The following is a 57671-nucleotide window of genomic DNA, read 5'->3' as shown; positions in this document are numbered from 1 at the left end:
CATGGCCGCACAAATCCAAAATGCGCTGACGATCCTTCGGCGCAAGCAGGTTGAAGCCCGCACCGGGCTTTCCCGTTCCACCATCTACGCGAAGCTGCGGCGCAATCCCAAGCGGCCCAGCGACTACGACCCCTCCTTCCCAAAACCTGTAGCTGTCGGCGCAAAGGCTGTCGGCTGGGTCGAGGCCGAAATAGAGGGCTGGCTGGCCGCCCAAATCCAGAAGAGCCGTAAGGCATAAGGGGCGAGCCATGCTTAACGACGACAAGATTCTGTTTGTCACGCCTGCCCTGCCCGGATTCTACGTTCTGACGCCATGCTTCGATGAAGCCGGCGCGATCTGCGAGGCATCGCGGGAGCCTGTCATTGCCTGGGCGCTGGATGAACTCGGCTGCACCTGGCCTGTGACCGTGCGCGAAGTGCTGAACGGCGAAGACCCGGCGATCCTCTGCCCGGATGGTCAGGTGCTCAACTTCGGTAGCGAATGGGACAGCCTGCCCGATTGGCTGAACTATCGGAAAGCGACGGTGCAGCATGACGACCTTTGCTGATCGTGCCGCCCCCCTGCTGGCGCAAGGCATCCCCGTTTTTCCCTGCTGGGAGAAGCCGAACGGGAAGATTCAAGCCGACGGCAAGCCGAAGAATCCCGACGGCAAGAACCCACGCACGGCGCACGGCTTCAAGGATGCGACCACGGATGCCGGGCAGGTTGCCGCTTGGGCCGCGCAATGGCGGGATGCGCTGGTGGGCGTGCCGACGGGCAAGGCTTCCGACCTGTTCGTGCTGGACGTGGATGTAAAGAACGGCAAGGACGGCTTTGCTACGTTGCAGGCGCAGGGCTGGGCCTTGCCGGAAACTCGCACCCACCGAACGAAGCGCGGCGGCGGGGCGCACTACCTGTTCCGCAATCCCGACGGCAAGCTGTTGAAGAACTCAGCGAGCAAGCTGGGCGACGGGCTGGATACGCGGGGCGATGGCGGCTATATCGTCTGGTGGCCTGCCCACGGCGGCGAGGTGGAACATGCCGACACCGTGGCGGATGTTCCGCCCTGGCTGCTGGATGCGCTGCAAACCGAACCTGCCCCCGACCGCAAGGCGCAAGCCCTGGCGGCCGATGGTGAGGGCTTCACGGAAGGCCGGCGCAATGACACCCTGTTCCGCCTGGCTGCGTCACTGCGCGGCAAAGGGCTGACCGTGGATGCCATCGAGGCGGCATTGCAAATCGAGAACGAAGCGAAATGCTGCCCGCCCTTGTCGGTGGATGAAGTGCGCACCATAGCCCAAAGCACCGGGCGCTATGTCGAAGGCGCGACCGGCGGCGAACGCTGCGCCTATGGCAATGGGGAGTTTGAAGTTTCCCCCGCTGGCGTGGCCTTCATCGGCACCGACAAGCACGGCGAACGCTTGCCCGCCCTCTGGATTTGTTCCGCCTTGCAAGTGCGGGCCATGACCCGCGACGCCAAGTCTGGCGAGTGGGGGCGCTTGCTGGAATGGAAGGACGACGACGGCGTGACCCATCAATGGGCGATGCCACTGGAACTGTTGCAGGGCGACGGTGCGGACGTGCGGCGCGAACTGGCGCGGCTGGGCCTGGCTATCTCGCCCGGCAAGAAAGCCCGCGACCTGCTGGCGTCCTTCCTGCAAGTCTGGCCGGTAGAGAATCGGGCGCGATGCGTGGAACGGCTGGGCTGGCATGGGGGCGTGTTCGTGACCCCGGCTGAATCCATCGGGCAGGATGGGGAAATTGTGGTGTTCCAGAATGCCCATGCCATCGAACCGGCCTACTCCGTGGCGGGCAGCGTGGAAGAATGGCGCGATTCCGTGGGCCGACTGGCCGCCGGTAATTCCCGCCTGGTGTTCGCCCTGTCCGTGGCATTCGCGGGCGCATTGGCCGACGTGGTGGGCGAGGATTCCGGGGGCTTCCACTTCCGGGGCGCGTCATCGTCGGGCAAGACTACCGCCCTCAAGGTGGCGGCTTCCGTGTGGGGCGATCCATCGGCCTATCCCCGGCTATGGCGGGCGACGGCGAACGGGCTGGAAGGGCTGGCCGCGCTGCATAACGATGGCCTGCTGATCCTGGACGAGTTGAGCCAGATAGACCCGAAGGAAGCAGGCGAAGCCGCCTACCTGCTGGCGAATGGGCAAGGCAAGGCGCGGGCATCGCGCACCGGCACGGCGCGGCAGTCTGCCCGCTGGCGGCTGCTGTTCCTGTCGGCGGGCGAGGAATCGCTGACGGCCTTGATGGCGCGGGCCGGGCGCAAGGTGAATGCCGGGCAGGAAATCCGCCTGGCTGATCTGGACGCGGATGCAGGCGCAGGCATGGGCGCATTCGAGGCGCTGCACGATCAACCGACCCCGGCGGCGCTGGCGCTGGCCTTGAAGGATGCCGCGACCCGATACCACGGCGGGGTGGGCCTGGCCTGGTTGCGCTGCATCGTGGCCGACCGCGCCAAGCTGGCCGACTTCATCGCGGCAGGCATCAAGCAATTCGTGGCGGACGTTGCGCCGAAGGATGCCGCCGGGCAGGTGTTGCGCGTTGCGCGGCGCTTCGGCCTGGTGGCGATGGCTGGCGAGCTTGCCAGCGGGTGCGATCTGGTGGGGCCGGGCTATGGCCTGACCGGCTGGGCCGAAGGCGAGGCGACCACGGCGGCGCGGAAATGCTTTGCCGCCTGGCTGGAAGGCTTCGGCGGCATCGGCAATCGTGAGGAACGCGCCATGCTGGGGCAGGTGCGGGCCTTCTTCGAGGCGCACGGCGCAAGTCGCTTCGCGCTGCTGGATGACGCCTTCCCCAATGACCGGCCTATCGTCAATCGGGCCGGCTTCGTGCGCACGATGGACGACGGCGGGCGCGAATTCCTGGTGCTGCCCGAAGTGTTCCGGCGCGAGGTATGCGCGGGATTTGACGCGAAGGCGGCAACGCGGGCGCTGATTGAGGCCGGATGGATCGAACCCGGCGAGGGACGCCATATCGCGCAGCGTGTGCGTGTTCCCGGCCTGGGCCTGGTGCGCTGCTACGTTTTCACCGGGCGCATGTGGGAGGGCGACGAGTGAAAGCGAGTTGCACCCAAAAACTGTGGGAACAAGTGGGAACATGCGGCATCCCTGTATCCATGCGGGTTTCCGCTGTTCCCACAGGTGAAAAAGTTGTGGGAACAGGTGGGAACAAACCGAATCCGCAAATTCTGCGGATTGAATTGCTGGCGTCCTACGCGCATGAAATCGCGCATTCAGCCGTCGCCCTGCACTACGGCTGGCTGTTTGTTCCCACTGTTCCCACAAGGGGCGGCGCATGTGGGAACACGGAAAGCCTTGTGCCGCAAGGGATGCCGCATGTTCCCACTGTTCCCACAGAAAAACATGGTGAAGTGAAATGACGGAAGCCGAGTACATCCCCGGCGGAAAAATTCCGCCCGAATGCGAAGCCGCAAGCGGCAACGTGCTGACCCTTACCCCCTGCCGAAGATTGATCTTCGGGACGCGCACGCCATCCGGCGCGAACTCGGCAGCGTCTATCGAGACATGCGAGCGGGGCGGCTGGCGAGTCAGGACGGGACGCGCCTTGCCTACGTCCTGGACATGATCCGCAAAGCCTACGAAACGGCAGTGCTGGCCGACCGGCTGGAACTGCTGGAACGCACCATCAACCCACGAAAGGACTGACACCATGCAACACCATGACCGACTGACAAGAGCATACCGTGGCCTGACTGCCGACCAATCGGCGACGCTGGCCTTCCACTACATCAGCGAAGGCAACGCGCTGGAATTCAAACGCCTGGGCGATGCCGTGCCGAGGAAGGACTACAACTGCCCCGACGTGGCCTATCAGGCGCGGCTGGATGGCTTCACGCGCTTCGCCGCGTGCTGGGCCATCGAGCATTGGCGGCTGCGCTGCCACAAGGCGGAAATGCTGGGGGCGGCGCTGGCCGCCAGTCGGCGCAACGACGACGAGAAGGCCGACACCCTGCTGGATGCCCACGAACAGGCGGAAAGCTGCTTGCTGGCCCTGGATGCAGCCTTGGCGGCGGTCTGCGCCGAGCATGGCCTTGATGCCGCCGACGTGCGCCGGATGGCTGGAACGGAAGCCTTCCAGCCCATGCGCGAAGGCATGACGCCGGATGCCGATTACCTGGCCGGGATGCGGGCCGGCCTTGCCCGGTTGGCGGGGGAGTGAGGCAAAATAGGGCCATGACTTCAAAAAGTGTGCCCAAGATTGTGCCCATGTCCGACACCGGCTTTTCGCCAATCAAGCAACGGTGCGGCTTCGCGCCGAGTCACTAGCTTCTGTATCGGTGACGCGATGTCCAAGAACATCCACTGATGTCTTATGAATCGCTTTAAGTTAGCGTAAATAAAGGAATTTTTGTCTACTGACGAGCTCGGTGATACAGTCGAAGCCACTCACTGATATGTCCAAGTTTGGCACTAAGTAGCGGGGTATGTGCTCTCCATCCCTATGCTTAGACATACGGAGGATGAGATGGCACTGATCGATACCGCGCTCAAGGCTCTCAAGCCCAGGGACAAGACCTATACGGTTACCGATGACAGGGGGCTGTATGTGGAGGTCTTCCCGACCGGGGGCGTCGTCTGGCGCTACCGTTACCGGCTGAATGGCAAGTACGAGAAGCTGACGCTGAGCAAGTACCCGGCCCTTACCCTGAAGAACGCCCGCCTGAAGCGGGATGAGGCGGCGCACCTGGTGGCGCTGGGTCAGTCTCCGGCGCAGAAAAAGCAGCAGGAGAAAGTGGCCGGCGCGAAAGACGCCACCGTGGCCGAATTTGCCGAACGCTTCTTCAAGGACATCCAGTCGCGCGATCGCAAGAACGTGACTATGCCGCGCCGCTACCTGGAAAAGGACATCCTGCCGCACATCGGCAGCAAGCCTGTCCGGGACATCACCGCCGAGGACGTGCGCAGTGTCATCTGGCGCAAGAAGGAACAAGGCTTCGATGCCGCCGCCGGCCAGGTGCGCGGCCTGCTCAAGCGCATGTTCGATTACGCGCTGACCTGCGGCCTGATCCAGGCCAACCCGGTCATGGCCCTGCCGATGCGGCACGTCTACCGCGCCGCCGCCCGCGACCGGGCGCTGACGCCGGACGAAATCCGGCAGTTCCTGCGCGCCATGCAGACCTCCAACATCCGCCGCCAGTTCAAGATCGCCTTCCAGTTGATCCTGATGACCCTGGTGCGCAAGTCCGAGCTGATGCTGGCGCAGTGGAAAGACGTGTATCTGGACGAAGGCGAATGGCACATCCCGGTCGAGAATTCCAAAACCGGCAAGCCGCACATCGTCTACCTGTCCACGCAAGCACATACGCTGTTCAAGGAACTCAAGCCGCTGGCCAGCAGCAGCGATTGGGTGTTGCCTGGGCGCGGCACTCTGGCCAAGCCCTTCGCTAGCAATGCGCTGAACCAGGCGCTGAAGGTGTCATTGCAGGGGCAGGAAATCCCCGCCTTCACTATCCACGACCTGCGGCGTACCGCATCGACGCTGCTGCACGAACAGGGCTGGCCTTCGGATGTGGTGGAAAAGGCGCTGAACCACACTATTGGCGGCGTGCGCGGGGTCTACAACCGGGCCGAGTACGCCGAGCAGCGGCGGGAGATGTTGCAGGCGTGGTCGGACTACATCGACGGGCTGGCACCGTCGGGAAATCTGGTGGTGTAAGTCCATCCGGAGGGAAGACTATGACCTTTTCCTTTTCTGGATAGGGCCATTGTCCCTTGCGTGCCATTCCCTTGTCGCTTCTCTCTTTTCACTTCCCTTTGGGTGGCCAAAAGCCCGGTAATTCATTTGCGCTTCTTGCTGCTTTTTCCTGAATTGGGCAGCATCCTCCAGCGCTCGCACATTGGCATCTGCACCTTCGGCCTCCAACAAGGCCCGTCGTTGGACGATGAACTGCTCATACTGGTTCTCAGCGTGGGCGTCGGCCTGCTTCTTGGAGATGTGGCCCGCGCCGGTAAGCACATCGCGTTCGTTGAAGGCCAGGAAGGCATCGAGCCGCTCCGCCCAGTCTTTCAGAAACACTTCCTTGCGCCGGCGGGCCTGATCCTCGGCGAAGTCCAGCCACATCGTGACGATGCGGTTGAGTTCGCTGATTTCCGATTCCCGCAGGTAGTTCTTGGCAACGGTCACATCGGCCTTCTGTACGCTGCCGGATTTCCAGGTCGTCAGCCCCATGTTGGGCTGGCGGCTGTCGGCACGCTCGGCAATCAGTTCGGCGGCGGTCTTACCTGTGACGGCGAAGTGCAGCTTATTCTGGATGAAGCGGAAGAACTGGGTGGTTTCCGGCAGCGTGGGCGAATAGTCTGCTGCCATCGAAAATATCTCGCGCACTCGCAGGTACATCCGGCGTTCGCTGGCCCGGATGTCGCGGATACGTTCGAGCAGTTCGTCGAAACGATCAGGAACTGCGGAACCGGCGACGGGCGGATTCTTCAGGCGCTCGTCGTCCAGCGTGAAGCCCTTGACCAGGTACTCTGCCAGGCGCTCCGTAGCCCAGCGGCGGAACTGCGTGCCGCGTGGCGAGCGCACTCGGTAGCCGACTGCCAGAATCGCCTCCAGGCTGTAGTAGGCCACCCGGTAGTTCTTACCGTCAGAGGCAGTTGTCAACCATTGGTTGACAACTGCTTCGGGCCTCAGCTCTCCCTCGGCAAAGATCGCCTTCAGGTGTTTGGCGACATTCTGCTTGCTGGTTTGGAACAGCTCGGCCATGCCCGCTTGCGGCAGCCACAGCGTATCGGCCACGAAGCGGCATTCGACACGGGTGCGCCCGTCCTCGGTCTCGTAGAGCAGGAATTCGCCGGGCAGCGGTTGAAGTTGGTCGGTCATGAGCAATGTGCACGGGCTAGAACTTGGAGGTGCTGAGCCTCATTCATATAAGGCGATATCTTCAACATAGGAGACGACGCCACGAACATCTTATTTCGTGAGATCGCGCGACTGGCGACGCATGTTTTCTACTGCGGCAGCCAGATCGACCTCCGCCTTGGGCTTGGCCCAGCGCGCCCAGAATGGGATCGTCGCGCTGCGTGGCTCGTGCTTTGGCTTCGACATCTTGATTCGGGTTGGTAGCAAGGTGGCATCGCCAACAACAACGGCTTCACCCACATCCAGTGTCGGCAGGACTTCCATCAGTCCCTCCAAGCTTTCTGGCAGAAGTTGCTTCACAACCGATTGGTCGGTCTTGTTGGCAAGACGCAAGCTGATGATGTTGCTGCACTGACTGAGAATGGTCGTGCTGACATCCGAGGGTCGCTGGCTGACCACCATCAGGCCAACGCCGTATTTGCGTCCCTCTTTGGCGATGCGCTCGTAGTTCTCCAAAGCCCGCTTTTCCAACGGGCCGGTGGACGCCGCGCTGCTAGGCAAGTACAGGTGTGCCTCGTCGCAAACGATCATGATGGGGTGCCGCGCATCGCCGTCTTCACCCGGACTGCTCCAGAACTGGATCTGGTAGATCAATCGCCCGACCAAGCCCACAACTACCGGCAAGATGTCGGAGGGAACCTCGGAGAAGTCGATGATCTTGATGCCGGGATTGACGCCGTCCTTGATATTGCCCGTGCCGAGCAGCTTGTTCGCCAAGACGTGCAACGCTTCGTAAGCCTCGTATTCCTCCGGCGCTTGATACATGAACGCATAACGACGGTCGTTCATCTTGGTCTTCAAGCGGATGAGAAAGCGCGAGAGCTTGCCGTTCAATGGGCCCTTTTCAGTTTTAGGCTGCCCCTTTTTCGCGCCGCTGACGTACTCCTCGCCCGTAGGAATGACCTCATCGTTTTTCTTGTCCAAAGATTCTACCAAATCACTCAACTTGTACGGCACTGGCGTATCGACCGTGAAGCCTTCAAGAAGCTCTGGCTTGCTAAGCGCATTGATGGCTGTGCGCTTCATCTCTACGACCGAATCCATAAGTGCGAGCGCCTGATTTGGGGCATTGTCCCCCGAACGATCCACGAAAACCGATTGCATTTCATCGTAGGTCAGCAGCCAAAAGGGCAGAAATATTGCACCGTCATTCTTGGTCTTGATATCGCCGATACCTGCAATTCGGTAGTGCGAGGCGAACTTCATGCTCGAATATTCGCCATGCAGGTCGAGCACAACAATGTTCGCGTGAGGCAATAGCGCGGACTGCTCCAGAATGGAAGCCACAGTGAAGGATTTTCCCGACCCCGTGCTGCCCAGCAGCGCAGCGTGCCGCTGGAAGAGTTTGTCTCCGTCGATGTAGGCGCTGGCCTTGCCGTCCAGCGTGTAGGTTCCAACCTTGAGCGGGGCGACCGCATCCGTCTTGGACGATGTGCTCAAGATGCCCATGAAGTCTTCGAGGAACTTCTCTTCGATGGGAAACACGGGCCGGTTGATTTCGGGCAAGATGAAAACGGCTCGCGTGAAAGTGTCCTTGCGCTGCCCGTCACGAGCGCGATAGGTGCCGACCAGACTGATCGAGATGCCGTTCTCCTCCTGAGACACGCCAGTCAGGTCGGGGATTTCTTCGCCCTCTGAGAAGGTTGGTAACTCGACCGGGTGACGCCAAACGCGCTCGATGATGCCAATCAGCCACTCGTCTCCCATCGACTGGATGGCAACCAAGCGACCGACGCGCGCCTTTTGCAGGCGCTGCCCATCGGTCACGCGCACCGTGATTCGTGAGGTTTCAACGCTGCGGACTTCGCCCAGGGACTGTTCTTCGGTGAAATCGAAAATGCTCATCGTCGCCTCACTCCAAGAATTTTTTCAGGAAATCATCAAGCTGCCAGAGCGGCTCGGGGATTTCAGCGTTTGCCCATTCCAGTGACAAACTGCCCCGTCGCCCGACTTGAACAGGGCGATCAGATGGGAGTGGTCGCTGAGCAGTTGCTTGATGTTCGGAGTCGCATCGCGCGTGACGATGATGATGGGCATTCCAGCCGTCAATCGGCGCTTGATGACACCTTGCAAATGGTCATCATTGAATCCGAAGCCGATGCACAACAAGGCTTCAGCCTTGGTGAGCACCTCGTTCATCTCGGCACGCATGGCATCGAACAGCGTGTTGACCAATGTGTCCTGATATTTCGCCGGGCCGGGCACGACAATGGCTCGCCCTGCGATGGACACGTCGTTGAGGGCTTCCACCGGCCCATCATCGGTTGTCAGCCAACTGATCGAACCATGTGGCTTGTACAGGCGAACAGTTTTACAGAGGCGGTGATCGACCTGCTGCTGGCGTTTTTCAGCCACCAGAACACGGCTGTATTGCGTCTGGAAAAGCGGGCGAGGTCGCGGCTTGCGCCGACGGAACCCCGTGAAGCCCGTGTCCAGTGGAAGTTCCGCCAGATCGCAGAACAACTCCAGCAAAGTGTCGTAGTTGGTCGTGATGACGTGGATGCTTTCCGCGTTCTGTGGAGAACCGTTGAACAAGCGGTTCAGGAGACGTGATGGCGCATGACCGCCTGCGACCTTCTCACCCAGAATCCTCTCCTCTGCGGCGATGGCCTTATCCAGAATCAGCTTCGCCGTTTCTCCGCGTATGGCTGAAACGATTTCTCCCCATTCCGCCATACCAAGCGGAATGCCATTCAGGCCCGCTTCCAGATTTTCCTTTATGGCCTCAACTGATTGTGCCCAAGCATTTTTTGCCCCATCGGTAGTCAGTGCATCGTGAACGGCTGTTGCCAAGTGCTCCGCCAAAGCGCCCATACCGGGAAGACCGTAGCCGCAGGAAAAGCCAGAGCCGATGAGCAGCACCGGAGTTTTGCGGAAAACTCCTTGAATATCCGCGAAGAGATCATCCGGCAGTTCGGCGGCGGTCATATCAGTCATGGTCAGGCCAACCCGAAATAACGTTCGAAGAACGCCGCCAGCTTCTCCAGCACCGTCTGCTTCTTCGCCGAATGGTTGTTGTTCTTGGAGAACCGCGAGACGGGCGGAAGAATCTTTGTGATCGCCGTGCCTGTGGTCGGAATACCGCCGTCGCGGAAGGCGTTGTCCACGAACGTCTTCGTCTCGTCCGAGTTTAGACCTTCGTCGGCGATGATGCGGTCAAGCTCCTCGATCTTTTTCCTGGCGACGAACGCCTGCCATTCCGCATCCACCTGGGCTTTCGGGGAAACCGAGTCCACGAACGCTTCGATGAGGTCTTTCTTGTTGCGCAGGGACGGGCTGGAATTGATCGCGCGCTCGATGGTCGCGCGGATTTCCTTGTCCTGACCGGTGCCCTTGGCCTTGATGTAGCGCTCGACCAGCATCAGGATGTAATCGACGTTGATCTCGACCTGCTTGATCAGTTCGATCTCGAATACCACGTCGTCGTTGATCGATTCCTTCTCGGCTTCGGAAGTGCTGCGGAACTCGGCGTACAGGTTCAGGTACAGGCTCTGATAGTCCTGAAAATCGCGGTCGCTCAGGATTTCGTTGCCTGCGAAGTCGTCGAAGGCGGTGAGGATGTTCTTCAGCCGCAGGATCGAACCGAACAGCTTGATGAACGCCTTCTGCGCCGCTTCGCCCGTGATGGCTTGGCCCAGCGGGAACAGCGCCACCAGTTCGGCGACCTTCTTCTGGTATTCGGTGTAGTAGTCCGCATAGGGCTTCAGCAGCACGATGCCCTTGGCGTCCTTGTTGCCGAACAGCGCCAGTGCGTCGTTGGTCGCCTGCTCCAGGTCGCGGAAGGAAACGATGTTGCCGTAGGTCTTGACCGAATTGAGGATGCGGTTGGTGCGCGAATACGCCTGGATCAACCCGTGCGCCCGCAGGTTCTTGTCTACCCACAGGGTGTTGAGCGTGGTGGCGTCGAAGCCGGTCAGGAACATGTTGACCACGATCACGAGGTCAAGCTCGCGGTTTTTCAGGCGCTGCGACAAGTCCTTGTAGTAGTTCTCGAACTTGCCGTCCGAGGTATCGAAGCTGGTGGCGAACAGACCGTTGTAGTCGCGGATGGCGGCATCGAGGAAATCGCGCGAGCCTTGATCCAGTCCGTCGGTTTCGAACGCTTCTTCGTCCAGCAAACCGTCTTCGCTGCCTTCGTTGGCGGCAAAGCTGTAGATCAGGCCGATCTTGAGCCGCTGGGCTGGTGGCACATCCTTCTGCTGCTGCGCGAATTCGGTGTAGTAGCGTTTGGCTGCGTCGATGGAGGCCGTGGCAAACAGCGAATTGAATCCGTTGAGCCGTTTGCTGCCATGCCGGTAGCTGGCGCTGCGCTTGGTTTTCTGGTCGAAGTGCTCGCGGATGTAGTCGACGATCTGCTTGATGCGCTCCGGCGCAAGCAAAGCCCGTTCGGTGTCGATGGCCGGAACCTTCTTGTCGCGGATAGCTGCCGCTGCCTTGATGGTGTTGATGTAGTCGATGCGGAACGGCAGCACGTTCTTGTCATTGATGGCATCGACGATGGTGTAGGTGTGAAGCTTGTCGCCGAACGCCTGTTCCGTGGTACGCAGCTTTGGATTGCCGCCCGTGCCCGCGTTGTCGGCGAAGATCGGTGTGCCGGTGAAACCGAACAGGTGGTAGCGCTTGAAAGTCCAGGTGATCTCCGTGTGCATGTCGCCGAACTGGCTGCGGTGGCATTCGTCGAAGATCACCACCACATGCGCGTCGTAGACCGGGTGTTTTTTGTTCCTGGCGACGAAGCGGCTCAGCTTCTGGATGGTGGTGATGATGATGCGCGCGTTCGCATCTTCCAGTTGCCTTTGCAGCACCGCCGTCGAGGTGTTGGAATTGGCCGCGCCCTTCTCGAAGCGTTCGTATTCGCGCATGGTCTGGTAGTCCAGATCCTTGCGATCCACCACGAACAGCACCTTGTCGATCTCCGGCAGCCCGCGCGCCAGTTGCGCGGCCTTGAAGCTGGTCAGCGTCTTGCCGCTGCCCGTGGTGTGCCAGATGTAGCCGCCTGCTGCCACCGTGCCAAGTTGCCGGTGATTGGTCGCCGTGGCGATGCGTTGTAGGATGCGTTCGGCCGCAACGATCTGGTAGGGCCGCATCACCAGCAGCTTGCGATCCACGTCGAACACGCAATAGCGGGTGAGGATGTTCAGCAGCGCGTGCTTGGCGAAGAAGGTCTTGGTGAAATCGGCCAGCTCGGTGATCGGCTGATTCTTCGCATCGGCCCACCAACTGGTGAAGGCGAAGCTGTTGGACATCTTGCCGCGTGCACGCCGGTTGCTACGCTGCTCTGCCAGATGGCCGTCGCGCGTGGTGTTGCTGTAGTACTTGGTCAGCGTGCCGTTGCTGATGACGAACAACTGCACGTACTCGAACAGGCCGGAACCGGCCCAGAAGCTGTCGCGCTGGTAACGGTCGATCTGGTTGAACGCTTCGCGGATGTCCACGCCCCGGCGCTTCAGTTCGATGTGAACCATCGGCAGGCCGTTGACCAGCACGGTCACGTCGAAGCGGGTGGCGCGCGCGCCTTCGGCTTCGTACTGGTTGATGACCTGCAGGCGGTTGTTGTGGATACTCTGCTTGTCGAGCAGGTAGATGTTCTTGGTGCTGCCGTCGTCGCGCTTCAAGACCTGGATGTGGTCTTCCTGAAGGCGTGCGGTTTTCTCGACGATGCCATCGTTGGCTCCGGCGATCTTCTCGCCGAAGAATTGCTGCCATTCGCGGTCGGAGAACGTGATCTTGTTCAGTGCCTCCAACTGGCGGCGCAGGTTGGCGACGAGGTCGGCCTCGCTGGTGAGGCGGAGGTATTCGTAGGCCTGTACCTGCAAGCGTGCAATGAAGTCGCGCTCAAGTTCCGCTTCGGACTGGTAGCGTTCCTCGCGCATCTCGTTCGGGCGCACGAATTCTGCGACGACGGTGCTTTCGTTAGAAAGCGCAATCGGTTCGTAGCGGTAGGGTTTGAGGTCTTCGCTCACGTGACCTCCCTGAAGGTTAGCAAGCGGTCGCGGTAGTGCTCGTATTGCTGGCGGCGGGCCTTGATTTCGGCGGGCAGGCCGATAGAAAGGTCGTTTACCAGTGCGTCGAACTTGTCGAGAATGGAAACAATGCGCTCCTGTTCCTCAAGAGGCGGAACAGGAATACGGATTTTCGAGAATCCGTCAATTAGAAGCGTGTTGACCTTTGTGCGCGCCACATACTTGGCTTTCTCTGCGATGAACGAAGTCGTCTGCATGCAGTAGGAGACGAACTTCGGATTCATCGAATGGCGGAAGGCGTAGCAGTGGTCGTGGATGGCAACTTCTTCATCGCCAAGCCAGGCTACCGCTTTGCCGACATCTTCGACGGTTTCGCCGACATCAGTGATGACAACATCGCCGGGCTTTGCGTAGCGCAATGTGTCCGCCATATCCGAACGGACTTGCGAGATGACGCGATCAGTCCATACGCAGTATTGCGTGTAAATCTCGCCGTAGTGGATGACGCTGATTCCGTCGCCCACATAATCCGCTTTCGTGAAGCGACGACCGCGAATGAATTGGCCTATTTCATTCAGCATCATCCACCTTATAATTTGCTTGCTTGCTTGCTTGCTTGCTTGCTTGCTTGCTTGCTTGCTTGCTTGCTTGCTTGCTTCAGCGTCCGTGCGTTCGCCGAACGTCAAAAGCATATCGCGGTAATACTTGTATTGCCGCCGACGCGCCTCAAGCTCCGCCTCAAGCTCCGCCTCAAGCTCCGCCTCAAGCTTGGTAAAAGTGTCCAGCACTTTCACGATTTCGCGTTGCACTTCGAGCGGCGGGACGGGAACACGGAACTTCTTCACCACGTTGTCGGGAATCGCAGGGTAGCTTGCGCCGCGCTCGTTGGCCTCGACGTAGGCGTAAAAGTCATCGGTTCCTATCAGATGGAACAGGAAATTGGTCAGGACGATGTTGTTGTCAGGCCGGAGCACGCAAAAGCCCGTGCTGCAAATCTGGCCGTCAAACTCGCGCGGGATGACGGCATACCGTTTCAGCATCGGGCGCGTTGTTCCAAAGATGACATCGCCTTCACGGACGACCTGCTGCGCGCGACTGGGCGCGTTTTCGCTGGTGATGGTGGATGTTTCGGCAATCGCGTGGGTTGCCCGGTCAACCGAAGTCAAGTCAATATATTGAAATTCAGCACTGCCCTGATCTGCCCAGCGAATATTCGCAGGCCGCAAGACAAAACTCTCGATAGCCTTGAACTCAACGCCATCAGAACATTGCGCGGCAATGAGGTCGTCTATGCGGCTCATGCCTCGTCTCCTTCCAGTTCGGCAACGATGGCATCAATCTGCGTCCGCAGTTCGGCTTGTCTTGTCACGATGCGGGCAATCTTGGTGTTGAGCGCCTTGATATCCACCGTTACATCGTTGTTCGGCTGCTCGACATACGATGAGACAGAGACGTTGTAGTCGTTTGCCACAATGTTAGCGTTCTCGACCAATCGAGCGAAGTGCGCCACGTCCTTACGAGCAGTGAAGGCATCAAGCACCTTCTGCTGGTTGGTATCCGTCAGCTTGTTCTTGTTACCGCTACGCATGAACTCGGCGGACGCATCAATGAACAGCGTGGCGTTGTCGCGCTTGGATTTCTTCAGCACGATGATGCAAGTGGCAATCGTGGTGCCGAAAAACAGGTCGGGCGGCAATTGGATGACGGTATCGACGTAGTTGTTGTCGATCAGGTACTGGCGGATTTTTCGCTCCGCACCGCCGCGATAGAGCACACCGGGAAACTCGACGATGGCCGCCGTGCCGCTGGTCGCCAGCCACGACAGAATGTGCATGGTGAAGGCAAGGTCGGCCTTGCTCTTGGGCGCGAGTACGCCCGCAGGCGCGAAGCGTGGGTCGTTGATGAGCAGCGGATTGCTGTCGCCCGCCCACTTGATGGAATACGGTGGATTGGAAACGATGGCCTCGAACGGCTCGTCGTCCCAGTGTGCGGGGTCGGTGAGCGTGTCGCCGTGCGCGATGTCGAACTTCTCGTAGTTCACGTCGTGCAGGAACATGTTGATGCGGCACAGGTTGTAAGTGGTCAGGTTGATCTCCTGCCCATAGAAGCCTTGCCGCACCTTGTCCTGCCCCAGAACCTTGGTGAACTTGAGCAGCAGCGAACCCGACCCGCAGGCCGGGTCGTACACCTTGTTGACCTCGGTCTTGCCGCTGACGGCGATGCGCGCCAGCAGTTCAGAGACTTCCTGCGGCGTGTAGAACTCGCCGCCGGATTTGCCGGCGGTGGAGGCGTACATCTGCATCAGGTATTCGTAGGCGTCGCCGAACAGGTCGATGGTGTTGTCGGTGAAGCTGCCCAGCGGCAGGTCGCCGATGGCATCGAGCAGCTTCACCAGCTTTTCGTTGCGTTTGGCGACTGTGGGGCCGAGCTTGCTGCTGTTCACGTCGAGGTCGTCGAACAGGCCCTTGAAGTCGTCCTCGCTGTCCGCGCCGATGGCTGAACCCTCGATGTCCTTGAACACGCGGGACAGGGTTTCATTGAGGTTGGCGTCGTGTCGCGCCCGCTCGCGCACGTTGGCGAACAGGTGCGAAGGCAGGATGTAGAAGCCTTTTTCCTTGACCGTTTCGGCACGGCCCTGTTCGGCATCGGTGTCGGACAGCGCGGCGTAGTCGAAGTCGTTTTCTCCGGCGCGATGGGCTTCATCGTTCAGGTAGGCGGTGAGGTTCTCCGAGATGAAACGGTAGAACAACATGCCGAGCACGTAGCTCTTGAAGTCCCAGCCGTCCACGCTGCCGCGCAGATCGTTGGCGATGCGCCAGATGGTTTTGTGCAGTTCCGCCCGCTCGGCTTCTTTGTTGTTGTTCACGTCCGAACCTTCAATCAATCAGAATCTTGAAACTGGTCGCCAGCGCCTCCGGCTCCACGCCATGCGCGTCACGCTTGAGTCTGACCAGGCCGTAGCCTTCCATCATCCGCAGCGAGCGCGACAGGTTGGGCACACGCCGCCCGGTGAGCGCTGCCAGCGCCGTCAGCGACTTGGGCCGCTGGTCGCGGATCACGCGCAGCAAGGCCCGGTTGTCCTCGGACAGCACCGCCGCCATCGTCGCCATGGACGGAAACCAGACCGAGGGCTGACCAGGGCCGGCAGCAGAATGGCTCTGATCCTCGGGGCGGCGTATGCCGACGATGCAACGCTTCATCTTGGGCAGGATGGCGAAAGAAAGATGGATGGCAGTTTATCAGGCTGACATAAGGAAAGAGAGGCTTGGTGCATCATATTTCGTGGCTTTCGTGCCGGGCAGCACATTGATCGCTGTACCGGTTGCCGACTGGACTACCTGCCGAGATAGGTGGCTGTGATTTGAATGCGCTCGTGCCCCAATTCGCGGCTGATCGTCTGACGAGCATGGTCGTCTTCCATGCGTTGCGTTGGACTTGAAGGACCACCTGCCGCCGGCGCCTTCCACCCCGTCAGCGCTTCATACCGCATCTGCGCATACCGATGCCGCAGTCCGTGCATGTTGCTCAGGCCCGAAGCCTTGCACTGCCCGTCGTAGACGTGCCGCTGTTGGATGTAGGTCTTGTTCGCGGGGATCAGCGAGCCCAACCCCACCAGCCGGTGGGCCTCATCCAGTACCGTCCGCTGCTCTGCCGTCGTGATCGGTACCGCCCGGTCGCGCCCGCCCTTGGCCCATGAGCCTTTGATGGCGATGTGGTCGCCACGGTCGGCATAGCGGGGCTGGAACTTGATGGACTCTTCCCGCCGTAGGCCAAAGGCCGCTTGCAGGCGCAGGCTCATGCGGACGTGCGGATCGGTGATTCTGTTCAGCCCATCGCCCAGTTCCTTGGCCTTGCTCTCGTTGGTCATGTAGCGGCGTTCAGGGATGCCCAGCTTGGTGTTGTCCGCTGGCAGGATGCCTGCTTTGCCGACCTTCTCTGCCCACCAGCGCAGGTGCGCCATGCGGTTCTTGATCGTGCCTGCCGACAGGCCTTCGGCTTGCCAGCGCTGCAACAGGGCTTCGACATGCGTGCCCTTGAGCGAGGAGGCCCGCATCTGGCGAAAGCCCGCTTCGCACAGTTGGCGTGCGGCCAGGGTCAGCGACCGTTGCCGGTCGGCTTGGGTGGCGTGGCTGCCGTCGCGGTTGCGCAGGCAGAGCTGGCGCAGGGTATAGGTCAGGTCGTCCATCGCAGTGCTGTTCCATCGGTTGTCGGGGCTGAGAAGCAAACGGTCAGTGTTTTTGCCAACTCGCCAAGGCGAGATCCCCGAAGGGCGAGGGCCAGGTGCTCAGTTCACCTGTGGCCTCGAATGAGGCGTCCGCCTTGCTTCCTGTGGGAAGGCCGGGCGGAAGAGTTGCAAGGGACGACAACGTGATGTGCTGGGATGGGTGCCTCCTGTTGTGCAGTGGTGGAAAGAAGCCGGCAGGTCGGGCGACCCGCGATGAGTGCCTGGAACGGCGGATGTGTGCGGCGACGATGGCGCGACGAACCACGTCGAGGATGAGGAAGGCTCTGCCCATGGTAGGGCGGCACACAGAGCGAGCCGGGGTGTGCCTGGGATGGTTCCGTCCGGCGAGCCGGGTCGGCGCTTGCAGGAACCTGCGCCAGGGTTCCGGTGTTCATACCCACCGGCAGGTTGTTGCTGGGCCAGTGTGCCGGGGCATCGTCATGTGCGCAGCCATCAATGCGATGCTGCGCCAAGCCGCATTGCTGCTGCAATTTTCCGGGCCGTCACCGCGGCGGGCAGTGACGGCCCCATCGGCCTCACGCCGAGCCTCGTGGCCTCAGCCTTGCAGCAGCAGGTGTGTTTCCCGGGGCTGTTGGCAGCATTCCGCTGTCAGCCATGCACCCGATGATCTGCCCGATGGGTAGCGATGGTGTCTTCAACATACGCTTGATCTGATCCAGATGCCGTTGCGCCACCTCGCGCGACGCAGGCTTTGCGGCTTGGCTGCTGGACGATTGAGAAGGAGCAGGCGGCGAACCATGCTGGCTGTTGCTGATGGCCTGCACGGGTGTCTGCTGCGGGGTGGATTTGCGCGCCGCCCAGAGCTTGAACACGCCTTCCACGGCCTTCTTGATCAGCCCGTAGAGGTAGGCGATGGCGTTGTGCACGCCACCTGATTCGCAGCGCATGTCCCACTCGGCCAGCACCGCCAGGCGTTGCTCCAGAGGCAAGCCCCTGAGACGCGCGGTGAGAATCTGCTGCTGATCCTGCGGCAGTTGCCGGAAGCGGATGGGCACATCCGACCGCGATGCCTGGACTTCGGTTGGTGACCGGTAACGTATGTACTTCTTTAAATACTTCTTTTTGTACAGCACGTACTACTGTCGCAGATGCCGGAACGGGTTTCGGAATGTCGCCGCTGGCTTCGGGCACGAGGGCATTGCGCGGAGTTGAACCACCAGGACTGCCCGGATCATGGTCATCGCCCCGGTGTTGCAAGCGCCTGATCCGCTCTTGCATTGTTGCGGGCAGCTTTCCCAACCTGTCTGGATGGCGCATGGCCTCTTCGAGAATGGACTGCGCCAGTTGGCGGATCGTCGCGCTGGCATGGCCGAGCGCCCGTTCCAGCAGGGGCATGTAGTCTTCGTCTTCCAGGCAGGCGTCGTCGAACGCGAGGGGCTGATTCCGCACCGCGTAGCGGCTGGCCATCGAAAAGCCGGTCATCGGATTGCGGCGGTATTCGACCAGTGCAATCCACGTGGACAGCCGCAGGCACAGCACGGCCCTGGACACGGTTTCAAGGGCCGCCCGCTTGCTGCCTGGTGCGCTGGGCAGGTATCCGCGCAGCGCGTCGTAACTGAGGACCACGGTGCCGTCGCTGCTGGCCAGCGCACGGAAAGTCAGCCACGCGTTGCGCTCCAGCGGCGTCAGCCGCTCATCGAGCAACAGGGCTTTCTGGGTGATGATGTCTGAAGCTTTGTGTGACATGGCGAGGCTCCTATCGGTATCGGCCAACTGGCCAAAGGAGCCGTCATCTCACCCCGGCATCACCGCTGCCGCAGCCATCAATCCGAACTACGCGCCTTCCGTTTTTTCGAGCTGAAGCAGGGCGCAACATCCTTGGTGTTCCGGATCAGGAGGTGGGAAAATGAGCCCGTTGCAGCGCATTGGACGTTGGCGCACGTCGATGGCCGGTTTCGCTGCCACTGATCAGGTCGTCTGCTGACGCATCGCATCGGTAATGGGAGCGCGGGAAGTGTCCAGGGAGGGCCATCCGCTGCTACCAAGAGATACGCTTGATTTTTTGATCCAAGAATAGATCCAAGCGCGTCGATGGGGTTCAAAAACACCCTTGAAATCAACAGCATGCGGCGAAAACGTCACCTCTGCATCGGGCAGTAGCAGCGCAGGAAGCGATTCACTCCACCCGGATCCGGTGCTGCAAGTCTCGCTGTTTCACGTGGAACACGTCTGAAGGGGGGCTTGCCGCTGGTGTTCCCGGTGCCGCAGTTTCTCTGAATACGTACTGGGCATCCGGCTTCGGCAGACCTGTGAATACGTCGGAACGGTCGACCTCGCAGGGATGGCGCACGGGGCGGGGCGCTGTGCGTAGCGGCGTAGGCTCCGTATGAAGCCCGGTTGCCGGGCCTTGGGCAAACTACGTGCCGGGAGGGCGTGTTTCACGTGAAACACACGGCGGAATCGAAATGGGGACGGAGATGGATGGAGATGAACTGCTGGCGGAGGAGGGCCTGCTGATCGAGCGGTTGGCGGACGATGCGGGCTACTTCCTCCGTGGCGGGCGATTGCTGGAGCGTCTGCGCACGCCCCATCAGGAGATCGAGGTGTGGGACACGCCGCGCTTCGGCCGCTTGTTCCGGCTCGACGGCTGCTTCATGACCTCCGAGTGCGATGAATTCCACTACCACGAAAACCTGGCGCATGTGGCCGGCGTCGCCCATCCTTGCCCTCGCCGGACCCTGGTCCTCGGGGGTGGGGATGGCGGCTCGGCGGAGGAGTTGCTGAAGCATCCGTCCATCGACCGAGTGGTGGTCGTCGAGCTTGACGCCGGTGTGGTCGATATCGCGCGGCGCCATCTGCAAGCGGTGCATCGTGGCGCGCTGGACGATCCGCGGGTTGAACTGCGCATCGGGGACGGCATGGCCCATGTCGAGGCCATGCGCGGGCAGCCGGCGGCGGATGCGTTCGATTTGATCGTGTTCGATCTGACCGATCCCGTCGGCGCGGCGAAGCCATTGTTCTCCGCCGCCTTCTTCGGCGCCTGCCGGGCCTTGCTGGCGCCGGGAGGGACGCTGAGCCTGCAACTGGGCAGTGCATATTTCCAGCGTGATCAGGTCGCCTCGGTGCTGCGGGAGCTGCGCACGGCGTTCGGCGTGGTTCGGCCCTATCTCGCCTATGTTCCGCTGTACGGCAGCCTGTGCGTCTTCGCCGTGGCGTCCGACACGCTCGATCCGGCCGCGCTCGGCGCCGGAGAGGTCGATGCGCGCATTGCGGCACGCCGGCTGGAAGGGCTTCGGCACTACAATGGGGCGGTCCATTGCGCGCAATTCGCATATCCAAATCATCTGCGCGGCCTGCTCGCATGAAGCGGCCACGCGACCTTTGCAGGAAAGTCGTTCTACCGTGACCCGTCCTTCCGCGCCGTCGACGCGCACGCACGATTCCGCTCCTCGCCGTCCCCGTCCGTCGCCCGTGCGGCTGCCCGCCGACAGCCTGGGCTACGCCCTGCAGGCGTCGGCGCGCCTCGTCGCGGAGGTGCTCGACGGCGCGAACCTCACCGACGGCTTCGAGCGGATGCAGCAGGCGCATCCCGACTGGGCCGAAGGCACGCGCGGCGCGGTGCGCGACCTCGCATGGTCGACGCTGCGCGAATATGGCCGCGGCGATGCGGTGCTGCGGCATCTGCTGCACGCCCCGCCGCCTTCCTTCGTGCGGGCCTTGCTGCTGGTGGCGGTGCATCGGCTGGGGCAACGTCCCGAGCAGGCGCATACCGTCGTCGATCAGGCAGTCCAGGCCGTGGCGGCGGAGATGCCGGGGATGCGGGGCATGGTCAATGCCGTGCTGCGCAATGCGCTGCGGCAGAAGGCGTCATGGGCGGACTGGATCGGAGTCGACGAAGCGGCCCGCCATGCGCATCCGCGGTGGTGGCTGGAAAGGCTGCGGCGATCCCATCCGGAGCGGTGGGAGGCTGTGCTCGATGCCGGCAACCAGCATCCGCCGATGGCGCTGCGCGTGAATCGCCGCCGCATGACGGTGGATGAGGCGCTCGCGATGCTGCAGCAGGCCGGCGTGCCCGGGCACCGGCTGGAGAACGACGCGGTGCTGCTCGAGCGGCCGGTCGCGGTGGCGCGCCTGCCCGGCCACGGCGAAGGGCTGCTGTCGGTGCAGGACGCCGGCGCGCAGTGGGCGGCCAGGCTGCTGGACGCCCGCGACGGCGAGCGCGTGCTGGACGCTTGCGCCGCACCCGGCGGCAAGAGCGCTCATCTGCTCGAGCGCGCCGATGTCGATCTGCTGGCACTGGAACTCGATCCGCAGCGTGCGGAGCGCATCGGGCGCAACCTGGCGCGCCTCGGCCTTGCCGCGCAGGTGAGGGTCGCCGACTGCCGCGACCTGCACGCGTGGTGGGACGGGCGGCCGTTCGACCGCATCCTCGCCGACGTGCCGTGTTCGGCGTCCGGCGTGGCGCGCCGCCATCCCGACATCAAGTGGCTGCGCCGCGACGAGGACATCGGCCGCTTCGCCGCGCAGCAGGCGGAGATCCTCGATGCGCTTTGGCAGACGCTGGCGCCCGATGGCACAATGCTTTACGTCACCTGTTCGGTATTCGACGAAGAAAACCGGCTGCAGATCGCGCGTTTCCGCGCCCGCCACGGCGACGCCGAACAGCTTCCGATCGACAACCGCCCCGACTGCCAGCTCTTCCCCAATGCCGAACATGACGGCTTCTACTTCGCCCTGCTGCGCAAGTCTCGCTGAACGCATGCGGCGCTGGCTGTGCGCCGTGGTGCTGATGTGCGCCACTTTCGCGTCCTGCGCCGAGGAGGCGCTCATCCGCAGCGCCGAGATCGTGCCCGGCGACGGCGGCTACGTGCTGAACGCGGACATCGATCTCGAACTCAACTCGCGTCTCGCCGATGCCGTGACCCGCGGCGTGTCGCTGTACTTCGTCGCCGAACTGCGCATCGAGCGTCCGCGCTGGTACTGGCTCAACGAACTCGTCGTCGACCGCACGCTCGACTACCGCCTGCACTACAACGCCATCACGCGCAGCTATCGCCTGTCCATCGGCAGTTTCCAGCAGAGCTTCGACAGTCTCGATGCCGCCGTGCGCACGATGCTGCGCATCCGCAACTGGCAGGTCGCGGGCAGCGACGAACTCCGGCCCGGGGTGTCGCACCAGGTCGCGCTGCGCTTCCAGCTCGACACCTCCCAACTGCCCAAGCCTTTCCAGGTCACCGCCATCGGCAGCCGCGACTGGGATCTCGGCACGGAGTGGGTGCGATGGACCTTCCTGCCCGGCGCGGCCGCCTCCCGATGAAGCGGATCGCACTCGTCGTCGCTGCCGCGCTGGCCGCGATCTCGCTGTTCCTGCTGACGTCCGCGAGTTCGAACACCGACCTGTTCGCCGGCAGCTATCCCTACCTGCTCGGCCTCAACGGCGCGGTGGTCGTCGCCCTGGCGGCGCTGGTCGGCCTGCAGTTGCACATGTTGTGGCGCGAGTATCGTCAGCGGCAGTTCGGCTCGCGGCTCAAGTACCGGCTGGTGCTGATGTTCGCGCTGATGGGACTGCTGCCGGGCTTCGTGGTGTATGCGGTGTCCCTGCAGTTCGTGGTGCGCAGCATCGAATCGTGGTTCGACGTGCGCGTCGATGCCGCGCTCGAGGGCGGCATCGCGCTGGGGCAGAAGGCGCTCGACTTCCTCGTCGGCCAGGTGCACGAAAAGGCCGAAGGCATGGCGCTCGTGCTGGAGGGCAACGACCCGGTGCCGTCGGCGCTGCTCAACCGCCTGCGCGAACAGGCCGGCGTCGCCAGCGCGACGGTGATCGGCATCAACGGGCAGATCGTCGCCAGCGCGGTGGATTCGGCCGGCACCCTGCTGCCGGACCTGCCGACCGCGACGCAACTGCGGCAGGCGCGGCAGACGCTGAGCCTGCACGCGGTGGAGACGCAGCCCGACGGCCGGCTGGTGATCCGGGTGATCGTGCCCATCCCGATGCGCACGCTGGCGGGCGAGACGCACCTGCTGCAGCTCACCCAGCCCGTCCCCGAGACCTTTGGCCACAACGCGGAGGCGGTGCAGGAAGCCTATCGCGAGTACCAGCAATTGACGCTCGGGCGCGTCGGCCTCAAGCGCATCTACACGTTGACGTTGACGCTGACGATGCTGCTCGCCCTGCTGGCGGCGGTGGCGGTGGCCTTCATCATGGCGCGCCGGCTCGTCGCACCGCTGCTGATCCTGGCCGAAGGCACGCAGGCGGTGGCGCAGGGGGACTTCAGTCCGCGCCAGGCGCTGCCGGCCCGCGACGAGCTGGGCGTGCTGACCCAGTCGTTCAACCAGATGACGCGCCAGCTCGAGGATGCGCGCGCCGCGACCGACCGCAGCCGTGCCGCGGTGGAAGCGGCGCGGGTCTATCTGGAGAGCGTGCTGGCCAACCTGTCCACCGGCGTGCTCGCCTTCGCGGCCGACGGCACGCTGCGTGCGGCCAACCATGGCGCGCTGGCCATCCTGGACGACGATCTCGCCGGCTTCGAGGATATCCCGCTGGCCGAGTGGCCGCGCCACCAGGTGCTGCGCGACGCACTCGTCGACGGCTTCGCGGCGAACGAGGGGGACTGGCAGGCGCAGATCGAGCTGCCGGTGAAGGACAGCGCTCCGCTCACGCTGCTCATCCATGGCTCGCGCCTGCCGCAGAGCGGCGGGGGCGGATCGGTGGTGGTGTTCGACGACATCTCGCGCCTCATCGCCGCGCAGCGCACCGCGGCATGGGCCGAGGTGGCACGTCGCCTGGCGCACGAGATCAAGAATCCGCTGACGCCGATCCAGTTGTCCGCCGAGCGCCTGGCCTTCAAGCTCGCCGACCGCCTCGACGACGACGGCCGCGAGATGCTGGAGCGCTCGACGCGGACCATCGTGAACCAGGTCGAGGCGATGAAGAACCTGGTCAATGCCTTCCGCGATTACGCGCGGCTGCCCGCGCCGCAACTTGCCGCGGTGGACCTGAATGCGCTGATCCGCGAGGTGCTGAATCTCTACGAAAGCGCGGCCGGGCGCATCCGGCTGGAACTGGCGCAGGACCTGCCGCCGGTGCAGGGCGATGCCACGCAGATTCGACAGGTGATCCACAATTTGCTGCAAAATGCCCAGGATGCGCTGAACGGCGACGAGGACGGCGAGATGCAGGTGATCACCCGCCGCGAAGGCGAGCGTGCGCTGCTGCTGTTCCGTGACAACGGCCCGGGCTTCCCGGCGGAAGTGCTGACACACGCCTTCGAACCCTATTTCACCACCAAGTCGCGGGGCACCGGCCTCGGCCTGGCGATGGTGAAGAAGATAGTCGATGAGCACGGTGGCGAGGTCAGGCTGGCGAACCGCGACGGCGGTGGCGCCGAGGTACGCATCCGCCTGCGTCTGGCTGCAACGAGTGGTGACAACTGAAAGATGGCAAAAATACTAATCGTTGACGACGAAGTGGGTATCCGCGAGCTGCTGTCCGAGATCCTGCGCGACGAGGGGCATGACGTGCTGCTCGCCGAGAACGCCGCCGCGGCGCGTGCGGCGCGCAACGCCCTGCGCCCCGACATGGTGCTGCTCGACATCTGGATGCCCGACACCGACGGCATCACGCTGCTGAAGGAGTGGGCTGCCAGCGGCCAGTTGACGATGCCGGTGGTGATGATGTCGGGCCACGGCACGATCGATACCGCGGTCGAGGCGACCCGCATCGGCGCGATCGACTACCTCGAGAAGCCGATCGCGCTGCAGAAGCTGCTGGCGGCAGTGAAGCGCGGGCTGCAGCGCCCGCAGCCGGCTGGCACGCCGGCGCCGCTCACGCTGGCAGCCTTCACCCGCTCGGTGCCGCTGCGCGAGCTGCGCCGCCGCGTCGAGCAGATCGCGGTGAATTCGCGCGTGCTGCTGCTGCGCGTGGGCGCGGGCAGCCTGGCCGAGCTGGTCGCGCGCAGCGTGCAGGCAAGCGGTGCGCCGTGGCTGGACCTTGCCGCGGTGACCGCGCCGCTCGACCTGAACCAGTTGCAGGCAACGCAGGGCGGCGTGCTGTTCGTCGGCGAGCTTGCGCGCCTGTCGCGCGCGCAGCAGAAGAACCTGGCCTTCGCGCTCGACCGGCTGGACCGCTACGACCTGCGCCTGGTGGCGGCCACCGACCGCAGCCTCGATGCGCTGCTGGCCGAGGGCTGGGAAGAGTCGCTGGTGTCGCGCCTGTTCGAGGTCAGCCTGGCGCCGCCCTCGATCGCCGACGTGAAGGACGACCTGCCCGAACTCGCCAGCCAGATCCTGCTGCATCTGGTCGAGGGCGGCGAGGTGCCGCTGCGCCGCTTCTCGACGGCGGCGCTCAACCAGTTGCGCAATCTCGGCTGGCCGGGCGGCTACGCCGAGCTGCGCGCGGCGGTGAAGTCGCTCGCGCTGGGTACGCTGGAGGAGGAGATCGGCGTCGCCGACGTGCGCCGGCTGCTCGCCCCGTCGCATGACGTCGGCATGACGGGTGTCCCGCTCGACCAGCCGCTGCGCGAGGCGCGCGAAGCCTTCGAGCGGCTGTATTTCGAGCATCACCTGCGCCTGGAGGGCGGCAACATGACCCGCCTCGCCGAAAAGACCGGGCTCGAGCGCACCCACCTCTACCGCAAGCTCAAGCAGCTCGGCCTGCAGGCCGGCCGGCGCCATGAGGAAGGCTGAGCGGGCGCCTGCCGGCGCTCGCGTTGTTGCGCTGCAACAACCCGCTTCGGGGCGAGTCCCGGGCGTGTAACATTGCCGGCCAAACGCCAGTCGGGATTCTCGGGTGAAGATCATCATTCTCGGCGCCGGCCAGGTCGGCGCGTCGGTGGCAGAAAACCTGGTGTCGGAGGCCAACGACATCACCCTCGTCGATACCAGCGCCGAGCATCTCGCGGTGCTGCGTGAGCGTCTCGAGATCCGTACCGTATGCGGCAATGCGGCATCGCCGACGGTGCTGAAGGACGCCGGCGCCGACGATGCCGACCTGCTGATCGCCGTCACCCAGTCCGACCAGACCAACCTGTGCGCCTGCCGCATCGCCAAGGTGCTGTTCAACCTCCCGACGCGCATCGCGCGGCTGCGCTCCACCGACTACGTCGACCACCCCGAACTGCTCGACGACGACAATTTCGCGGTGGATTTCTCGATCTGCCCCGAGCAGGTCGTCACCGATCACATCAAGCGCCTGATCTCCTTCCCCGAGGCGCTGCAGGTGCTCGAGTTCGCCGACGGCGTGGTCAGCCTGATCTGCATGCGCGCGTTCGAAGGCGGCCCGCTGGTGGGGCATCCGCTGAAGGCGCTGCGCTTCCACCTGCCCAACGTGGAGGCCCGCATCGCCGCCATCTATCGCGAGGGCGAGCCCATCATGCCCGAGGGCGACACGGTGATCATGCCTGGCGACGAGGTGTTCTGCCTCGCGGCGACGGTGCATATCCGGCAGGTGATCGGTGAGCTGCGCCGCGGCGACCGGCCGATGCGGCGCATCATCATCGCCGGCGGCGGCAACATCGGCCTGCGGCTCGCACGCTCCATCGAGCAGGACTATCACGTCAAGATCGTCGAGAGCAACGCCGCCCGCGCCGAGACGGTGGCGACGCAGCTCAAGCGCGCGCTGGTGCTGCGCGGCGACGCCACCGACGAGAAGCTGCTCGAGGCCGAGGGCATCGACGAGACGGACCTCTTCGTCGCGCTGACCAACGACGAGGAAGACAACATCATGTCGGCCTCGCTCGCCAAGCGCATGGGGGCGCATCGCACGCTGGCCCTGATCAACCGCAAGAGCTACGTCGACCTCGTGCAAGGCGGGCCGATCGACATCGCCATCTCGCCGGCGCACACCTCCATCGGCACGCTGCTCGCCCATGTGCGGCGCGGCGACGTGGTCGCGGTGCACAGCCTGCGCCGCGGCGCGGCCGAGGCGCTGGAGATCATCGCCCACGGCAACCCGAAGGATTCCAAGGTGGTGGGGCGGCCGATCGAGGACGTGGCGCTGCCCGTGGGCGCGACCATCGGCGCCATCGTGCGCAACGTCAAGCGCGAGGACGGCAAGATCATCCGCCGCGAGGTCATCATTCCGCACCACGACACGGTGATCCGCGAGAACGACCACGTGATCGTCTTCTGTACGCACAAGAAGCTGGTGCGCAAGGTCGAGAAGCTGTTCCAGGTCGGCTTCGCCTTCCTCTGATCGGTCCCCGCCCGCATGCGCGCCTACCATCCCGCCCTGAATGCGCTCGGCCTGATCATCATGATCTTCGGGCTGCTGATGACCGTCCCGCTGGCCGTGTCCTACAGCCTGGACGAGGGCATCCGCTTCCGCGACTCGATCATCATCACCTTCCTCGTCGGCCTGCTGCTGTGGGTGGTGACGCGGTGCGCACGGCGCGACCTGCGGGTGCACGACGGCTTCCTGCTGGTGGCGGCGACGTGGGTCGGCCTGCCGGTGTTCGGCGCCCTGCCCCTGCTGCTCAACATCCCGGGCCTCTCCGCCACCGACGCCTATTTCGAGGCGGTGTCCGGGCTCACCGCCACCGGCGGCACGGTGCTGACGCGGCTCGACGACCTGCCGATCTCGCTCAACCTGTGGCGCACCTTCATGCACTGGATCGGCGGCATGGGCGTGATCGTGCTGGTGGTGGCGATCCTGCCGCTGCTGGGCATCGGCGGGCGGCAGTTGTTCAAGGCCGAGGTGCCGACGCCGATGAAGGAGTCCAGCCTGACGCCGCGCATCACCGAGACGGCGAAGGGGCTGTGGGTGACCTACATGCTGCTCACGCTCGCCTGCGGGTTGTCGCTGTGGTGGGCGGGGCTCGGCCCGTGGGACGCGGTGATCCATGCATTCTCGGTCACGGGCCTGGGCGGCTTCTCGAGCAAGGATGCCTCGCTGGCCTATTTCGACAACGTCGCGGTGGAAGCGGTCGCCGCCGGCTTCGCGCTGCTGTCGGGGCTCAATTTCGCCACCCACTACATGGCCCTCGCGCGGCGCTCGCCGCTGCCTTACTGGCGCGACCCCGAACTGCCGTTCTACTTCGGCGTGCTCGCCTTCAGCATCGTGATGCTGACGCTCTACCTGATGCAGACCGAAGCGCATGCCGACCTGCTGACCACCCTGCGCTACGTGGCGTTCCACGTGGTGTCGATCTCCACCTCGCTGGGCCTGTCGACCTACGACTACACCCACTGGCCGATGTTCGCGCAGACCTGGGTGCTCTTCCTCGGCAGCTTCGTGGCCTGCTCGGGCTCGGCCGGCGGCGGGATCAAGATGATGCGGGCGATGATCCTGTACAAGCAGGTGCTGCGCGAGATCGTGCGCTCGCTGCATCCCAACGTGGTGGTGCCGGTGCGCATCGGCGAGCAGCCGGTGCCGGAGGGCATCCTGCATGCGGTGCTGGGCTTCAGCTTCATGTACATGGTGTCCATCGTGTCGCTGACGCTGCTGCTGTCGGCCAGCGGCCTGGAACTGATCACCGCGTTTTCGGCGGTGGTGGCCTGTCTCAACAACACCGGTCCGGGGCTGGAGGCGGTGGGGCCGGCCTCCAACTACCAGGCGCTCGCCGACTTCCACAAGTGGGTGCTGTCGTTTGCGATGATCCTCGGCCGCCTCGAGATCTTCACGCTGCTGGTGGTGCTGACGCCCGCCTTCTGGCGGCGCTGAGGCGCTCCTGCCGGACGGCGGCGGCACGCCGATGACCCGCTCGGGCCGGCGACGGGCGATAATCACGGTCTGTCCCGCCCGCGAGGGGCGATCCGAGGATCCGACGTGAGCCGTCTGAAAAACGATACTTTCCTGCGCGCCCTGCTGCGCCAGCCCACCGACTACACCCCCGTCTGGCTGATGCGCCAGGCCGGCCGCTACCTGCCGGAATACTGCGAGACGCGCAGGCGCGCGGGCAGCTTCCTGCAACTGTGCAAGAGTCCGGCGCTCGCCTGCGAGGTCACGCTGCAGCCGCTGGCCCGCTACGACCTCGACGCGGCCATCCTGTTTTCCGACATCCTCACCGTGCCCGACGCCATGGGGCTTGGCTTGTACTTCGCCGAAGGCGAGGGCCCGCGCTTCGAGCGCCCGCTGCGCGACGAATGGGAGATCCGCAACCTGTCGGCGCCCGATCCGCACGCCGAGCTGCAGTACGTGATGGATGCGGTGGCCGAGATCCGCCGCGCCCTCGACGGCAGCGTTCCGCTGATCGGCTTCTCCGGCAGCCCGTGGACGCTGGCCTGCTACATGGTGGAGGGCGGCTCGTCCGACGACTATCGGCGGATCAAGACGATGGCATACAGCCGCCCCGATCTGCTGCATCACATCCTGGACGTCACCGCGCAGGCGGTGGTGACGTACCTGAACGCCCAGATCGAAGCGGGCGCGCAGGCGGTGATGGTGTTCGATTCGTGGGGAGGCGTGCTGTCGGAAGCGGCCTACCGCGAGTTCTCGCTGCGCTACCTGGAGCGGGTGGTGTCCGGGCTCGTGCGCGAGCGCGACGGCCATCGCGTACCCAGCATCGTGTTCACGAAGGGCGGCGGCATCTGGCTGGAGTCCATCGCCGCGATCGGCAGCGATGCCGTCGGCCTGGACTGGACCATGGACATCGGCCGCGCCCGCGCCCTGGTGGGCGGCAAGGTCGCGCTGCAGGGCAACCTGGACCCGTCCATCCTGTTCGCGCCGCCCGAGGTGGTGGCGGCCGAGGCCCGGCGGGTGCTGGATGCCTACGGTCCGCATCCGGGCCACGTGTTCAACCTCGGGCACGGCATCTCGCAGTTCACGCCGCCCGACAACGTGCGCGTGCTGGTCGACACGGTGCATGAGCACAGCCGCACGCTGCGCACCGCCGAGGGCCGCTGAAACCGCGTGGCGGCGGGCGGGTGTCCCGCACGCGGGCTGTCAAGCAAAAAATCGAACATCGGGTGCTTGACTTATGCACAATCGCCGGTTCCAGCGTGCCGATGCCGGTCCGCTGCCGGTGATAGGTAGCGCATTTTTCAAGCCATTGAATTTAAAGGGTTTAAGAAATGCGCAATGTTAAGGCGAAGTGACAGAAGGGCTTGTGCCGCGCGGGATTGAGCGCGATTCACCCAGCTTTCCCACAAAGTTGTCCACAGCTTTTGTGGACAAGCCATTAGGGTTATGCCGGACAATTCCTTAGGCCCGATTTCCGCTGTCCGACATCAACAAGCTTCCGCAAGCTGTTGAATTTTCTGGATTTTACCTTTCACGCCCGCTTCCGGCATGCCCTACGTCCGCGTCGCGCTTCCTGTCCCCATACCGCAGGTCTTTGATTACATAGCGGAAGATGCCGGAGAGACGGACATCGGACGCTGCGTGCGGGTGCCGTTCGGGCGCGGCGAGAAGAGCGGCCTGATCGTTGCGCTGTCCGCCGCGGCCGAGGTGGACGCGGCACGGCTCAAGCCGGTGCTGCACATCCAGCGCGAAGTGCCGCCCCTGCCGCAAGACTGGCTCGGGCTCGTCGATTTCGTCGCGCGCTACTACCATGCGCCGCTCGGCGAGGTGGTCGCCCTCGCTCTGCCCCCGGGCCTGCGGCGCGCCGATGGTGTCAGCGGCGAGGACGAGGACCCGCTGCTCGTGGTTTCCGACGCCGGCTGGTCCGCACTGCAGGCGGTGCGCCGCGACAGCAAGGCGCTGACCCTGCTGCGCGAGCTTGCGGCGACGGGCGCGCCCATGCGGCGCAGCGTGGTGCGCGAACTGCCGCAGGGCGCCGCCGTCGGCGATGCGCTGCGCCGTGGCTGGCTGGCGCCGGCTCCGGCGGCGGGCGGGCGCGAACGGATGGCCGCCGCGCCGGCGCTGACGGCCGAGCAGTCCGCGGTGATCGGCGAGGTGTCCGCGGCGCCCCCCGGTTTTCGCGCCTGGCTGCTGCAGGGCGTGACCGGCAGCGGCAAGACGGAGGTCTATCTGCGGCTGGCGCAGCAGGTGTTGGCGGGTGGCGGCCAGGTGTTGATGCTGGTGCCGGAGATCGCGCTCACGCCGCAGCTCGAGCGCCGCGTCGCGCAGCGTTTTCCGGCGGCGAACGTGGTCAGCCTGCATTCGGCGCTGGCTGCCGGAGCGCGTTCGCGCGGCTTCGTGCAGGCGCTGACCGGCCACGCCGACATCGTGCTCGGCACGCGGCTGGCGGTGTTCGCGCCGCTGCCGCGCCTCGGCCTGATCCTGGTCGACGAGGAACACGACGCCTCCTACAAGCAGCAGGAGGGCGTGCGGTATTCGGCGCGCGACGTCGCCGTGTGGCGCGCGCGCCAGCACGGCGTGTCGGTCGTGCTCGGCTCGGCCACGCCGTCGCTGGAGAGCTGGCATCACGCGCGCGGCGGGCGCTATGCGCCGCTCGCCCTGAACCAGCGCGCGGTGGCATCGGCGATGCCGGCGGTGCGCTGCATCGACACCCGGCGCCTGAGGCTGGACGAGGGCCTCAGCCCGGCGCTGCAGGCGGCGGTTGCGGCGCGGCTGGAACGCGGCGAGCAGAGCCTGGTGTTCCTCAACCGCCGCGGCTATGCGCCGGTCCTGTCGTGCCCGTCCTGCGGCTGGATCAGCCGCTGTCCGCACTGCTCCGCCAATCTCGTGGTGCATCTGGCCGACCGCCGGCTGCGCTGCCACCACTGCGGCTGCGACGGGCCGATTCCGCACGCCTGCCCGAGCTGCGGCGACCAGGACATCCGGCCCTTCGGCCGCGGCACGCAGCGCATCGAGGCGCGGCTGGCGGAGCTGTTTCCGCGGGCGCGCGTGCTGCGCGTCGACCGCGATGCGGCGCGCACCCGCGCCCAGTGGGAAAGCCTGCTGGCGACCATCGCCGACGGCGGCGCCGACATCCTCGTCGGCACCCAGATGATGGCCAAGGGCCACGACTTCCCGCAGCTCACCCTGGTCGGGGTGATCGGCGCCGACGCCTCGCTGCATGCCGCCGATTTCCGCGCGCCGGAACGCCTGTTCCAGCAACTGATGCAGGTCGGCGGCCGCGCCGGCCGCGGTGTGCTGCCGGGAGAGGTGCTGATCCAGACCGAATACCCGGCACACCCGCTGTACCAGCACCTGGCCCGGCACGACTTCGACGCCTTCGCCCGCATGGCGCTGCAGGAGCGGCGCGCGGCGGGTTTTCCACCCTTCACCCACCAGGCCATGCTGCGCGCCGACGCGCCGGCGCTGGACGACGCGGTGGAGTTCCTGCGCCACGCGCGCCGGCTGGCCGAGGAGCGCGCACCCGCGGGCCTGCGCCTGTACGACCCGGTGCCGATGCGGCTGACCCGCCTGGCACGGCGCGAACGGGCGCAACTGCTGGTCGAGGCGGACCACCGCGGGCCGCTGCAGACCTTTCTCGCCGACTGGGTCGCCCTGCTCTACCGCCAGCGCACCGCGCGCGAGTTGCGCTGGCAGATCGACGTCGATCCGCTGGACGTCTGAACGATCGTTTCCGGAGTCGAGCGCCGGGAAGCAGCCTGCTCCAGGGCCCGGGCGCGGAACGTGGCGCCGGGGTGGCCGGCGGCATTCGCACGCCGCCCATTGCGGCGAAAGCGCTCAGCCCAGCCGTTCCACCGCGTCGCGATAGCGATCCATCGCCTCTTCGCGGCTGGTGGAACTCACCTTCAGGTCGTTGACCAGGCCGTTCTCGAGGCTGTAGCACCAGCCATGCACGGTGACGCTCTGCCCGCGCGCCCAGGCTTCGCGCAGGATCGAGGTCTGGCAGACGTTGACCACCTGCTGCATCGCATTCAGCTCGCACAGGCGGTTCATCCGCGCCGCCGGCTCGTCGATCGCCGCCAGCTTCGCCTCGTGGCGGTCGCGCACGTCCTGGACGTGGCGCAGCCAGTTGTCGGTGAGGCCGGTGCGGTTGTCGTTGAGCGCAGCCTTGACCCCGCCGCAGCCGTAGTGGCCGACGACCAGCACGTGTTTCACGCGCAGGAACTCGACCGCATAGTGGATGACCGACAGCGCGTTGAGGTCGGTGTGCACGACGACGTTGGCGATGTTGCGATGGACGAAGACCTCGCCCGGTGCCAGGCCGATGATCTGGTTCGCCGGAACGCGGCTGTCGGAACAGCCGATCCACAGGTATTCCGGCGACTGCTGATTGACGAGGCGGCCGAAGAAGTCCGGGTCTTCCGCCTGCATGCGCTCGGACCACGCCTTGTTGTTGGCGAACAGATGATCGATCGACGTGTCGTTCATGGAAATCCCGTCGGGCGGTGCCCGGTTTCGATGCGGTGATTATGTGTTACCGCCTCCCCCTTGTCAGCAGCCGATGGTGCACCGCCGCACGCGGCGCCGCCGGGGAGCCGGGCAAGGGGCCGGCCCCGGCCGGGCCGTTGGGGCCGTCGCCTGCGCCGCGCTCACCAGACGCCGAGTTCGGCGAGCTGGCGCGTGGCCGCCTCGGCCCAGCCGCGGTTCGCCGTCGGGCTCGCCGGGCTCGGATGCAGCACGCGGCCGAAGCGCAGCGACTGCGCCGGTGCGCCGGCCAGCGCGGCGGCGGCGCGTTTCTCGGCCCAGGCGCCGATGCCGATCACCCACTCCGGCCGCAGCGTCTGCACCAGCGTGCGCAGATGCGCGTCGCAGGCCGCCAGCAGCGGGCGCTGCTCGGCCGCGGGCAGCTTGTCCGGGGTGAGGTTGCGGCCGTCCTCGAAGAAGACCAGCGGGCAGTAGTTGGCGACGAAGTGCTCGGCGAAGAAGGCTTCGGGTGTGCCGAAACGGTCGCGGAACAGGCCCCACAGCCGTTGTCCGCTCACTTCCGAGCGCCGGCAGGCGAAGCCTTCCACCGGGCGCCTGGGGTTCGGTTGCGCGGGCTGGCCGACGGGGCCTTCCAGGTCCAGCCAGTCGCGCACCGCCGGGATCTCGCCGAAGGGCACCCCGGTCTGCGCCATGCCGAAAGGGCCCGGATTCATGCCCACGAACACCATGCGCTTGCGCCCCTCGCCGTAGCGGCGCAGGTAGTGCTCGTGGATGTCGCGCGCGTAGTCGAGCGGGTTGTAGACGTGGGTGACGGGCGGCGCGAAGCGCAGGCCGTCCACGGCGGCGCACAGTTCGCGGGCGGCGGCGATCAGGGTAGCGGCGGTCATCGGTGCAATGGGCTCAGAACAGGTACTTGAACAGGTATAGCGCAGCCATGCCCGCGCCTATCGTCGCGAACACGCTGCGCGTGCGCCAGGCGACCAGTGCGGCGACCAGCGCCGCCCAGGTCTTGGGCGCCGCGGGATCGACGGCGACCTCGCCGCCATGCACGAACAGGGCGGTGGCGGTGAGCGCGGCGAAGCTGGCCGGGGCGATGTGGCGGCACAGGGCATGCAGCCAGGCCGGCAGATTGCGGCTGGCGAAGAGGCCGATCATCGCGTAGCGGTACAGGAAGGTCACCAGGCCGACGGCGACCAGCAGCGCGATCAGCGCGGTGGTGCTCATCGATTCTCTCCCCCGTTGCCGCGCCGCGCGGCCCACACGCCGGCGACCAGTCCCAGCAGGATGGCCGCCACCAGGCCGAGCTTGTACGGCAGCGCGGCGAAGGCCAGCGCACCCAGGGCGGCCGCGAGTGCCGCCGCCTGCCCGGCCCGTTCGCGCAGCAGCAGCGTCAGGAGCGCGATGAAGGTCAGCGGCACGGCGAAATCGATGTCCCACTCGGGCGGGATGGTGGCGCCGAACAGCAGGCCGGCCGCGGTGGAAAGCTGCCAAGTGGCCCACAGCGTGAGGCCGCAGCCGAGGAAGTACCAGTGATGCAGATCGCCCGCCGGCCGGGCGCCGGGCGTCATGTCCGCTCCGCCCCGTCCGGCCGTTGCCGTCTGGTAGCGCAGGATCGCCACCGCGTAGGCTTCGTCGGTCAGCAGGTAGGCCAGCAGCAGGCGCCAGCGCCGCGGCAGGTGGCGCACGTGATCGGCGACCGAGGCGCTGTACAGCACGTGGCGCAGGTTCAGCAGCGCGGCGGTGAGCCCGATCGGCAGCGCCCCGGCTGCCGCGGCCAGCATCTGCACGATCACCAGTTGCGCTGCGCCGGCGAAGACCACCGCCGAGGTGAGCTGCGCCAGCCAGGCCGGCATGCCGGCGGCCAGCGCGCCGATGCCGTACAGCATGCCGAAGGGCACCACGCCCAGTTGCAGCGGCGCCTCGTCCCGGCAGCCGGCGAGGAATTCGCGCAGCCGCGTGCGCTGCGCGGCGGTTCCGGCAATGTCCGTCAATCGTCCGCTCCCGCCGCCGCCTGCGGCCTGCCCAGGCGGCCGAGCGCATCGCGCAGCCACCACACCATGACCACGCCTGGCACCGCGACCACGATGGAAAAGACGAAGAAGGCCGGCCAGCCGATGCTCTGCGACAGCACGCCGGACAGCGGGCTCACGTAGATGCGCCCCACCGCGGCGAAGGCCGACAGCATCGCGTAGTGGGTGGCGGTGAAGCGCTGGTTGCACAGCCCCATGAGCAGCGCGACGAAGGCCACCGTGCCCATGCCGCCGCTGATGTTCTCGCCGGCGATCACCGCCAGCAGCAGCCAGTCGAGCGCGGCCGGCGCGGCGATCGATACGATGCCCCAGTCGAAGGCCGGCACCATGACCTCGCCCCACGCCCCCTTGCCCAGTTGCGCCAGCAGGTAGAAGCCGAAGTTCGACACCAGTTGCAGCACGCCGAACAGCAGCAGCGAGCGGTACAGCGCCAGCCGCGTCATGATCATCCCGCCGATGAAGGCGCCGAGGATGGTGAGCCAGATGCCGATGACCTTGTTGGCGATGCCCACCTCTTCCTGCGCGAAGCCCATGCCCTTGATCAGGAAGGGCGTGGTCAGGCTGCCGGCGAAGGCGTCGCCGAGCTTGTACAGGATGATCAGCGCGAGGAAGGCGGCCGCGCCCTGCTGCTCGAAGTAGCTCGACAGCGAGCGGTTCAGCGTCTCGAAGCCGGCGCGCCGCGCCGCCCAGGCCGCCAGCGGCAGCGCCAGCGCGATCTCGGCGAGCACGAACAGCAGTTGCACCCATTTGTTGGCGTCGTCCGGGTCCAGCCCGATCTGGACCAGGATCTGGCGCGCGATCCAGTAACCGGCGGCAACGCCGGCCAGCATCGCGGCGAAGCCGGCGAGTTCGCGCCTCGGGTCCGAATCCAGCGGCCGCAGCGCCGCCGGCACGCGCGGCAGGGCCAGCAGAGACACCAGGCCGCAGCCCAGCATGATGAGCGCCATGGTTTCGTAGACGCGCGGCCACGATGCCCACTGCCCGGCCCAGATCAGCGCGATGCCGCCCGACACGATCATCGCCAGGCGGTAGGCGAACACATGCACCGAGGCGCCCAGGCCGCGCTCCTCCTCGGGCAGCAGGTCGGTGCGGTAGGCGTCGACGACGACGTCCTGCGAGGCCGACAGGAAGGCGATCATCACCGCGGCGGCGGCGAACAGGCCCGGCGTGGTGCTCGGCGACAGGCTGCCCATCCACCACAACAGCGCGGCGAGCGCGAGCTGGGTCAGCGCCAGCCAGCCGCGGCGGCGCCCGAGCAGCGGCGGCTCGAAGCGATCCATCAGCGGCGCCCACAGGAACTTGAACGTGTAGGGCACGCCCACCAGGCCGAAGAAGCCGATGGTGGCCAGATCCACGCCGTCCACGGTCAGCCATGCCTGCATCGCCTGGCCGGTCAGCGCCAGCGGCAGGCCGGAGGCGAAGCCGAGCACCAGGATGGCCGCCAGCCGCCAGCCGCGGCCCAGGGTGTGCGCCGTCATGGACGCGCCCCGCGGGGCGGGGGGCGCCATCGGCAGGCGGGAACGGCGGACGGGGGCGACAAGGCGATCGCCTGCGGGTGGCGCGCGGCGCAAAGGGGCACGGGCAGGTTCGGCATGGAGGAAAGGCGCGATTATCCCAGATTGGCCGCACCGCTGCGGTGCGCGATGGATGGCGCGCCGGCGCGCGGGCCATGGCCGCGCCGCACAATTCGATACGTTTCTTGCCTCGCCGCGGTGCCGTGCCAACAATGCGCCATCGACCGGGATGGGTCGCATGGAGGAGAAGCGTCATGTCGTATCAAGTGATCGTGTCGTTCGGCGCCGGCCGCGAATACGAGTTCGCCGTTCACGACGCCGAGGTGGCCGGCCTCACCAAGGACCAGGCGCGCGCCTGGCTGGCGCAGGAATTCGATGCCCTGGAATGCACGCCGTCCAATCCGATGGGCAAGGTGCTGGTGCTCGACATGATCCTCAACGTCGCCAAGTACGGCGGCGAACCGCGCTTCCAGCAGGCGGGCGACTGGGCGCGGCAGTTCGCGCGCGCCGCCGCCGCCGTGCTCGAACGCCCGGCGATCCGCGTCGATGTGAAGGGTTTCGTCGTCGGTTGAGCGCGGGTGCCGCGGCGGTGCCGGGATCAGGTAGCGCGCCCTGCCGCCGCGGCGTGCAGCAGGCCGAGCAGCGGTTCCACGTCCGGCTCGCCACGCGCATCGGCCGCCAGCAGCCGCAGGCGGACGGTCGGCGGCCTGCGGTTCGGGCTGTCGGCGGCGACCGTCTGCCACAGGCGCCGCACGCTCGCCTCGAGGAAGGCGCGGTCGGTGGTCGCATCGATCAGGAACACGACCCGCGCCAGCGGCACGGTGTCCAACAACTGCTGCAGTTCATACCGGCAACCCTGGTTGGCGGGCGAGAAGCTGCGCAGGTCCATCAGCACCGCATCGGCGGTGGCCGCGAGCCGGCGCATCGCCGCCTGCCAGGTGTCGGCGTGGCAGAAGAACTCATTGACGCGGTGGCGGCCGTCCGGATCGGGACCGAGCGCACGCGCTTGCAGCCGCCGGGCCAGGTCGGCGTCGTCGCGCACGAACTGGCGCGACAGGCGGCCGCCGACGAAGTCGAGGAATTCGTGCGGTTCCACCGTCGTCGTGGCGAGGTCGGGCCCGGCGATCAGGCTGATGTCGCCGGCGCGCAGCCAGCGCGCCGTCAGCGCGTCGAACAGCCGCTCGCTGCGCGCACCGAGCGCGAAGACCCGCAGCAGCAGCAGTGACGGCGCCCGGCCCCGGGCGCGGCCGAGGCCGGCGCACCGATGGCCGCCCAGCGTCGCCAGCTTGCAGGCGGCGAAGGCGACGAGGCCGGTGAAGACCCACAGGATGCCCTCGAAGGCGAAGCCGATCGACTGCACCACGCCGAACAGCAGCCACATCGCATCCAGCGTCAGCGTCTGATCGCCGGTGCGGCGCTCGCGGTGCAGGCGACCCAGCCATTGCAGCCATTTCCAGCCGGCAGCGGCGGCCAGCACGGTGCCGGCGAGCATGATCGCGAAGAAGGTGCCGGTGCCGTCCAGCCCGAACAGCAGGCCGGCGCCGACGGCCGCGCGCATGGCCGCCTCGCTTTCGCCGATCAGGCTCACCGCGACCTGCGAACCGGCGACCGCCGTCACCATGAAGGCGAGCACCAGCGGACCGACCGCCCGCACGCGGCGGCGCAGGAAGGCGAACAGCAGTAGGGTCGGCGGCGCATTCACGAGCAGCCAGAAGCCCGCCGCCTGGCCGGCGGTGAAGTCGGGATTGCGCGCCAGCGCCACCAGCGCGACGACGGACAGCAAGGCCAGGTAGGCGCCCGCCAGCAGCAGCCGCTGGCGCCGCGACGCGGCGGCGATGATGCCGACCGCCAGCACCGCCGGCCAGGCATGGCACGCCAGCAGCCACAGGAAGCGCACCGGCGGCAGGCCGGAGTCGGCGAGGACCGCCATCCACGCCGCGGCGAAAGCGGACGCGTAGGCGAGGCCGCCGGCGATCTGCACGCCGACGGCCCGGCGCAGCGACGCCGCGGCCCGGCTCTGCGCATCGGTGGGGGCGTCCGTTGCGGCGGCGGGGGAAAACTCGAGTCCGGCGGGAGGCGGTGGCGGGGCGGGAGGCGGCGTGTCCGGCTGGCCGTCTGCTCTCGCCGCGCCGCGTTCGGCCATCGAGCGCAGCACCGCGCGCCGGTAGAGCGCCAGCAGGGCCAGTGCAACCGGGGCGGTGAGCGCCGCGGCCGCCAGCACGACGAAGGGCAGCATGCCGGTGGCGATCAGGGTTGCGCCGGTCGCATCTGCCATGGCGGCTTTCTCCACCCGCGAACGTTCGGGCCAGGCTCCGGAAGGGCTGGCTTCAGTATAGGCACAGGCGCCGCCGCGCCGGCTCCGCCGCAGCGGGCAGGACGGGCGACGGCGCTTTCACCGCGCCCGCGGCGGCGATATCAGCCGATGCGGCCGAGCCGGTACACCGCGACGCTGGCGAGGAAGTTCGGCTCGTCCAGCACCAGCTTGCCGTCGTCGAAGGCCAGCCGCTCATGGACCGCGATGCCGTTCATCTCGCACAGCGCGTCGAAGTCGGCGATGGTGAAGAAGCGCACGTTGGGCGTGTTGTACCACTGGTGCGGCAGGCTCTCCGACACCGGCATGCGGCCGTTGAGGATGCTCTGGCGATGGCGCCAGTAGCCGAAGTTGGGGAAGCTCACCACCGCCTCGCGGCCGACGCGCAGCATCTCGGACAGGATGCCCTGGGTGTTCTGCATCGCCTGCAGCGACAGGCTCATGATGACGTGGTCGAAGAAGCCGTTCTCGATACCGGTGAGGCCCTTCTCCATGTCCATCTGGATCACGTTGATGCCGCTGCGGATGCAGCTCACCAGCTTGTCGGGATCGTTCTCGACGCCGTAGCCCCGCACCTGGCGCACGTCCATCAGGTGCTTGAGCAGGCTGCCGTCGCCGCAGCCGAGGTCGAGCACCTTCTCGCCGGGCTCGATCCACTGCGTGATCACGTCGTAGTCGTAGCGGTAGGCGGTCATCGTCACACCTCGATGCGGTCGAACCAGGCGCCGAGCAGCGCGTGGTAGCGCGCGTCGTCGAGCAGGAAGGAGTCGTGGCCGGCGGCGCTGTCGATCTCCGCGTAGCTGACGTCGCGCCGGTTGTGCAGCAGCGCATAGACGATCTCGCGCGAGCGCTCCGGCGAAAAGCGCCAGTCGGTGCTGAACGACACCACCAGGAAGCTGGCGGCGGCGCGGGCCAGCGCCGCGTTCAGGTTGCCGCCGTGCTCGAAGGCGGGGTCGAAGTAGTCCAGCGCCTTGGTCGTCAGCAGGTAGGTGTTGGCGTCGAAGAAGCCGGCGAACTTGTCGCCCTGGTAGCGCAGGTAGGACTCGATCTCGAACTCGACGTCGTAGCTGAACACCGTCTTGCCGTGGCGCAGGCTGCGGCCGAATTTCTCCGCCATCGCGTCGTCCGACAGGTAGGTGATGTGGCCGATCATGCGCGCCAGGCGCAGGCCGCGCTCCGGCACCACGCCGTGCTCGTAGTAGTGGCCGCCGTGGAAGTCCGGGTCGGTGAGGATGGCCTGGCGCGACACCTCGTTGAAGGCGATGTTCTGCGCGGTGAGCTTGGGCGCCGAGGCGATCACCGCGGCGTTGCCCACGCGGTCGGGGTACTGCAGCGTCCACGACAGCGCCTGCATGCCGCCCAGGCTGCCGCCGATCACCGCGGCGAAGCGCTCGATGCCGAGCCGGTCCGCCAGCCGCGCCTGGGCATCCACCCAGTCCTCGACGGTGACGAAGGGAAAGTCCGCTCCCCACAGCCTGCCGGTGGCCGGATTCACCGTGTTGGGGCCGGACGAGCCGTAGCAACTGCCGAGGTTGTTCACCCCGATGACGAAGAACTTGCGCGTATCGAGCGGCTTGCCCGGGCCGACGAGGTTGTCCCACCAGCCGCTGCTGCCGGGCTCGCCGGCATGGGTGCCGGCGACGTGGTGCGAGCCCGAAAGCGCGTGGCACACCAGCACCGCGTTGCTGCATGCGGCGTTGAGGGCGCCGTAGGTTTCGTACACCAGCTCGTAGTCGTTCAGCGTGCCGCCGCTGCGCAGCGGCAGAGGCTCGGCGAAGCGCGCCTTCTGCGGCACGACGATGCCGACGGATTGAGGTTGGATCATGATCGTCATCTGGAAAACAAAAACCCAGCCGGCTTCTAAACGCGGACTGGGCTGCCCTCGCTTTAGCCGTATTTATTGAGCGCCCGCAAGCTGTCGGTTCAAATCGGCGCTGAGTGGCCGAAAGTAGCGCCGCGCCCGGGAAAAGTCAAACCGGCGGCGTGATAAGATTTTCGTCCGTCCCCGTTTCGCACGCTCCTCGTCACCATGATCCAGGTCACCCTCAACGGCCAGCGCGAAGCGCTGCAACCCGATCTCACCGTGCTCGCCCTGCTCGACGCCCGCGGCCTCGCCGGCAAGCGGCTGGCGGTGGAACGCAACGGCGAGATCGTGCCCAAGGCGCGGCACGCCGAGGTGAAGCTCGCCGACGGCGACAGGCTCGAAATCGTCGTCGCGGTCGGAGGGGGCTGAGCGCGCGCGCCTCCCCTGCCCGGCCGGCCGACGCCGGTTTCGTCCTCGCACAGGATTCAGACTCTTCTCATCCAGGTCCACACCATGAACGACCCCCTGGTCATCGCCGGCAAGTCCTACGGTTCCCGCCTGCTCGTCGGCACCGGCAAGTACAAGGACTTCGCCGAGACGCGCGAAGCCATCGACGCCAGCGGCGCCGAGATCGTCACCGTCGCCATCCGCCGCACCAACATCGGCCAGAACCCGGGCGAGCCCAACCTGCTCGACGTGCTGCCGCCGGAGCGCTTCACCATCCTGCCCAACACCGCCGGCTGCTACACCGCCGACGACGCGGTGCGCACGCTGCGCCTGGCGCGCGAGCTGCTCGACGGCCACGCGCTGGTCAAGCTCGAGGTGCTCGGCGATCCGAAGACGCTGTTCCCCAACATGCCCGAGACGCTGAAGGCGGCCGAAACCCTGGTGAAGGACGGTTTCGACGTCATGGTGTACTGCGCCGACGACCCCATCCAGGCCAGGATGCTCGAAGAGGCCGGCTGCGTCGCGGTGATGCCGCTGGCGTCGCTGATCGGCTCCGGCATGGGCATCCTGAATCCGTGGAACCTGCGCCTCATCATCGACAACGCCAGGGTGCCGGTGCTGGTCGATGCCGGCGTGGGCACGGCGTCGGACGCCGCGATCGCGATGGAACTGGGCTGCGACGGCGTGCTGATGAACACCGCGATCGCCGCCGCCGGCAAGCCGGTGCTGATGGCCAGCGCGATGAGGAAGGCGGTCGAGGCCGGCCGCGAGGCGTATCTCGCCGGCCGCATGCCGCGCAAGTTCTATTCCGCCGACCCGAGTTCGCCGGCCCAAGGGCTGATCGGCTCATGAACGGGAGCCGCAACGAAGCCGCGGCGCCGGGCGCCGCACCCGTGCCGCAGCCGGTGGCGGTGGTCGGGATCATCGGCCGCGACAGCCCGGAGCACCGCTTTTCCAGCCGCAGCATCCGCAGCTTCGTGCTGCGCCAGGGGCGCATGTCGGAGGCGCAGCAGCGCCATCTCGACGACGTGCTGCCGAAGGTCGGCATCCCCTACCGCATGGCGCTGCTCGATCTCGACGCGGCTTTCGGCCGCCCGGCGCCGAAGATCCTCGAGATCGGCTTCGGCATGGGCGAGACCACGGCGAAGATCGCCGCGGCGATGCCCGACCGCGACTTCCTCGGCATCGAAGTGCACACCCCGGGCGTGGGCGCGCTGTGCAAGCTGATCGCCGAGAACCGCCTGGCGAACCTGCGCATCGTGCAGCACGACGCGGTCGAGGTGATGCGCGACATGATCGCCGACGGCGCGCTCGCCGGCGTGCACATCTTTTTTCCGGACCCGTGGCGCAAGAAGCGGCACTTCAAGCGGCGCCTCATCCAGCCCGACTTCGTCGCGCTGGTCGCGCGCAAGCTGGCGCCCGGCGGCTACCTGCACTGCGCCACCGACTGGGAGGACTACGCGCATTGGATGCTGGAAGTCATTTCCGCACAACCGGCCCTGTGGAACACTGCCACGGATTTCGCCCCGCGCCCGGAATACCGGCCGCTGACGAAGTTCGAGAACCGCGGCCTGAAGCTGGGCCACGGCGTGTGGGACCTGGTGTTCCGCCGTCGCGCCGATTGAAAGGGAGCAGCGCTTGATCCGGGGATTGTTCCGCTTCGTGCTTGGTGTGTTGCGCTTCGTCGGGCGCGCGTTCGACTTCGTCGCGCGCGGCATGTTCTACCTGCTCGTGGCGCTCGTGCTCGGCATCTTCGTCGCGCTGTTCATGCAGCCGGCTCCCCAGGTGCCGAAGGGGGCTGCGCTGGTGCTGCGTCCGGTCGGCACCATCGTCGAGCGGGTGGTGTTCGACGAGCCGCTCACGCTGCTGCGCGCCGGCGGCGTGCCCGGCGGGCGGGTGGTGCTGGCCGAGCAGCTCGAGGCGATCCGCGCCGCGCGCGACGACGACCGCATCGCCGCGCTGGTGATCGAGACCGACCGCCTGGGCGGCGGCGGCCTGTCCAAGCTCGCCGAACTGCGCGAGGCGATCGCCGCGTTCAAGGCGTCGGGCAAGCCGGTGCTGGCACGCGGCGACGACTACGACCAGGCGCAGTACTACCTCGCCTCGGTGGCCGACGAGGTGCACCTGTCGCCCGACGGCTTCGTGCTGCTGCGCGGCCTGGCGCGCTACGGCATGTATTTCAAGGACGCGCTCGACAAGCTCGGCATCAAGGTCCATGTGTTCCGGGTCGGCGAGTACAAGTCCTTCGCCGAGCCCTTCACCCGCAACGACATGTCCGAGGAGGACCGCATCGCCTCGCGCGATCTGCTCGAGGGCTTGTGGACGCTGTTCCGCGACGACGTCGGCGCCAGCCGCAAGCTTGCCGACGGCGCCCTGGACGCCTATGTCGACGGCTATCGCGATGCGCTTGCCGCGACGCGCGGCGATGCCGCGCGGGCGGCGCTCGATGCCGGCCTCGTCGACCGGCTCAGCACCCGCGACCAGTGGCGCGACCGCCTCGTCGAGCGCGTCGGCCGCGACGCCGAAGGCAAGGATTTCCGCCGGATCGAACTTGACGCCTACCTCGTGGCGGTGCGCCGGGCGCGTCCGGCGGCGGGCGAACGCATCGCGGTGATCGTCGCGCAGGGCAGCATCATCGACGGCGAGGAGCCCGCCGGCGTGGTGGCGGGCGATACCTATGCGCGGCTGATCCGCAAAGCGCGCGAGGACGACTCGGTGAAGGCCGTGCTGCTGCGCATCGACAGCCCGGGCGGCAGCGCCTTCGCGTCGGAGCTGATCCGGCGCGAACTCGAACTCACCCGCGAGGCGGGCAAGCCGGTGGTGGCGTCGATGAGTTCGGTCGCGGCGTCCGGCGGCTACTGGATCGCGGCCGGCGCCGACGAGATCTGGGCGGCGCCGGCCACCCTCACCGGCTCGATCGGCATCTTCGCGCTGTTCCCCGAGATCGCCGAGCCGCTGAAGCGCCTGGGCGTCAGCGTCGACGGCGTGGCGACGGCGCCGCTCGCCGCCGCCTTCGATCCGCGCCGTCCGCTCGATCCGGCGGCGGCCGAGGCGATGCAGCTCGGCATCGAGCATGGCTACCGCCGCTTCCTCGGTACCGTGGCGCAGGCGCGCCGCATGAGCGCCGAGGATGTCGACAAGGTCGGGCGCGGCCGCGTGTGGACCGGCCAGGCGGCCGCAGGGCTGGGCCTGGTCGACCGCATCGGCGGACTCGAGGCCGCGCTCGCGGCGACCGCGCAGCGCGCCGGGCTCACGCGCTACGACGTGGTGTGGCCGGAGGCGACCGAATCCATCGAGCAGCGTCTGATGCGCCGCCTGATCGGCCTCGCCGGCGAGGCCGGCCTGCTCGATACCGCTGCCTCGGCCGCCAAGGCGCCGCTTGCCGGCACGCTGGACGACATGCAGCGCGGCGCCCGCGAACTGATGCGCTGGAACGATCCGCAGCACCAGTATGTACACTGCCTGTGCGAATCGCCCTGAGAACGGCGGCCGCAGGATCGCATCTTGACCGGAACGACGAAGGAGACAGCCGCATGCAACTCACCAGCCAGAGCTTCAACGACGGCGCCCGCATCCCGGGCGAATTCGCCTTCTGCATCCCGGCCGCCGAGGGCCACGTCTGCCTCGGCAAGAACCTGAATCCGCACCTGGCGTGGTCGGAAGTCCCCGCCGGCACGAAGTCCTTCGCGCTGATCTGCCACGACCCCGACGTCCCCAGCCGCGGCGACGACGTCAACAAGGAAGGCCGCACGGTGCCGGCCAGCCTGCCGCGCGTCGATTTCTTCCACTGGATCGTCGTCGACCTGCCGGCCGACCTGCGCGAGATCGCCGCCGGCCGCTTCTCCTCCGAAGTCACGCCGGGCGGCAAGCCCGGTCCGGAGGCCGCGCTCGGCGCCCGCCACGGGGTGAACGACTACACCGCCTGGTTTGCCGGCGACGAGGCGATGAAGGGCGACTACCACGGCTACGACGGCCCCTGCCCGCCGTGGAACGACGAGATCGTCCATCACTACGTATTCACGCTGTACGCGCTGGACGTGCCGCGCTGCGCCGTCGAGGGCCGTTTCGCCGGTGCCGGCGTACGCGCGGCGATCGCCGGGCATGTGCTGGCCGAAGCGAAGCTCACCGGCACGTACACGCTCAATCCGGCGCTTGCGGGCTGAGGCCCGGGTGAAGCGCGTCGCCCCGGCGCGGCGATCGATCGCGGTGATGATTCCCGCCATGGCGGATCACTGCCCACAATGGGCAGATTTTCAGGGTTTTCTGACAGAATCCTGATCCAGGCCATCACTTGAGTCGAGGATCGACGGATGCGGATCTCGGGTACGACGTCGTTGAACCTGCGGCTCTGGGCGGTGATCGCATTGGCCGTCGTGCCTGTCTTCCTGATGGTCCTGATCGACTATCTCGCGCAGCGCACCGAAACGACGCGGGCGATCGAGGCGGACATGATCCGCATGCTGGCAGCCGCCGGCGAGGAGGAAGACGCCGCCCGGCGGGCGGTGAGCAACGTCTTTCGCGTGATCGCGCAGTCGGACAACCTGCGCACGCTCGATCCGCTCGACTGTTCGGGCATCGCCCAGCGCCTGCTGGGGACGATGGCCAGTTTCCACAATCTCGGCGGGGCCCTGCCCGACGGCAAGGTGTTTTGCAGCGGCACCGCCCCGCCGGAGGCGATGGACGTGCGGGAACGCCGCTGGTTCCGGCATGCGCTGGATGCCGACGGAGTCACCGAGGGCGAATACCTCGTCGGCCGCGACGGCATCCCCGCGATGGAGTTCGGCTATCCGCTGCGGGGCCGGCATGGCGAACTGCGTGCCGTCCTGTTCGCGTCGATCAGCCTCGACTGGTTCCGGCGCCTGGTGGCGGGCTACCGCCTGCCCGCAGGCTGGGAAGCGCACCTGATCACCACTTCCGGCCGGGTGCTGGCGCGGCATCCGGCTCCCGACGGCTGGCAGGGCGAAGAGATGCCCGGGACCATGCTCGGCACCTTCCTGCGCATCCGGCAGGGTGCGATGCCTCTTTCCGAAGCCGAGGATTTCGACGGCCACCGCCGCCTGTACGGCGTCGCGCCGGTCAGCTTCGCGCGCGACACCCTCTTCGTCGTGATCGGCGCGCCGCTGGAAAGCTCGCTGTCCGCCGTCGATCTCAGCTTCTGGCGCCGCGTCGCCCTGCTGTTGACGATCGTGCTGGTTTCGGCCGGCGTGGCGCGCTATTTCATCTACGGCCTCGTGGACCGGTGGGCCACCCAGATGCGGGAGGCCATCGGCCGCATCGCCGCCGGCCGGCTCGACACGCGCATCACGCGGCGCTCCCGGGTGCGCGAGCTGAATGCGGTGGAAGACGGCGTCAACCGCATGGCCGCCGAACTCGAGCGGCGCGATGCCGAACTCGCCGAGCGCGAGGACGAGCTGCGGCGCCTGTCGATGGCCATGGAGCAGAGCGCGGCGACCATCCTGATCACGGACACCGACGCCCGCATCGAATACGTCAACGAGGCCGCCATCACCAACACCGGCTATTCGCGCGACGAACTGCTCGGCCACAATCCCCGCATCCTCAATTCGGGCCGCACGCCGGCCGGCACCTATGTGGACATGTGGACGACCCTGGGCCGCGGCGAGGTGTGGCGCGGAGAGTTCCACAACACGCGCAAGGACGGCAGTTGCTTCGTCGAGGCGGCCACCATCGCGCCGGTCAAGCGCGCCGACGGCGTGGTCACCCACTACGTGGCCGTCAAGGAGGACATCACCCTGCGCCGGCAATCGGAGGAACTCCTCCACCGGCTCGCCTACTACGACCCGCTCACCGAGCTGCCGAACCGCGCCATGCTGCACGACCGCCTCCAGCATGCCCTGCTGGCGAGCGCGCAGTCGGGTACGTACGCGATGCTGCTGCTGCTCGACGTCGACCGCTTCAAGCAGCTCAACGACACCCAGGGCCATGCGGCGGGCGACAGGCTGCTCAAGGAGATCGCGCACCGCCTGCGGCATGCGCTGCACGACGACGACACCATCGCCCGCCACGGCGACGACGACTTCGCGGTGATCGTCGAGCATTTGGGCGACAGGCTGAGCGAGGCACTGATACGCGCGGAAGCGCTGGCCAAGCAGATCCATCAGGCGCTCAACGTCCCCTACCAGTTGGATGATGCCGGCAGGCGGCACTACGCGACGCACAGCATCGGCGTCACCCTCTTCCAGGGGCGGCAGTGGTCCGAGGAAAACCTGCTCAAGCAGGTCGAGGTCGCCCTCTACATGGCCAAGAACGAGGGGCGCAACGCCATCCGCTTCTTCAGCCCGAAGATGCAGGCGCTGGTCGATGCGCACGCGGCGATGGAGGCCGGCCTGCGCGACGCCCTGGCCGGCCAGGCCCTCCAGCTCTTCTACCAGCCGCAGGTCGACCAGCACGGCAGGGTCGTGGGCGCCGAAGCGCTGATCCGGTGGTTCGGCGCCGACGGCAGGCTGGTGCCGCCGGCGGAGTTCATCCCCGTGGCCGAGGATACCGGCCTCATCGTGCCGATCGGGCAATGGGTGCTCGACACCGCCTGTGCCCAGCTGGCCGTCTGGCAGGCGCTCGCGCCCGGCTTCACGCTGGCCGTCAATGTCAGCCCGCGGCAGTTCCACCAGCCCGACTTCGTCGACCAGGTGATCGCCAGCGTGAAGGCCAGCGGCATCGATCCGCGCGGCCTCGAACTGGAATTGACGGAGAGCGTGATCCTCGGCGACCTGGACGAGACCATCGCGAGAATGGAGCAACTGCGCACGCTGGGCCTGCGCTTCTCGCTCGACGATTTCGGTACCGGCTATTCCTCCCTGTCCTATCTCAAGCGGCTGCCCTTCGACCAGTTGAAGATCGACCAGTCCTTCGTGCGCGACATGCTGAACGACGCCAGCAGCGAGACGATCGTGCGCGCCATCCTCGGCATGAGCGCCTCGCTCGGCCTCGAGGTGCAGGCCGAGGGCGTCGAGACGGCGGCGCAGCGCGACTTCCTGCACGCGCAGGGCTGCCGGCTCTTCCAGGGCTACCTGTTCGCGCGCCCGCTGCCGCTGGCGCAATGGCCCGAGAATCCGTGCGCGCTGCAACTGGCCGCCGCGGACTGATCCGCGTCCGGGCGCTCCTGTCCTTCCGGAATCAGAGCTGGGGCGGTGCAGCCGGGCTGCCACTCCGGCCATGTCTTGTAATGATATTAATTCGCATTTACAATTTTTAGCGGAAGCTCACCCGTGCCTGCCCGGTGAGCCGCCGGATCCGCCGACCACCGCACAAGCCCGCCTTCGCCAGCCAGTGCCGAACTGAACCTGAACAAGAAGGAAGGACCATGTTGCGATTGATCGCGCTCGCCGCAGGCGTGGCGCTGGGCCCGATTTTCTCTGCCTCCGCCCAGGAGGCGCCGGGCGACGAGGCCGTACGCCTGAAAGAGGTGAGCGTCACCTCCACCCGCACCGAGCGGCGGCTGGACAACATCCCCAACACCGTCACCGTCACGCCGCGCCAGCGCATCGAGGAAGAAGGCGCGCGCGACATCAAGGACCTGTTCCGCGACGAACTCGACGTCTCGGTGCGCGCGGCGCCGACGCGCTTCACCGCCGCCGGCGCCGCCACCGGCCGCGCCGGCAACGAAGGGATCAACATCCGCGGGCTGGAAGGCAACCAGGTGCTGATGCTGATCGACGGCATCCGCGTGCCCAACAGCTTCTCGTTCGCATCGTTCTCCACCGGGCGGGGCGACTTCCTCGAAGTCGACGGACTCCAGCGGGTCGAGGTCCTGCGCGGCCCGGCGTCGATCCAGTTCGGCAGCGACGGCCTGGCCGGCGCGGTCAGCTTCCGCACCATGGACCCGGCCGACCTGCTCAAGAAGGACCAGGCGGTGGGCGGCTTCGTGCGCGCCGGCTATGCCAGCGTCGACCGCTCGTGGGCGAGCACGCTGGGGCTGGCCGGCCGCGACGGCCGCTGGCAGGGCATGCTGCTGGGCACCTTCCGGCAGGGGCACGAGGTCGACAGCCATGGCGGCAACGACGCCCGCAACGTGGACCGCACCGCGCCCAACCCGGTCGACTACCGCAACGGCTATCTGCTGGGCAAGGCGATGTTCGCCGTCGATGCCGAGAACCAGCTCGGTTTCACGGTCGAACGGCAGCGCCGCAGACAGGACACCGAAGTCTATTCGGCGCGCGCGAAGCCACCGCTCGCCGGTACCGGCGTGCTGGATCTGGACACCGACGACCGTATCGAGCGCGACCGCGTATCGCTGGAGCACCGCTTCACCGACGTCAACGCGAACTGGGTCCAGCGTGCGGAAACCCGCTTCTACTGGCAGGACGCCGAAGTCCGCCAGTTCTCGGACGAGGACCGCAACACGGCCGCCGACCGCACGCGCGACAACGCGTACTCGTCGAAGATCGTCGGCCTGTCCACGCTGCTGGAAAGCAACCTCACCGGCGCGCTGAACCAGCGCGTCACCTACGGGCTGGACTGGAGCCGCGCCGAGATCTCCGCGGTGCGCGACGGCACCGTGGCGCCCTTCGGCGAAACCTTCCCGGTCAAGCCCTTCCCCGACACCACCTACACGCTGCTGGGCGCGTTCGTGCAGAGCGAGATCGAAGCCGGCGCGTTCAGCATCATCCCCGGCCTGCGCTTCGACCAGTACAAGCTCGACCCCTCGGCCGGCGGCTATGGCGGCGGCGCGGTGTCGGACCTGTCCGACCGCGCATTGACGCCGCGCCTGGGCGTGGTGTGGCGCCTGATGCCGGCATTCGCGCCCTATGCGCAGTGGGCGAGGGGCTTTCGCGCGCCGACGCCGGACCAGGTCAACAACGGCTTCACCAACGCCGCCTCGGGCTACACCAGCGTCGGCAACCCCGACCTGAAGGCCGAGCGCGCCAACAGTGCGGAGATCGGCTTCCGCGGCGAGGCCGGCGGGGTGCGCTATTCGGTGGCGGCATTCGACAACCGCTACGACGACTTCATCAGCCAGCAACGGGTCGGCGGCGCCGGCACGGTGCTCGATCCGACCGTGTTCCAGTACATCAACCTGGCCAAGGCGCGCATCCGCGGCGCCGAGGTGCGCGGCGAATGGACCATCTCGCCGCGCTGGAAGGCCAGTGCGGGGCTGGCCTACGCGCGCGGCGACAGCGAGACCGACGGCCGCCGCACGCCGCTCGACACCGTCGCGCCGCTCAAGGCCATCCTCGGCGTGCGCTACGACGATGCGAGCTGGGGCGCACGCGCCCACCTCACGCACACCGCGAAGAAGGACGCCGACCGCATCGCGCCGGCCGACCCGGCGCCGTTCTCGCCGCCTTCCAGCACGGTGCTCGATCTCGGCGTCCACTGGAAGCCCCTGCGCAACCTGACCGTCTACGCCAACCTCGACAACGTCTTCGACAAGCGCTACTGGCGCTGGTCGGACGTGCGCGGGCTGGCGGACACGAGCCCGGTGCGCGACGCCTACACCGCGCCCGGCCGCAATTTCCGGGCATCGCTGCGCTACGACTTCTGAGGAGACCGCCATGCCGGAAAAAATCCAGACCATCCGCCAAGCCTTCACCGAGCAGCGCCGTGACGCCAAGGCCCGCCACCGCGACATCGCCGGGAACCTGGGCATCTCCGAAGGCGAACTGATCGCCGCCCACGCCGGCCCCGGCGGCGAGCCGCCCGACGCGTGCACGCTGCACGCCACCCGCCTGCGCGCCGAATGGCCGCAGATCGTCGAATCGCTGCAGGCGCTGGGCGAAGTCATGGCGCTCACGCGCAACGCCTCGTGCGTGCACGAAAAGACCGGCACTTACCGCAACGCCACGCACAACGGCGCGGTGGGCCTGGTGCTGGACGCCGACATCGACCTGCGCGTCTTCTATGGCCGCTGGGCGCACGGCTTCGCCGTCGAGGAGCACACCGACAAGGGCGTGCAGCGCAGCCTGCAGTTCTTCGATGCCGCCGGCACCGCCATCCACAAGGTGTTCCTTCAGCCGCAAAGCGACGCGGCCGCCTACGGCGAACTGGTGGCGCGCCTCGCCGATGCGGACCAGAGCGCCGGCATGCAGGTTTGCGCCGCGCCGCCGGCCGAAGCCGAGGCGCCCGACGACGCCATCGACGCCGCCGCATTCGGCGGGGCCTGGGCGGCACTGCGCGATACCCACGAGTTCTTCGGCCTGCTGAAGAAGTTCGGCGTGTCGCGCACGCAGGGCCTGCGCCTGGCGCCGGCCGAGTTCGCGAGCCGCGTCGCCCCCGCGAGCGCCCACCGGCTGATCGACGAGGCGGCCCGCGGCCAGGTGTCCATCATGGTGTTCGTCGGCAACCCCGGCATGATCCAGATCCACACCGGCCCGGTGTCCAACATCGTCCCGGCCGGGCCGTGGATCAACATCCTCGACCCGCGCTTCAGCCTGCACCTGCGCGCAGACCACGTCGCCAGCGCGTGGGTCGTGCGCAAGCCGACGGTGGATGGCGTGGTGACCTCGCTCGAACTGTTCGACGCACAAGGCGAGACCATCGCGATGTTCTTCGGCGAGCGCAAGCCGGGCAAGCCCGAACTGCCGGCGTGGCGCGCGCTGGTCGAAAGCCTGACGCAGGAAGCGGAGCCATGCCCCGTCTGACGCCAGGCCGCCCCGGCGCGGTGCGATCCGCCGGCCGCCGCGCGGCACTCTCCCGGCTGGCGCGCCTCGGCGCGGCCGCGGCCTTCGCCGGGTCGGGCGCCGCGCGTGCCGCCGCCGCGGCCAGTGCGCCGCAGCGGCTGGTCAGCGTCGGCGGCGCGCTCACCGAGATCGCCTACGCGCTGGGCTGCGAACAGGAACTGGTCGGCGTCGACACCACCTCGCTATACCCCGAAGCGGCCACCCGGCTGCCCAGCGTCGGCTATGCGCGCTCGCTGTCGGCCGAAGGCATCCTCGCGCTGGCGCCGACCCGGCTCGTCGCCACCGAGGAGGCCGGCCCGCCGGCGGTGCTGCGCCAGATCGCCGATGCCGGCGTGGCGGTGAACGTGCTGCCGGCCAACCACCGCTTCGAAGGCATGCTCGACCGCGTGCGCCGCATGGGCGAACTCACCGGCCGCGCCCAGCGCGCCGGGAGCATGGCCGCCGCGCTGCAGGCCGACTGGGCGCGCGTGCGCCGTCGCATCGAAGCCCGCGCCGCGCCGTCGCCGCGCGTGCTGTTCGTCCTCGCCCACAGCCCCGGCCAGATCATGGTGAGCGGCCGCGCCACCAATGCCGACGCGATGATCCGCTACGCCGGCGCCGCCAATGCGGTGCAGGATTTCGACGGCTTCAAGCCGCTGGGGGCCGAGGCGCTGATCGCCGCGCGGCCCGACATCGTGCTGCTGACCGAGCAGGGGCTGAAGGCGAACGGCGGCGTCGACCGCGTGCTCGCCCTGCCCGGCCTGAGCCAGACGCCGGCGGGTGCCGCGCGCCGCGTCGTGGCGCTGGAGGCGATGTTCCTGCTCGGCTTCGGTCCCCGCATGCCGGCCGCGCTTGATGCGCTGGACGTTGCGCTGAACGGAGCGCAAGGCGCATGAACCGGACCGCCACCGCGCTGCCGCCGCCGCTCATGCCCCTGACTGCGCGCCTGCGCGCCCGGCCGGCGCCGCTCCTTGCCGCCGTGCTGCTGGCGAGCCTGGCGGTGGCGGTGCGCTGCGGCGCCGTGCCGGTGGCGCTGGAAGACTGGTACGCCCTGCTGGCGGCCGACGGCCGGCCGCTCACCGGCGGCGGCTACGTGCTGTGGAACCTGCGCCTGCCGCGCGCGCTGTTCGCCATGCTGGTGGGCGCGGCGCTGGGCCTGTCCGGCGCGCTGGCGCAGGGCCTGTTCCGCAACCCGCTCGCCGACCCCGGGCTGCTCGGCGTCACCAGCGGCGCGGCCTGCGCGGTGGCGCTGGCCATCGTCGTGGTGGCGGGAATGGAGCCGGGCCTGCCGATGGCGTGGCGCTTCTGGCTGCTGCCGGGCGCGGCGTTTGCCGGTGCGCTCGGCGTGTGTCTGGCGCTGGACCGCGTGGCGCGCTGGATCACGCCGGGCTCCATCGCCGGCCTGCTGCTGACCGGCGTGGCGTTCAACGCGCTGGCGGTGGCGGTGATCGGCCTGTGCACCTATCTGGCCACCGACGAGCAGTTGCGCAGCCTGTCGTTCTGGACGCTGGGTTCGCTCGCGGGCGCGGGCTGGGTGCTGGTATTGGCGCTGGCGGCGCTGCTGGCCGCCGTCGCGCTGCGCGTGCGCCGGCTGGTGCGGGGGATGAACGCGCTGGCGCTGGGCGAAGCCGCCGCCGCGCACGTCGGCATCGACGTGCGCCGGCTGCGCTCCCACGTCATCGTGCTGGTGGCGCTGCTGTGCGGCTTTGCCGTCGCCTGGTGCGGCATGATCGGCTTCATCGGCCTGGTGGCGCCGCACATCGTGCGCACGGTCACCGGGCCCGACCAGCGGCAGGTCGCCCCGCTGTCGATGCTGACGGGCGCGCTGCTGCTGCTGCTGGCGGACACGCTCGCGCGCACCGTGGCCATTCCGGCGGAGATCCCGGTGGGCATCTTCACCGCGCTGCTCGGCGCGCCGTTCTTTCTGTTCCTGCTGGCGCGCAGCCGCAACCGCATAGGGTGACAGGCATGATCGGAGAATCGGCCAGCAATTCTCCGCTGCTGCGCCTGGACGGCGCACAGGCTGCCTTCGGCCGGCTGGTGTTCGGCCCGTTCACCTGCGGCGTCGAGGCGGGCGAGCGCATCGCCATCCTGGGGCCGAGCGGCGCGGGCAAGTCCACGCTGCTCAAGATCATCGCGCGCGAGCAAGCGCTGCGGTGCGGCCGGGTGCTGCTGGACGGGCGGGCGCTGGGCGCATGGAGCTTTCCCGAACTGAGCCGCCGGCGCGCGGTGCTGCCGCAATCCACCGAAGTGGCTTTCGGGCTGCAGACCGAACTGGTGATCGGCCTCGGCCGGGTGGCGCGCGCGCACGACCCCGGCCTGCCGCGCATCGTGCGCGACGCCGCCGAACTGGCCTGCGCCGCCCACCTGCTCGACCGCCGCTTCGACACGCTGTCGGGCGGCGAAAAGGCGCGCATCCAGCTCGCGCGCATCTTCGCGCAATTGTGGGACGCGGAAGGCGGCCTGCTGCTGGTGGACGAACCGCTGGCGGCACTCGACCCCGGCCTGCAGTTCGACCTGCTCGAGCACATCGAGACCTTCGCCGCCGCGCGCGGCCATGCGGTGATGGCGGTGCTGCACGACGTCAATCATGCGCTGCTGGGGTTCGACCGCCTGCTGCTGGTACGCGAAGGCGCCATCACCGACGACCTGCGCAGCGGCGCAGAGGCGCTGCCGGCGCTCGAAGCGCTGTACGGCATCGCCTTCGACAGCGCCACCAACCGCCACGGCGACCTCGTCGTGCTGCCGGCGCGCCGCCTCGCGCCGGGCAGGATGGCGGCGTAGGCGGAGGGCGGAAATGGACAGGCGAAGGCCCGTCGCAGCGCTGCTGAGCATGGCTGCGCATGCCGCGTTCCTGCCCGCCCTGGCGCAGGCGGTGCGCGAGGCGCCGCCGCCGCGCGAGCGTCCGCCGGCGGCGATGCGGGTCGTGTTGCTGCCGGAACTCGAGGCGCAATTGCCGGCACCGCCCGAGGCGGGCGACGGGCGTGTTGCGTCCGTGCCGGCGGCGATGCCGCCCGTACGGCAGGAGGCGCCTGCCCAGCCGCGGCGGGCGGCGGCGCGAAGGCCCGCCGCGGCGCCATCGCCGCCGCGGCCCGAGGCGGCCCGGCCGGCCGCGCCGGCGGTGGAGGCCGCGGCCGGCCTGCCGCGGCCGCCCGTGGAGGCTGCCGCCGGCACGCAGCCCGCATCGCAGCCGCTGGCGCCGCAGGCGGCTGCATCCTCCCCGGCGCCGTCGGCCGTGCCCGAAACCCCGCCGGTCCGCGAGGCGCACCCGGACTACGCCTACAACCCCGCGCCGGCCTACCCGCCGCTGCTGCAGGAGCAAGGCATCGGCGGCGTGGTGTGGCTGCGGGTGTGGGTCGACGGCGACGGGCGGCCGCGCGAAATCCGCCTTGCCAAGGGGAGCGGCTACCGCCTGCTCGACGATGCCGCGCTGCGCGCGGTGCGGAACTGGCGCTTCATCCCCGCCCGCCGCGGCGACGAGCCGCTGGCGAGCTGGGTCGAATTCCCGATCCGGTTCACCGTGAGCGGTTGAGGCGGAGCGTCCGGCGACGTTCAGTCGTGCAGGAAGACCTGCAGCAGGTCGTTGAGGAAACGCCGCCCTTGTGCGGTGGGGCGGATCGCGTCGGCGGCGAGGTCGAGCAGGCCGCGGTCGCGCGCGGCGCGCAGTTCGTCGCCGATCGATTCCAGCGGCAAGCCGGTGCGGGCGGCGAACAGGGCGGGCGGGAAGCCATCGGCGAGGCGCAGCGCGTTCATCATGAATTCGAACGGCAGTTCGGCCACGCCCACGTCGCGGCTGTCCTGGACGAAATCGCCGCGCGCGGCGCCTTCGAGGTAGCGCGCCGGGTGCTTGTGGCGCATCTCGCGGCGGATGCCCTCGTGGCTCGACAGCTTGCCATGCGCGCCGGGGCCGATGCCGAGATAGTCGCCGAAGGTCCAGTAGTTCAGGTTGTGCAGGCACTGCCGGCCGGGGCGGGCGAAGGCGGAGGTTTCGTAGTGCTCGAAACCCGCGCCCGCCAGTTCGTCCTCCATCGCCTGCTGCATGTCGGCGGCGGTATCGTCGTCGGGCAGCGGCGGCGGGTCGTGGGCGAAGGGCGTGTTGGGTTCCAGCGTCAGGTGGTAGCAGCTCAGGTGGCCGACGCCGGAGCCGAGCGCGGTGCGCAGGTCGCCGAGCGCCATGTCCGGCGTCTGCCCGGGCAGCGCGTACATCAGGTCGAGATTCACGCGCTCGAAATGCGCCTGCGCGACGTCGATCGCGCGCCGCGCCTCGTCGCCGCCGTGGATGCGGCCGATACGCGCCAGCATGGCGTCGTCGAAGCTCTGTATGCCCAGCGACAGCCGATTCACGCCGGCGGCGCGGAAGTCGCGGAAGCGTGCGGCTTCCACCGTGCCGGGGTTGGCCTCCAGCGTGACCTCGGCCAGCGGATCGAGCGGCAGCAGCATGCGGATGGCGGTCAGCAGCCGGTCCAGGCCCGCCGCCGACATCAGGCTGGGCGTGCCGCCGCCGAAGAAGATGCTGAGCACCCGCCGTCCCCAGACCTGCGGCAGCGCCGCCTGCAGGTCGGCGATCACCGCGTCGATCCACGCCGCCTCTGGAATGGCGGCGCCGTCGCGCGCGGCATGCGAGTTGAAGTCGCAATACGGACACTTGCGCACGCACCAGGGGAAATGCACGTACAGCGAAAGGGGCGGCGGGGCGGTCAGTTGCGGGCGTTCCGGCAGCGGGACGGCGCGCTGCAGCGGGGCGGCCGGCTGCAGCGCGATGATGCGGCGATCGTTCATCGGGCCGGCGGCGTCACAGCGAATGGTGCTTGAGCCGGTCGAGCAGGTGGCGCATGGCGCCGCCGCGGTGGCTGAGGCTGTTCTTCAGCTTGGCGTCGAGTTCGGCGGCGGTCTGCTCCAGCTCGGGCAGCCAGAATAGCGGGTCGTAGCCGAAACCGCCCTCGCCGCGCGCTTCCTCGAGGATGGTCCCGTGCCATTCGCCATCCGCGATCAGCGGGCGCGGGTCCTCCCCGTGCCGCACCAGCACCACGCTGGAGAAGAAATAGGCGCGGCGGTCGGCCACCCCGGCGAGCTTCTCCAGCAGCAGGGCGTTGTTGCGCGCGTCCGATTTCGGCTCCCCGGCGTAGCGCGCCGACTGCACGCCGGGAGCGCCGCCCAGCGCCTCGACGCACAGGCCCGAATCGTCCGCCACCGCCGGCAGGCCGGTGGCCGCGGCGGCATGGCGCGCCTTGGCCAGCGCGTTTTCGACGAAGGTGGGATGGGGTTCCTCGGCCTCGCCGACGCCGAGCGCGGATTGCGGGATCACCTCGATGCCGAGCGGCGCCAGGAGGGCCTGCATCTCGGCCGCCTTCTTCGCGTTGTTGCTGGCGAGGACGAGTCGTCTGCTCATGGTTCAGTCTCCGGCGACGGCGCTGCGCTGCAGTTCGTTCAGGCGGCGGATGCCGCCCTCGGCGAGGTCCAGCAGCGCGTTCAGCTCGGCGCGCGAGAAGGCGGCGCCCTCGGCCGTGCCCTGTACCTCGATGAGGCCGCCGCCGGCGGTCATCACGACGTTCATGTCGGTGTCGCAGTCCGAATCCTCGGCATAGTCCAGGTCGAGCACCGGCACCCCGCGATGGATGCCGACGGAGACCGCGGCGACGAAACCGGTCATCGGGCTGCGTTGGAGCGTGCCCGCGGCGACGAGTTTCTGCAGCGCGTCGTGCACCGCGACGCAGGCGCCGGTGATGGCGGCGGTACGGGTGCCGCCGTCGGCCTGCAGCACGTCGCA

49 protein-coding genes (1 of these 49 running past the window's edge) are annotated in these 57671 nt (G+C 67.1%); 29 read left to right on the top strand and 20 right to left on the bottom strand.

What is annotated here, in order from left to right:
* Position 1: 1 nt before the first annotated feature.
* The 7 genes from CCZ27_RS19970 to CCZ27_RS19950 all read left to right on the top strand — a co-directional run bounded on the left by CCZ27_RS19970 (position 2) and on the right by CCZ27_RS19950 (position 5668).
* Complete coding sequence (locus CCZ27_RS19970) at positions 2 to 238, top strand: helix-turn-helix transcriptional regulator (RefSeq protein WP_096452816.1); 237 nt, start codon at positions 2 to 4, stop codon at positions 236 to 238.
* Between the two features lie 10 nt (positions 239 to 248).
* Complete coding sequence (locus CCZ27_RS19965) at positions 249 to 548, top strand: hypothetical protein (protein WP_096451125.1); 300 nt, start codon at positions 249 to 251, stop codon at positions 546 to 548.
* The gene (locus CCZ27_RS19960; RefSeq protein ID WP_096451123.1) at positions 532 to 3048 is read left to right on the top strand and encodes a DUF927 domain-containing protein; all 2517 of its coding nucleotides are present in this window, start codon (positions 532 to 534) and stop codon (positions 3046 to 3048) included. The genes CCZ27_RS19965 and CCZ27_RS19960 overlap by 17 nt, the downstream gene beginning before the upstream one ends.
* A complete protein-coding gene (locus CCZ27_RS23745) occupies positions 3045 to 3371 on the top strand; it encodes a hypothetical protein (RefSeq protein WP_157748658.1) in 327 nt (108 codons plus the stop codon). The genes CCZ27_RS19960 and CCZ27_RS23745 overlap by 4 nt, the downstream gene beginning before the upstream one ends.
* Before the next feature lie 40 nt (positions 3372 to 3411).
* Positions 3412 to 3657, top strand: coding sequence for a hypothetical protein (locus CCZ27_RS23740; protein ID WP_157748657.1), 246 nt, complete (start codon positions 3412 to 3414; stop codon positions 3655 to 3657).
* 4 nt (positions 3658 to 3661) lie between these two features.
* Entirely contained in the window at positions 3662 to 4171 is a 510-nt protein-coding gene (locus CCZ27_RS19955) for a hypothetical protein (RefSeq protein WP_096451121.1), read from the top strand.
* A gap of 306 nt (positions 4172 to 4477) precedes the next feature.
* Complete coding sequence (locus tag CCZ27_RS19950; protein ID WP_096451119.1) at positions 4478 to 5668, top strand: tyrosine-type recombinase/integrase; 1191 nt, start codon at positions 4478 to 4480, stop codon at positions 5666 to 5668.
* Between the two features lie 18 nt (positions 5669 to 5686).
* On the opposite strand, the gene CCZ27_RS19945 is transcribed toward CCZ27_RS19950, so the two are convergent.
* The 9 genes from CCZ27_RS19945 to CCZ27_RS19905 form a co-directional block, all read right to left on the bottom strand.
* Positions 5687 to 6832, bottom strand: coding sequence for a virulence RhuM family protein (locus tag CCZ27_RS19945; protein ID WP_096451117.1), 1146 nt, complete (start codon positions 6830 to 6832; stop codon positions 5687 to 5689).
* Between the two features lie 90 nt (positions 6833 to 6922).
* Positions 6923 to 8716, bottom strand: coding sequence for an ATP-binding protein (locus CCZ27_RS19940; protein WP_096451115.1), 1794 nt, complete (start codon positions 8714 to 8716; stop codon positions 6923 to 6925).
* Between the two features lie 24 nt (positions 8717 to 8740).
* Positions 8741 to 9808 (bottom strand): SIR2 family protein, encoded by a 1068-nt coding sequence (locus tag CCZ27_RS19935; RefSeq protein WP_198363204.1) that lies wholly within the window; start codon positions 9806 to 9808, stop codon positions 8741 to 8743.
* Between the two features lie 2 nt (positions 9809 to 9810).
* Positions 9811 to 12834, bottom strand: coding sequence for a type I restriction endonuclease subunit R (locus tag CCZ27_RS19930; RefSeq protein WP_096451113.1), 3024 nt, complete (start codon positions 12832 to 12834; stop codon positions 9811 to 9813).
* Positions 12831 to 14135, bottom strand: coding sequence for a restriction endonuclease subunit S (locus CCZ27_RS19925; RefSeq protein WP_096451111.1), 1305 nt, complete (start codon positions 14133 to 14135; stop codon positions 12831 to 12833). The genes CCZ27_RS19930 and CCZ27_RS19925 overlap by 4 nt, the downstream gene beginning before the upstream one ends.
* Complete coding sequence (locus CCZ27_RS19920) at positions 14132 to 15700, bottom strand: type I restriction-modification system subunit M (RefSeq protein WP_096451109.1); 1569 nt, start codon at positions 15698 to 15700, stop codon at positions 14132 to 14134. The genes CCZ27_RS19925 and CCZ27_RS19920 overlap by 4 nt, the downstream gene beginning before the upstream one ends.
* Positions 15701 to 15710: 10 nt before the next feature.
* Entirely contained in the window at positions 15711 to 16034 is a 324-nt protein-coding gene (locus CCZ27_RS19915) for an HVO_A0114 family putative DNA-binding protein (protein WP_198363203.1), read from the bottom strand.
* 134 nt (positions 16035 to 16168) lie between these two features.
* Complete coding sequence (locus CCZ27_RS19910; RefSeq protein WP_096451105.1) at positions 16169 to 17020, bottom strand: phage integrase N-terminal domain-containing protein; 852 nt, start codon at positions 17018 to 17020, stop codon at positions 16169 to 16171.
* A gap of 648 nt (positions 17021 to 17668) precedes the next feature.
* Positions 17669 to 18766, bottom strand: a complete 1098-nt coding sequence (locus tag CCZ27_RS19905) for an STY4528 family pathogenicity island replication protein (RefSeq protein WP_198363202.1) — start codon at positions 18764 to 18766, stop codon at positions 17669 to 17671.
* A 731-nt stretch (positions 18767 to 19497) separates the two neighbouring features.
* On the opposite strand from CCZ27_RS19905, the gene speE reads away from it, so the two are divergent.
* From speE to CCZ27_RS19860, 9 genes are all read left to right on the top strand, one after another.
* Positions 19498 to 20385, top strand: coding sequence for a polyamine aminopropyltransferase (gene speE, locus CCZ27_RS19900; protein WP_096451103.1), 888 nt, complete (start codon positions 19498 to 19500; stop codon positions 20383 to 20385).
* Between the two features lie 106 nt (positions 20386 to 20491).
* Positions 20492 to 21775 (top strand): 16S rRNA (cytosine(967)-C(5))-methyltransferase RsmB, encoded by a 1284-nt coding sequence (gene rsmB / locus CCZ27_RS19895; protein ID WP_385961451.1) that lies wholly within the window; start codon positions 20492 to 20494, stop codon positions 21773 to 21775.
* 4 nt (positions 21776 to 21779) lie between these two features.
* Complete coding sequence (locus CCZ27_RS19890; protein ID WP_232516477.1) at positions 21780 to 22337, top strand: DUF4390 domain-containing protein; 558 nt, start codon at positions 21780 to 21782, stop codon at positions 22335 to 22337.
* Positions 22334 to 24454, top strand: a complete 2121-nt coding sequence (locus CCZ27_RS19885) for a sensor histidine kinase (protein WP_096452814.1) — start codon at positions 22334 to 22336, stop codon at positions 24452 to 24454. The genes CCZ27_RS19890 and CCZ27_RS19885 overlap by 4 nt, the downstream gene beginning before the upstream one ends.
* A gap of 3 nt (positions 24455 to 24457) precedes the next feature.
* Positions 24458 to 25705 (top strand): sigma-54-dependent transcriptional regulator, encoded by a 1248-nt coding sequence (locus CCZ27_RS19880; protein ID WP_096451097.1) that lies wholly within the window; start codon positions 24458 to 24460, stop codon positions 25703 to 25705.
* Positions 25706 to 25808: 103 nt separating this feature from the next.
* On the top strand, positions 25809 to 27212 hold the full coding sequence (gene trkA, locus CCZ27_RS19875) for a Trk system potassium transporter TrkA (RefSeq protein WP_096451095.1): 1404 nt from the start codon (positions 25809 to 25811) through the stop codon (positions 27210 to 27212).
* A 15-nt stretch (positions 27213 to 27227) separates the two neighbouring features.
* Positions 27228 to 28679, top strand: a complete 1452-nt coding sequence (locus tag CCZ27_RS19870; RefSeq protein ID WP_096451093.1) for a TrkH family potassium uptake protein — start codon at positions 27228 to 27230, stop codon at positions 28677 to 28679.
* Between the two features lie 105 nt (positions 28680 to 28784).
* Positions 28785 to 29861, top strand: a complete 1077-nt coding sequence (gene hemE / locus CCZ27_RS19865; protein ID WP_096451091.1) for a uroporphyrinogen decarboxylase — start codon at positions 28785 to 28787, stop codon at positions 29859 to 29861.
* Between the two features lie 384 nt (positions 29862 to 30245).
* Positions 30246 to 32420 (top strand): primosomal protein N', encoded by a 2175-nt coding sequence (locus CCZ27_RS19860; protein WP_096451089.1) that lies wholly within the window; start codon positions 30246 to 30248, stop codon positions 32418 to 32420.
* A 114-nt stretch (positions 32421 to 32534) separates the two neighbouring features.
* Here CCZ27_RS19860 and can read toward each other — a convergent pair whose 3' ends face one another.
* The 5 genes from can to CCZ27_RS19835 all read right to left on the bottom strand — a co-directional run bounded on the left by can (position 32535) and on the right by CCZ27_RS19835 (position 36690).
* Positions 32535 to 33185 carry a carbonate dehydratase gene (can, locus tag CCZ27_RS19855; protein WP_096451087.1) on the bottom strand — a complete coding sequence of 217 codons (651 nt, stop codon included), beginning with the start codon at positions 33183 to 33185 and terminating at the stop codon, positions 32535 to 32537.
* Between the two features lie 161 nt (positions 33186 to 33346).
* Complete coding sequence (locus CCZ27_RS19850) at positions 33347 to 34069, bottom strand: uracil-DNA glycosylase family protein (protein ID WP_096451085.1); 723 nt, start codon at positions 34067 to 34069, stop codon at positions 33347 to 33349.
* A gap of 13 nt (positions 34070 to 34082) precedes the next feature.
* On the bottom strand, positions 34083 to 34406 hold the full coding sequence (locus CCZ27_RS19845) for an AzlD domain-containing protein (protein ID WP_096451083.1): 324 nt from the start codon (positions 34404 to 34406) through the stop codon (positions 34083 to 34085).
* The gene (locus CCZ27_RS19840; RefSeq protein WP_232516476.1) at positions 34403 to 35173 is read right to left on the bottom strand and encodes an AzlC family ABC transporter permease; all 771 of its coding nucleotides are present in this window, start codon (positions 35171 to 35173) and stop codon (positions 34403 to 34405) included. The genes CCZ27_RS19845 and CCZ27_RS19840 overlap by 4 nt, the downstream gene beginning before the upstream one ends.
* Positions 35170 to 36690 carry an AmpG family muropeptide MFS transporter gene (locus tag CCZ27_RS19835; RefSeq protein WP_096451081.1) on the bottom strand — a complete coding sequence of 507 codons (1521 nt, stop codon included), beginning with the start codon at positions 36688 to 36690 and terminating at the stop codon, positions 35170 to 35172. Before CCZ27_RS19835 ends, CCZ27_RS19840 begins: the two co-directional genes overlap by 4 nt.
* 290 nt (positions 36691 to 36980) lie before the next feature.
* Between CCZ27_RS19835 and CCZ27_RS19830 the strand changes: the two genes are divergently transcribed.
* A complete protein-coding gene (locus tag CCZ27_RS19830; protein ID WP_096451079.1) occupies positions 36981 to 37298 on the top strand; it encodes a hypothetical protein in 318 nt (105 codons plus the stop codon).
* Positions 37299 to 37324: 26 nt separating this feature from the next.
* Here the strand turns inward: CCZ27_RS19830 and CCZ27_RS19825 are convergent, their stop codons facing one another.
* The 3 genes from CCZ27_RS19825 to metX form a co-directional block, all read right to left on the bottom strand.
* Entirely contained in the window at positions 37325 to 39001 is a 1677-nt protein-coding gene (locus tag CCZ27_RS19825) for a hypothetical protein (protein ID WP_096451077.1), read from the bottom strand.
* A gap of 140 nt (positions 39002 to 39141) precedes the next feature.
* Positions 39142 to 39732, bottom strand: a complete 591-nt coding sequence (gene metW, locus CCZ27_RS19820; RefSeq protein WP_096451075.1) for a methionine biosynthesis protein MetW — start codon at positions 39730 to 39732, stop codon at positions 39142 to 39144.
* Between the two features lie 2 nt (positions 39733 to 39734).
* On the bottom strand, positions 39735 to 40862 hold the full coding sequence (gene metX / locus CCZ27_RS19815) for a homoserine O-succinyltransferase MetX (protein WP_096452810.1): 1128 nt from the start codon (positions 40860 to 40862) through the stop codon (positions 39735 to 39737).
* Between the two features lie 204 nt (positions 40863 to 41066).
* Between metX and thiS the strand changes: the two genes are divergently transcribed.
* The 12 genes from thiS to CCZ27_RS19755 all read left to right on the top strand — a co-directional run bounded on the left by thiS (position 41067) and on the right by CCZ27_RS19755 (position 55436).
* Complete coding sequence (thiS, locus tag CCZ27_RS19810) at positions 41067 to 41270, top strand: sulfur carrier protein ThiS (RefSeq protein WP_096451073.1); 204 nt, start codon at positions 41067 to 41069, stop codon at positions 41268 to 41270.
* A gap of 84 nt (positions 41271 to 41354) precedes the next feature.
* Complete coding sequence (locus tag CCZ27_RS19805) at positions 41355 to 42140, top strand: thiazole synthase (protein WP_096451071.1); 786 nt, start codon at positions 41355 to 41357, stop codon at positions 42138 to 42140.
* Positions 42137 to 42913, top strand: a complete 777-nt coding sequence (trmB, locus tag CCZ27_RS19800; RefSeq protein WP_096451069.1) for a tRNA (guanosine(46)-N7)-methyltransferase TrmB — start codon at positions 42137 to 42139, stop codon at positions 42911 to 42913. Before CCZ27_RS19805 ends, trmB begins: the two co-directional genes overlap by 4 nt.
* Before the next feature lie 13 nt (positions 42914 to 42926).
* On the top strand, positions 42927 to 44768 hold the full coding sequence (sppA, locus tag CCZ27_RS19795; protein ID WP_096451067.1) for a signal peptide peptidase SppA: 1842 nt from the start codon (positions 42927 to 42929) through the stop codon (positions 44766 to 44768).
* Between the two features lie 53 nt (positions 44769 to 44821).
* Complete coding sequence (locus tag CCZ27_RS19790) at positions 44822 to 45451, top strand: YbhB/YbcL family Raf kinase inhibitor-like protein (protein WP_096451065.1); 630 nt, start codon at positions 44822 to 44824, stop codon at positions 45449 to 45451.
* A 147-nt stretch (positions 45452 to 45598) separates the two neighbouring features.
* Positions 45599 to 48391: a bifunctional diguanylate cyclase/phosphodiesterase gene (locus CCZ27_RS19785; protein ID WP_096451063.1), complete on the top strand. Its 2793-nt coding sequence runs from the start codon at positions 45599 to 45601 to the stop codon at positions 48389 to 48391.
* 218 nt (positions 48392 to 48609) lie between these two features.
* A complete protein-coding gene (locus CCZ27_RS19780; protein WP_096451061.1) occupies positions 48610 to 50790 on the top strand; it encodes a TonB-dependent hemoglobin/transferrin/lactoferrin family receptor in 2181 nt (726 codons plus the stop codon).
* A 10-nt stretch (positions 50791 to 50800) separates the two neighbouring features.
* Positions 50801 to 51886: a hemin-degrading factor gene (locus CCZ27_RS19775; RefSeq protein ID WP_096451059.1), complete on the top strand. Its 1086-nt coding sequence runs from the start codon at positions 50801 to 50803 to the stop codon at positions 51884 to 51886.
* Entirely contained in the window at positions 51874 to 52800 is a 927-nt protein-coding gene (locus tag CCZ27_RS19770) for a heme/hemin ABC transporter substrate-binding protein (protein ID WP_096451057.1), read from the top strand. The genes CCZ27_RS19775 and CCZ27_RS19770 overlap by 13 nt, the downstream gene beginning before the upstream one ends.
* Positions 52797 to 53867 (top strand): FecCD family ABC transporter permease, encoded by a 1071-nt coding sequence (locus tag CCZ27_RS19765; RefSeq protein WP_096451055.1) that lies wholly within the window; start codon positions 52797 to 52799, stop codon positions 53865 to 53867. Before CCZ27_RS19770 ends, CCZ27_RS19765 begins: the two co-directional genes overlap by 4 nt.
* A gap of 5 nt (positions 53868 to 53872) precedes the next feature.
* Positions 53873 to 54688, top strand: a complete 816-nt coding sequence (locus CCZ27_RS19760; protein ID WP_096451053.1) for an ABC transporter ATP-binding protein — start codon at positions 53873 to 53875, stop codon at positions 54686 to 54688.
* 13 nt (positions 54689 to 54701) lie between these two features.
* Complete coding sequence (locus CCZ27_RS19755; RefSeq protein ID WP_157748656.1) at positions 54702 to 55436, top strand: energy transducer TonB; 735 nt, start codon at positions 54702 to 54704, stop codon at positions 55434 to 55436.
* Between the two features lie 20 nt (positions 55437 to 55456).
* Here CCZ27_RS19755 and hemW read toward each other — a convergent pair whose 3' ends face one another.
* The 3 genes in view from hemW to rph are tightly spaced (at most 13 nt apart) and all read right to left on the bottom strand, a layout consistent with a single transcriptional unit that may run on beyond the window.
* On the bottom strand, positions 55457 to 56683 hold the full coding sequence (gene hemW / locus CCZ27_RS19750) for a radical SAM family heme chaperone HemW (protein ID WP_096451049.1): 1227 nt from the start codon (positions 56681 to 56683) through the stop codon (positions 55457 to 55459).
* A 13-nt stretch (positions 56684 to 56696) separates the two neighbouring features.
* Positions 56697 to 57293, bottom strand: coding sequence for an RdgB/HAM1 family non-canonical purine NTP pyrophosphatase (gene rdgB / locus CCZ27_RS19745; protein ID WP_096451047.1), 597 nt, complete (start codon positions 57291 to 57293; stop codon positions 56697 to 56699).
* A 3-nt stretch (positions 57294 to 57296) separates the two neighbouring features.
* On the bottom strand, positions 57297 to 57671 hold the 3' portion of the coding sequence (gene rph / locus CCZ27_RS19740; protein WP_096451045.1) for a ribonuclease PH. The gene runs 345 nt beyond the window's last position; 375 of the gene's 720 nt are visible here — the last part of the coding sequence; its start codon lies beyond the right edge, outside the window — the gene reads right to left on this strand; its stop codon occupies positions 57297 to 57299.

The organism is Thauera sp. K11 (assembly GCF_002354895.1).
In the GTDB taxonomy this organism is placed as follows: Bacteria; Pseudomonadota; Gammaproteobacteria; order Burkholderiales; family Rhodocyclaceae; genus Thauera; species Thauera sinica.
Note: the sequence above shows the minus strand (reverse complement) of the source record. Positions and strands in the feature narration are given on the sequence as shown.

Coding starts and splice junctions, on each gene's coding strand:
- CCZ27_RS19970 (WP_096452816.1), top strand. CDS start 2: ATGGCCGCACAAATCCAAAATGCGCTGACGATCCTTCGGCGCAAGCAG.
- CCZ27_RS19965 (WP_096451125.1), top strand. CDS start 249: ATGCTTAACGACGACAAGATTCTGTTTGTCACGCCTGCCCTGCCCGGA.
- CCZ27_RS19960 (WP_096451123.1), top strand. CDS start 532: ATGACGACCTTTGCTGATCGTGCCGCCCCCCTGCTGGCGCAAGGCATC.
- CCZ27_RS23740 (WP_157748657.1), top strand. CDS start 3,412: ATGCGAAGCCGCAAGCGGCAACGTGCTGACCCTTACCCCCTGCCGAAG.
- CCZ27_RS19955 (WP_096451121.1), top strand. CDS start 3,662: ATGCAACACCATGACCGACTGACAAGAGCATACCGTGGCCTGACTGCC.
- CCZ27_RS19950 (WP_096451119.1), top strand. CDS start 4,478: ATGGCACTGATCGATACCGCGCTCAAGGCTCTCAAGCCCAGGGACAAG.
- CCZ27_RS19945 (WP_096451117.1), bottom strand. CDS start 6,832: ATGACCGACCAACTTCAACCGCTGCCCGGCGAATTCCTGCTCTACGAG.
- CCZ27_RS19940 (WP_096451115.1), bottom strand. CDS start 8,716: ATGAGCATTTTCGATTTCACCGAAGAACAGTCCCTGGGCGAAGTCCGC.
- CCZ27_RS19935 (WP_198363204.1), bottom strand. CDS start 9,808: ATGACTGATATGACCGCCGCCGAACTGCCGGATGATCTCTTCGCGGAT.
- CCZ27_RS19925 (WP_096451111.1), bottom strand. CDS start 14,135: ATGAGCCGCATAGACGACCTCATTGCCGCGCAATGTTCTGATGGCGTT.
- CCZ27_RS19915 (WP_198363203.1), bottom strand. CDS start 16,034: ATGAAGCGTTGCATCGTCGGCATACGCCGCCCCGAGGATCAGAGCCAT.
- CCZ27_RS19910 (WP_096451105.1), bottom strand. CDS start 17,020: ATGGACGACCTGACCTATACCCTGCGCCAGCTCTGCCTGCGCAACCGC.
- CCZ27_RS19905 (WP_198363202.1), bottom strand. CDS start 18,766: ATGTCACACAAAGCTTCAGACATCATCACCCAGAAAGCCCTGTTGCTC.
- speE (WP_096451103.1), top strand. CDS start 19,498: ATGGATGGAGATGAACTGCTGGCGGAGGAGGGCCTGCTGATCGAGCGG.
- CCZ27_RS19890 (WP_232516477.1), top strand. CDS start 21,780: ATGCGGCGCTGGCTGTGCGCCGTGGTGCTGATGTGCGCCACTTTCGCG.
- CCZ27_RS19885 (WP_096452814.1), top strand. CDS start 22,334: ATGAAGCGGATCGCACTCGTCGTCGCTGCCGCGCTGGCCGCGATCTCG.
- CCZ27_RS19880 (WP_096451097.1), top strand. CDS start 24,458: ATGGCAAAAATACTAATCGTTGACGACGAAGTGGGTATCCGCGAGCTG.
- CCZ27_RS19870 (WP_096451093.1), top strand. CDS start 27,228: ATGCGCGCCTACCATCCCGCCCTGAATGCGCTCGGCCTGATCATCATG.
- CCZ27_RS19860 (WP_096451089.1), top strand. CDS start 30,246: ATGCCCTACGTCCGCGTCGCGCTTCCTGTCCCCATACCGCAGGTCTTT.
- can (WP_096451087.1), bottom strand. CDS start 33,185: ATGAACGACACGTCGATCGATCATCTGTTCGCCAACAACAAGGCGTGG.
- CCZ27_RS19850 (WP_096451085.1), bottom strand. CDS start 34,069: ATGACCGCCGCTACCCTGATCGCCGCCGCCCGCGAACTGTGCGCCGCC.
- CCZ27_RS19845 (WP_096451083.1), bottom strand. CDS start 34,406: ATGAGCACCACCGCGCTGATCGCGCTGCTGGTCGCCGTCGGCCTGGTG.
- CCZ27_RS19835 (WP_096451081.1), bottom strand. CDS start 36,690: ATGACGGCGCACACCCTGGGCCGCGGCTGGCGGCTGGCGGCCATCCTG.
- CCZ27_RS19830 (WP_096451079.1), top strand. CDS start 36,981: ATGTCGTATCAAGTGATCGTGTCGTTCGGCGCCGGCCGCGAATACGAG.
- CCZ27_RS19825 (WP_096451077.1), bottom strand. CDS start 39,001: ATGGCAGATGCGACCGGCGCAACCCTGATCGCCACCGGCATGCTGCCC.
- metW (WP_096451075.1), bottom strand. CDS start 39,732: ATGACCGCCTACCGCTACGACTACGACGTGATCACGCAGTGGATCGAG.
- metX (WP_096452810.1), bottom strand. CDS start 40,862: ATGATCCAACCTCAATCCGTCGGCATCGTCGTGCCGCAGAAGGCGCGC.
- thiS (WP_096451073.1), top strand. CDS start 41,067: ATGATCCAGGTCACCCTCAACGGCCAGCGCGAAGCGCTGCAACCCGAT.
- CCZ27_RS19805 (WP_096451071.1), top strand. CDS start 41,355: ATGAACGACCCCCTGGTCATCGCCGGCAAGTCCTACGGTTCCCGCCTG.
- trmB (WP_096451069.1), top strand. CDS start 42,137: ATGAACGGGAGCCGCAACGAAGCCGCGGCGCCGGGCGCCGCACCCGTG.
- CCZ27_RS19790 (WP_096451065.1), top strand. CDS start 44,822: ATGCAACTCACCAGCCAGAGCTTCAACGACGGCGCCCGCATCCCGGGC.
- CCZ27_RS19785 (WP_096451063.1), top strand. CDS start 45,599: ATGCGGATCTCGGGTACGACGTCGTTGAACCTGCGGCTCTGGGCGGTG.
- CCZ27_RS19780 (WP_096451061.1), top strand. CDS start 48,610: ATGTTGCGATTGATCGCGCTCGCCGCAGGCGTGGCGCTGGGCCCGATT.
- CCZ27_RS19775 (WP_096451059.1), top strand. CDS start 50,801: ATGCCGGAAAAAATCCAGACCATCCGCCAAGCCTTCACCGAGCAGCGC.
- CCZ27_RS19770 (WP_096451057.1), top strand. CDS start 51,874: ATGCCCCGTCTGACGCCAGGCCGCCCCGGCGCGGTGCGATCCGCCGGC.
- CCZ27_RS19765 (WP_096451055.1), top strand. CDS start 52,797: ATGAACCGGACCGCCACCGCGCTGCCGCCGCCGCTCATGCCCCTGACT.
- CCZ27_RS19760 (WP_096451053.1), top strand. CDS start 53,873: ATGATCGGAGAATCGGCCAGCAATTCTCCGCTGCTGCGCCTGGACGGC.
- CCZ27_RS19755 (WP_157748656.1), top strand. CDS start 54,702: ATGGACAGGCGAAGGCCCGTCGCAGCGCTGCTGAGCATGGCTGCGCAT.
- hemW (WP_096451049.1), bottom strand. CDS start 56,683: ATGAACGATCGCCGCATCATCGCGCTGCAGCCGGCCGCCCCGCTGCAG.
- rdgB (WP_096451047.1), bottom strand. CDS start 57,293: ATGAGCAGACGACTCGTCCTCGCCAGCAACAACGCGAAGAAGGCGGCC.